Genomic DNA, 56,341 nt, shown 5'->3' with positions numbered 1-56,341 from the left:
CCAAATTGCTCAAGCAGCCCTTTAGTCGTCGTGAATACGCCGCCCTTTACGCCAACGTCTTCCCCAAGCACGAAAACGTCGTCGTCGCGCTCCATCTCTTCTTTCATTGCCAACCGAATCGCATCGATATAATCCATTTTTGCCATCTTAGCGTTCCTCCTCCGCATACACGTGCAACAGTACGGATTCCGGCGCCGCGAATGGCGCGTTATCGCCATATTCCGTTGCTTCATCGACCATTTTGCGGATACGCGCTAGAAGCTCAGCCTCGAGCTCTTCATTCCAGAGGCCGCATTCTTCCAGATAAGTTTTATATTTCGGGATGCCGTCCTTCGACCGGTTCTCATCTACTTCTTCCTTCGTGCGGTAAGCAAGATCATTATCGGAAGTAGAGTGCGGGGACAAACGGTACATCATCGCTTCAATCAGTGTTGGGCCTTCGCCGGCGATCGCGCGTTCGCGAGCTTCCTTCACCACCCGGAATACTTCAAGAGCATCATTGCCGTCAACCTGATAACCAGGGAAGCCATAACCAAGGGCCCGGTCAGCTACTCTTCCGCCAAGCTGCTTGTGCACCGGCACCGAGATCGCATACTGGTTGTTTTCGCACATCAAGATGACCGGGAGTTTATGTACTCCGGCAAAGTTACAACCTTCATGGAAATCGCCCTGGTTGCTCGAGCCTTCTCCGAAGGTTACAAAGCTGACGATCGGTTTATTTTTCATTTTTGCGGCCAAAGCAATACCAACCGCATGCGGCACCTGCGTGGTAACCGGGCTGGAGCCCGTCACGATCCGGAGGCGCTTGCTTCCGAAGTGGCCAGGCATTTGACGGCCTCCGCTGTTCGGGTCTTCTGCTTTCGCAAAAACAGACAGCATTAATTCTTTTACCGTCATGCCGACGGCAAGGACAAATCCATAATCGCGATAATAAGGCAGGAAATAATCATTCTCCCGGTCGAGCGCAAAGGCAGCTGCAACTTGCGCAACCTCCTGGCCGATGCCGGAGACGTGAAAATTAATCTTACCCGCTCTTTGCAGCAGCAAGTTGCGCTCGTCGAATTTACGGGCGAGCATCATCATTGCGTACATTTCAACAGCCTGTTCGTTAGACAAGCCTAATTCGTTATGACGAAAGGTTTGTTCGGTTGATTGACTCATGAGGTTATGCCTCCTTTAACCTGATTTTAAAACCAGGTACTAAGACTTGATATTACCTATTATAACCGCATTCGGTCGAAAAAGAAAATCCTTCGCTAGAGAGCGAGAGATTTGCCGTCAATGGCAAGCATAGCTTCCCCAAGAGCTTCGGATAAGGTTGGATGCGGATGAATAAGCTGACCTACTTCCCAAGGCGTTGCATTTAGCAAACCGGCAAGCGAAGCCTCCGAAATCAGATCCGTCGCATGCGGACCAATCATATGGACGCCAATAATGTCATTGGTCTTTCGGTCGGCAATCACCTTAACAAATCCGTCTGCCTCTCCAAGTACTAGAGCTTTGCCAATGGCGGCGAAAGGAATTTTACCGGTCTTAATATCATGCCCTTTCGACCTGGCTCCATCTTCGGTCAGACCGTAAGACGCCACTTCCGGGCGGGAATAGATGCAGCGCGGGATAAGATTGGGATCAACCGCGGCTTTCTTGTGACCAGCAATATGCTCGGCTGCTGCTACGCCTTCATGGGATGCCGCATGCGCAAGCTGTACGCCACCAATGACATCGCCAATCGCATAAATATGCGGCTCGGTTGTTTGCCCAAACTCGTTGACGTAAATAACGCCGTTTTTGGTTTGAATATCCGTATTCTCAAGACCGATGTTTTCGATGTTCGCCTGACGACCAACAGACAGAAGAACCTTGCTGGCTGTAAGCAGAATATTCCCTTCGGAAGTTTCTGCTGTAATGGATACCTCATCTCCGTTAATCGAGAGCTCTTCGGTTTTGAGCTGTACATTCGTGAGTACCCGAACGCCGCGGCGGCGAAGCAGTCTCGTCAGCTCAGCCGACACTTCCGCATCTTCACCCGGAAGAAGCCTTGCGCCAACCTCTACCAAGGTTACCTGAACGCCAAAATCCTGCAGCATTGAGGCCCATTCCACTCCGATAACACCGCCGCCAACGATTAATATCGATTCCGGCAACTTCTCGAGCTGAAGAGCATCGTCGCTGGACAAGATATGCACGCCGTCCGGTTTTAGCCCCGGCAGATGACGAGGGCGAGAGCCTGTTGCGATAATCAGGTTCGTCGAAACGACCGATTCCATCTCTCCGTCAGCCAGTTCAACGGCTAATGAACCGCTGCGCGGCGAAAAAATAGACGGACCGATAACGCGGCCTTTACCGTTGATAATTTGAATATCATACTTCTTCATCAAGCCTTTAAGGCCGCGATGCAATTGTTCAACCGTCTTTTCTTTGCGGTCCTGAACCTTATTGAAATCCAGTGACAGAGCGCCCTCCGTAACCGAAACTCCGTATTTATCTGCTTCAAGCAATGTCGCGTAAACCTCCGCACTGCGAAGCAGCGATTTGCTTGGTATACATCCTCTATGTAAGCAAGTGCCGCCCAACTTATCGAGCTCCACGATAGCTACGCTTTTGCCCAGCTGAGCAGCTCGTATCGCCGCTGTATATCCGCCCGGGCCACCGCCAAGCACAGCTACATCCACTTGGATTGTCATTATGTATTCCCTCCTAAAAAATTGTTGCCTAATAAGTCGATTATGTGTAGGTGATTTGTGACAATTCTTTATTACCACTCGTCCTATTGTACCTTTTTTCAAATCGATTTACATCGTTAAATTTCCGAAATAGACACTGCCAGCAGAAAAAGGTATCATAGGAAGGAATGTTTAATAACGGTTACAAGGAGAACATCATACATATGAGATTAGTTGCTGCCCGTCTAGTTGCCGTACTGCTGCTCGTCATACCCGGTATTGCCGCTTGTATCGGTTTTCTTAAGATGAAAAATGCCATATTTAATTACTTCTCGGATTTTGGAAACGATGCCATCAAGCCTGATTTCGCTTGGCTGAGCTTTTTATTTGGACTTGTACTCTTTGCGATTGGCGTTGGTTTTATTGGCGGCTGGATTTTCTTCCGCGACCGCAAACGCAATTACGTAGCCCCAAGATTCCGTCCAAAACGACCTAGACCGCCTAAACCGCAAGCATAAACGAAACATAAAACACCCCGCTGCTACTCCTAGAGTACTGCGGGGTGTTTTTTTTCCCTGAAAAGAAAAACCGCCTTCATATTGGGCAGAACCAATAATAAATAGCGGTTTTATTCTTTAGCTTACTTTGTGTTCGATCCGGAGCTTATCAGCTACCATCGCAATAAATTCGGAGTTGGTCGGCTTGGATTTACTGATATTGATTGTATAGCCGAACAGGTGTGAGATGCTGTCAATATTGCCGCGTGTCCATGCTACCTCAATAGCGTGGCGAATGGCACGCTCAACGCGGGATGGCGTTGTTTTGAACTTTTCTGCAATAGCAGGATACAATGTTTTTGTAATAGCACCCAAAATTTCAATGTTGTTGTACACCATCGTAATCGCTTCGCGCAAGTACTGATAACCTTTGATGTGGGCAGGAACTCCAATTTCATGAATAATGCTTGTAATGTTGGCGTCGAGATTTTTGCCTTTGGCAAGTGGCACGACATTTGATTTGACCGTTGTTGTTGCGGCAGAACTGCTAAACGATGCCGAGGAAGCAAACGTGGAATTGCCAACCAATTGACGAATCCGATTTGCAAGTATCTCCATATCGAACGGTTTCAAAATATAATAAGAGGCGCCAAGCTGAACGGCTTTTTGGGTGATGTTTTCTTGACCAAATGCAGTCAACATGATGATTTTAGGCATTGGCGCAATATTTAATTCTTTAATTCGTTCCAGTACGCCTAGGCCGTCCAGGTGAGGCATTATAATATCAAGGATTAGAACATCAGGTACTTTTCTGCCTTCTTCGAAATAAGTCAATACCTCTTCACCGTTATAAGCCACTCCGCTTACGTTCATATCATTTTGTTCCGATATGTATTCGGATAATAAATTGGTGAATTCACGATTGTCATCTGCCAGCAATACTTCGATCTTGTGCAAGGTCTGGTCCTCCCTTAAATGATATTCACTCGCGATTACCTTTCCCTAGTTGTCTTGGAATAAAGTTTTCGACATGCCGGTTTAAATTCCTTCTGTCGAAAATTTTTTTCCTTTGATTTTTTAATCTTTTTCGTTATAATAAATAATTTATTACAATTTATGATGCTGTTCGTAAATTTTCGACAAATCTAACCAATCGTAGACGTCTCCATGAAGAAACCGCTGAAGGGGTTAACAAGCCCAATCAGCGGTTATTTTATTGGTTATGCAGCTGTACCTAGCGTCGATTTCTCTCTCGTCAAGACCCCAGCATCCTGCAGCATCCATTCGATAAAGCAGCCGTAGCCCGAAGCAGGATCGTTAACAAAAACATGTGTAACGGCTCCAACCAGCTTCCCGTTCTGGATAATCGGCGAACCCGACATCCCTTGAACGATACCTCCCGTTTTATCAAGAAGGCGTTTATCGGTAATCTTGATTACCATCCCTTTGGTTGCTGGCGCAGGCTGTTTCGTAACATGAGCGATCTCGATATCAAACCGCTCCACCTTCTGCCCGTTAACAACAGTCAAAATTTGAGCCGGACCTTCTTTAACTTCTTCGGCGAACGTTACAGGAATCGCTTTATCGCTAAAGCTATGATTCGGGTTTTCGCCCATTTTGCCAAAAATACCGAATGGCGTGTTGCGTTCGATATTCCCTAAGATCTTGCCTTCCTTGACAAAATGGGCACGTTTCTCACCCGGCTCTCCCGTTTGGCTCTTGTTAATGGACGTCACGCTGGACTGCAAAATCTGCCCCTCGCCAACTTCAATCGGCGTTTGAGTATCCATATCGGTGATGACATGACCAAGAGCACCGTAAACACCTTGATCAGGAGCATAAAACGTTAATGTACCAACACCGGCTGCTGAATCGCGAATATAAAGACCAAGCTTCCAATTGCGCTCTTCCGCATCTCGGATCGGATACAGCTTCGTTTCTCCAATGGTACCATTGCGTTTGTAAGTAATTGCGAGCGGACGCTGCTCCCTGCCTGCTTGCTCCACCAGATTAGCTACCTTGCTGACTTCGTTAATATTGTGCCCATCGATCCTAATAATTAGATCACCTAAGCGGAGACCCGCTTTTTCACCAGGCGACTCCTTTGTTCCGTTACTTGCCCGAACTTGATGATGGCCAACCACAAGAATACCGGCCGATTTCACTTTCACGCCAATTGTCTGACCGCCTGGAATGACCCTTAAATCAGGCACGACATTAACTTTGACGGTCTTGAACGGAATTTTACCAAATAATTTCACTTTCATGCTCGTCTGACCGCTCTGATGAGGCTGTAACGAAATCGGGTCATTCAAATTGACTGATAATGACTGACGGGTTGAGCCATTAATTTGAAGCATTCGTGGATCCACGGTAACTTCTGCATGTACGGGAACTCCATATTGTAATCGTTTCAGTTGGCCGGAGAATAAACGAAGTTCATTCGGGAATGCGGCAAAATGTTGAAACGGCGCGGAGAGTCCGATCATGCAGACGCAGATAACGAGAACTAGGCCAAACCATTTCTTCCTTGGGCTGGAGTTCAATGATTTCACGCTCCCTGTTATTCCATCGCATGACGAGAAAGGTCGTTTCGCCATTGGCGTACCTTTAAGTTACCCCGCACTGTTTGTTTTATGACCACAAAACATTCCCTGAATACCTTCCTTTAGGCTCCCTTCTGCCGATCCGCCAAAACAAGCATTTCTTGAGCATGATGGCGGGTTTTTTCCGTTACTTCAACGCCGCCCAACATGCGGGCAAGTTCTTCAATACGCGAGTGCTCCACCAGCTTCGTGACATTTGTGGAAGTACGTTGTTCAATAATATGCTTCTTAATTTCGTAATGGTGATCAGCCATACAAGCAACTTGAGGCAGATGCGTAATCGAGAAGATCTGGCATTTGGACGACAACTGCGACATTTTCTCGGCAATGGCCTGTGCTGCTCTGCCGCTGACGCCAGTATCCACTTCATCAAAGACCAGAACAGGCACCTGATCAATCTCGGCAAAGATTGCTTTAAGCGCAAGCATAATTCGGGACATTTCACCGCCGGAAGCAATTTTATTAAGCGGTTTGAGCGGCTCGCCCGGATTCGTCGACAGCATAAAGATCGCTTCATCTATACCGTTAGCGTTTAGAGCCGCCATCTCAGACGTTTCACTCGCTGTCGGATGATCCAACTGTACCCGGAAAATCGTATTGCCCATTTGAAGCTGCTTAAGCTCAAGCTCGATTGCGGCCGCGAGACGTTCGGATGCATGGGAACGAAGCTCGGACAGCTCCTGCGCTAATTCATGTGCCTGCAAATACAGCCGCAGTTCATCCTTGCGCAGCTTATCCAAATACTCATCGCGGTTTTCAATTTTGTCACGCTCTTCCGTAATGCGATCCAAATATTGAAGAATATCCGGAATCGTCTCTCCGTATTTGCGCTTCAGTCCATTGATCAAATCCAGCCTGTCTTCAATAACGGACAGCTGCCCAGGATCAGAATCAATGCTGTCACGGTAATCGCGAAGCTGAAATACCGCATCCTCGGCTTGATAATAAGCAGACTGAAGTTGTTCAAGCATAGGTGTCAGCACTGCAGGATCATAAGACTGGATATCGGTCAGCTTGCTGATCGCCTTGCTGATAGCATCGAGCCCTTTACCGTTATACAGCAAGGCGTATGCTTCGGATACAGAGTCCATCCGTTTGCCTGCATACTGCAGCTTGCGGCGTTCCTCCAATAAATGCTCATCCTCGCCGTCCTTCAGGTTGGCATTTGTGATCTCTTCGATCTGGTAGCGGTACAAATCCAGCATCTGAACATTATGGCGGGTTGTCTCTTCAAGCTCGCGAACGGATGAACGGGCTTGCTGAAGCTGCTGGTACACAGCTTTGTAGGCGGTCTTCCGCTCAATCAGCAGATCGCCCGCGAACAAGTCCAGCCATTCCAGATGCTGTTCGGTGCGCAAGAGCGATTGATGCTCATGCTGGCCATGGATATTAACGAGGCATTCACCGATCTCCCTCAGCATCGTCATCGTGACAAGCTGGCCGTTAACACGGCTGCTGCTCTTGCCATGAGCAGTCAGCTCTCGTCTAATAACAAGCATCTCTTCTCTTGGAGCCTGTACCCCAAGCCGCTCCATTACCGCCCATACCGGATGTTGAGACGGCAAATCGAACATTGCCTCCATCTCGGCTTTATCACAGCCATACCTGACCATATCTGCGGAGCCCCGTCCACCAACAATTAAGCTAAGTGCGTCAATTAGAATTGATTTCCCTGCACCTGTCTCACCTGTTAATACATGAAATCCATGATGAAACGAAACGTTTACTTCCTCAATAACGGCTAAATTCCGAATGGATAGCTCGCGCAGCATGGCCAATGACCTCCAACAATGTTTAATTCAGAAGGTCGAGCAGCTTCTCGACAAGCTCGCCGCTCTTCTCCTTCGTTCTGCAAATGATAAGAATCGTATCATCGCCGCATATCGTACCCATAACCTCTGGCCATTCCATGTTGTCAATCAGCGCGCCAATCGCATTGGCTGTGCCCGGCAAGCATTTCATAACCACCAGATTCTCGGTAAAGTCGATATGGGTGAAATGATCGATAAGCGCCCGCTTCAGCTTATTGATCGGATTCTGGCGCTGCTGATCCTGTGGCAGCGAATATTTATAACGTCCATCGCCAGCGGGTACTTTAATAAGCATAAGCTCTTTCATATCTCTGGATACGGTAGCTTGAGTAACCTGAAGTCCAGCATCCCTAAGGGCGTCCACCAGTTCCTCTTGCGTTTCGATCGTATTTTTCGTAATTAATTCTTTGATTTTGTACTGTCTGATGCCCTTCATAACTTTCCTCCCCAAACATGCTAGTCGCTTATGTCAAAAATAATTCGCCGAATGATCTGCTCCTTCACGTCTACGAACAATACTCCCGCACATTCAGGCAACAGGAGGGAATAAACAAGCAGACGGTCTCGAACGCCGCTGCCTGTCCAATCCATCGGCATACGTTCTCGGGCAGCTTTTACAATATACATTTTGCCATCTTGTTCGGCAATATAATCAATGTACAATCGGCTGTTAAGTGATTGTCCGTCCAATTCGATTCCGATCGGAACCCTGTGCTTACCGGAAACAACTTCGTATCCCGAACGTTCCAGGAATTGAATATTCTCGTCGTCTTTAGCAAGTTCACCGCCTTTGCCAAGCGTCAATCGATTGACGCTCGCAGGCTGGTGAAGCCAGCGGTAGAAGCCCCGGTACGCCCAGAATAACAAAAACGCGCCAGCGACCAGCATTATAAACCAGTCACCGTACATTCCCATACGCAGCCCTCCATTCCTTAAGAACCTATCTTAATTGGTTCGTGATGAAGGGAGCATTTTCCTCTCAAAACAAACGGACGAACGCATGTTTGGTTGCTTTCAGTTTAGCAAATCGAACACATGTTTGTAAAGAGGGAAAACAAAAGGGAACGCTGGCCGCTTTTATAAACGGTCGAAGCATTCCCTTGTTTATGCATTGCACCTATACGGGCGATAACGCCTGTTGTGCAGTACACGGCTGCTACGGTTAATGTTTCTGTTTTACGGTAAATGTCTCGCCAGCCTGACGGACAACGTCCTTGATGGCTTCCTCGTCATGGGTTGACCCGTTCGGCTCATTCTCCCATGTCCAGTAGGCGAGAAACTCGATGTTGCCCTCTCCGCCCGTAATCGGCGAGAACGTGAGGTTTTGCAGCTTGTAGCCAAGCTCTGATGCAGTCTTCAGAACCGTCTCGAGCACTTCCTTATGAACGCTCGGCTCACGGACAACGCCCGATTTGCCTACCTTCTCACGCCCCGCCTCGAATTGGGGCTTAATAAGGGCAACGATTCCCGAGCCTACGCTAAGCAGACCGCTGAGTGCCGGCAGAATCAGCTTGAGCGATATAAAGGATACGTCTATGGAGGCAAAGGTAGGCGGAGGACCGTTCAGATCGGCTGGCTGCGCATAACGGAAGTTGGTACGCTCCATAACGCGAACCCGCTCATCCTGCCTGAGCGACCAATCCAGTTGGTTATAGCCAACGTCAATGGCATATACGAACGAAGCGCCATGCTGCAAGGCACAATCGGTAAATCCGCCGGTAGAGGCGCCGATGTCCAGCATAACCCTACCGCTCAGGTCGATATCGAAGGAACGGATCGCCTTTTCCAGCTTAAGCCCGCCGCGGCTGACATAAGGATGGATGGCGCCTTTCACTTTGATCTCGGCTTCCCGCGGGACCTTCATGCCGCCTTTGTCTACCGGCTCGTTATTCACCAGCACCAGACCGGCCATGACAGCCGCCTTCGCTTTTTCCCTGCTCTCGTAGAACCCGCGTTCCACAAGCAATACATCTATTCTTTCCTTAGGTGTTGTCGTCATGGTTCTCCTTCGTTACTGTCCGGTTGCGCGTTTTTGGAGGCTTGGCAGCAGGTTTTTAATCTCCATCGCCGCCCGTTCTCCCGTCAGGCCAACTTCCACGCGCTGCTCCTTAATGGAACCATGCTCCACGAAAATATCAGGAACGCCCATAATCCGGATCGGCATGCCGTAAATTCCACGGAGTGAGTAGAACTCCATTACGGAACTGCCGAACCCGCCTAGCTCAGAGCTTTCTTCAATGACAAGAATATGCTTGCCTTCCGAAGCAAACGACAGCAGCATCTCTTCATCAAGAGGCTTAATGAATCTCGCATTGACGATTTGAACATTGAGACCGTCTCTTTTCAGAAGATCCGCGGCTTCTTCAGCCACTTGAATCATAGGTCCCATCGCCAGGATAACGGCGGAATCGCCTTCGCGAAGCGTTTCCCATTTCCCGATCGCAAGCGGCCGCATCTCTTCGTCCATCTTTACGCCGAGGCCGTTAATCCGCGGGTAACGGACAGCAATTGGTCCTTCATTATAATCAATAGCCGTCTTCATCATGCGACGAAGTTCATTCTCGTCCTTCGGCATCATAATGACAAGGTTTGGCACATGGCGCAGGAACGCAATGTCATATACGCCTTGATGCGTCTCGCCGTCCGGACCTACAAAGCCTGCGCGGTCAATCGCAAACACCACGTTGGCGTTCTGACGGCAAATATCATGCACGACCTGATCATAGGCTCTCTGCAGGAAGGTCGAGTAAACCGCGAATACAGGCTTCATGCCTTCCATTGCGAGGGCCGCTGACATCGTGGCGGCATGCTGTTCGGCAATACCAACGTCGATCATGCGGTTCGGGAACCGTTCAGCGAACTTCAGCAAGCCGGATCCGCCCGGCATCGCGGGAGTTACGGCAACAATCCGCTTATCCTTCTCAGCCAGCTCGATAAGGGCATTGCCGAATACATCCGTATACATTGGCGGACCAACCGCTTTTACGACTTGACCGGACTCGATCTTATACGGGGTAATGCCATGCCACTTGAAGGAATCCGCTTCCGCTGGCGAATAGCCTTTACCCTTCACCGTAATAACGTGTACGAGAACCGGTCCAGGAATGGAATCAGCCTGCTTGAAAAGCTCAATCATCTGATCCATGTCATGGCCGTCTACCGGTCCAAGATACGTAAAGCCGAACTGTTCAAACAAAATACCGCTGACAAGCAAATATTTCAAGCTGTCCTTGAAACGCTCGGCTGTCTTCGCCAGTTTGCCGCCGATGGCCGGAATTTTGTTCAGCAAATGCTGAAGCTCATCCTTCGCTTTTTGGTAATGGCGGTCGGTACGGATTTTGCTCAAATAATGATGCATGGCACCAACGTTTGGCGCAATCGACATTTCGTTGTCATTCAGAACGACAATCAGCTTTCTCTTCTCATCGCCGATATGGTTCAACGCTTCAAGTGCCATACCGCCCGTAAGGGCACCGTCGCCGATGACAGCAACTACTCGGTTATTCTCGCCCTTGAGATCACGGGCCACAGCCATGCCCATCGCAGCCGACAGAGATGTACTGCTGTGGCCGGCTTCCCAAACGTCATGTTCGCTTTCCGCGCGTTTAACAAAGCCGCACAGCCCTTTATATTTACGCAATGTATCAAACCGGTCTTTACGTCCGGTCAAAACTTTGTGAACATACGATTGATGACCTACGTCAAAAAGAAACTTATCCTTCGGACTGTCAAACAGATAATGGAGGACGAGAGTTAGCTCCACAACCCCCAGGTTAGGTGCGAGATGACCACCTGTAACGGAAAGCTTCTCAATAAGAAACTGGCGAATTTCCTCGGCTAACTGCTCCAGCTCTCCCATTGATAAATCTTTCAGGTCTTGAGGTCCGTTAATTTGATCAAGCAGCACGTTACTTCCTCGCTTTCTGGAATACGACATTTAGAGCCAGGTCTTATTCCACAATAAACGTCAAAATATTTCAATCATTATAGCACAATCGCTGATAATTTCCCAATGTACCCAGTTGCACAATCCTAATCAATAGTCTCGTTGGACGAGGTAATCGGCAATAAGCAGCAATTTATCCGGCGCATCCAGCTGTGCTTCAAGAATGGCAGCCTTCGCTTCACGAGTTAATCGTTTGACTTGCGCTTTGCTCTCATCAATCCCAATTAGATAAGGGTACGTCACCTTTTGCTGTTCAACATCGCTGTTTGTTTTTTTGCCAAGCTTTTTCTCGTCGCCGATCAGATCAAGTATGTCGTCTTGAATCTGGAAGGCAAGACCGATATTGCGCCCGTAATGGCGCAGCGCTTCAAGCTGCTCCGCAGATGCGCCGCCGATGCGGCCGCCAGCCGTTACCGAGAAAACGATCAAATCGCTCGTCTTGTGAAGATGAATATATTCAAGCTCCTCAATCGAGGTGATTCCCTGCTCTCCCTGCATATCGGCCGCCTGACCGCCAACCATGCCTCTTGCTCCCGCAAGCATGGCAAGGTCTTCCACGATATCAAGAGCTACTTCGGCGCTGATTCCGCCAAGGCGCGCTACTTTCGGAATAAGGTGAAACGCGTGCGTCAGCAGGGCATCCCCCGCCAGAATCGCCATCGCTTCTCCGAATACCTTATGATTCGTCAGTTTCCCGCGGCGGTAATCATCATTGTCCATGGCCGGCAGGTCGTCATGGACCAACGAATAGGTGTGAATATATTCAATTGCGCATGCAACCGGAAGCGCGTGGCGGGCAGCCGCTGCCTGGCCGTGAACGGCTTCTGCGGCAGCCAGAACGAGTGCCGGACGTAACCGTTTTCCTCCAGCCTGCAGGGAATACAGCATGGATTCCCTGAGCTGCGGCGGGATATTCCATTCGGCGGGCAGCGCTTCGGGAAGCGACTTTTCAACAAGCGCAGCACATTCATGCAAGTAGGTCTTGATATCTGTAATCAACGTTATTCCCCTTTTTCCTCGTTCATTGGAGCGAATGCCTTCTTCTGAAAACCTTGCTCTGTTTCAATCAGCACTTCAATCTTGCGCTCAACCTGCTCCAGCTTGCCGCCGCACAGCTGCGACAGCTTCATGCCTTCCTGGAACAGATCAATTGCCGTTTCGAGCGGTACGTCGCCGCTTTCAAGCCGTTCGACGATTTTCTCCAGCTGTTCCATTGCTTCCTCAAAACTAAGTTCACTATTCGCCGCTGCTTTCAACGCCATCTTCTCCTTTCATTGACCAGACATGACAATCTAGCTGTCCGTCGGCTACCTTCACCCTTACAAGATCACCCGGCTGAACATCTGCAATGGATTTAATCAGTCGCTTCTCCTGTTCGTCGTAGACCAGGCTGTAGCCTCTGGCCATTACTTTGAGAGGACTAAGCGCATCCAGCTGCCTAATTGCGCTTTGGAGCTGCAAACGCCGCTCTTTAAGAGAGGATACCATCGCCTGCTCAAGCCGCTTTACATCACCTTGCAGACGCTTAGCCGCAAAAGCAGCCTGCTCTCCCGGATGATGTCCGGCTAATTGGCTTTGAAGTCTTTCAAGCTTTGCTTTCCCGCGTTCGGTTAAACGGAGAGTCCGATGCTGCAGACGTTCCTGCAGGCGGTCCAGACGCTGTGCCTGATCCAGCAAATATTTGCGCGGATGCACGAAAAACGGCGACCGTCTGACGCGCTGGAGCTGCTCTTTCCGGCCTTGCACCATCATCCGGAGCGATTGCTCTAACCGTTGCCGTTGTCTTGCCAGCTGCTGCTGCAGCTCCGCTATATGCGGCACTGCAAGCTCTGCGGCCGCAGTTGGCGTTGCCGCCCGAAGATCGGCGACAAAATCCGCAATCGTAAAATCCGTCTCGTGGCCAACCGCGCTAATGACCGGAATTTGCGATGCGGCAATGCTTCTTGCGACAGGTTCTTCGTTAAATGCCCAAAGTTCTTCCAAAGAACCTCCGCCCCTGCCTACAATTAATACGTCGACTTCGCCAAAACGGTTCATCGATTCAATCGCTTTTACAATAGAAGGTGCCGCCTGCGTCCCTTGGACCAGCACAGGAAACACATAAATAGGAATGGAAGGATGCCTGCGCTGCAACGTAGTGATAATATCCCGGACCGCCGCGCCGGTAGGAGAAGTAATTACGCCTATAGCTCTGGGAAAACGCGGAATGGGCCGTTTGCGCGATTCGGCAAACAACCCTTCTGTCTCCAGCTTTGATTTCAGCTGTTCGTAAGCAAGATACAAGCTGCCAATTCCGTCCGGCTGCATAGCCGTCACATAGAACTGGTAGTTGCCGTCACGCTCATAGACCGATACATTCCCGCGGGCCATGACTTTAGTGCCTTCACGCGGAATAAACGGCAGCCGTTGATTATGTGAAGCAAACATAATGCATTTTAGCCGGCTGTCCTTATCCTTGAGCGTAAAATACATATGGCCGCTGGAGTGGTGAGTAAAATTGGAAATCTCGCCCCTCAGCCATACATCGCTGAGCAAGACATCCGACTCGAGCTTCATCCGGATGTACCGGTTAATATCCTTTATCGAATAAATGCGAGGTTGATCTGCCATATGACATCAATCACTCCCCGATTTTGTGCGCTCGTTTCGCAGCGGTAATCGTATTGTTCATAAGCATAGTAATCGTCATAGGGCCAACGCCCCCCGGAACCGGAGTAATAAAGCCTGCCGTTTCCAGACAGTCATCATAGTCCACGTCGCCGCAAAGCTTGCCGTCAGGCAGGCGATTAATGCCTACATCGATGACAACCGCACCCGGCTTAACATATTTGCTGTCAATCGCTTTCGCTTTACCGATGGCTACAACGAGGATGTCTGCCTGCTTAGCGATTTCCTCCATGTTGGCTGTGCGGGAATGACAGATCGTTACAGTTGCGTTTTCGCGGAGAAGAAGCATGGCAACCGGTTTGCCCACAATGTTGCTGCGGCCGATAACGACAGCGTGTTTGCCCGAAATATCCACGCCGCTGCGTTTGATCAGCTCGATACAGCCGGCAGGCGTACATGGAAGCAGGCTGTCATCGCCAATAACCAGATTGCCGACGCTTTCAGGATGGAAACCGTCCACGTCCTTGTCGACGCGAATGGCGTCAATAACCGCTTTTTCATTGATATGTTTAGGCAACGGAAGCTGTACGAGAATACCGTTGATTTTGTCATCGTTATTCAATTGATCAATAAGCGCAAGCAATTGCTCTTCCGAAGCAGACTCTTCCAAGCGGTGAACCTCGGAATAGAAACCAAGCTGCTGACATGCTTTCTCTTTCGAGCCGACATAGACCTTCGAAGCTGGATCCTCACCTACGAGAACAACCGCAAGGCCAGGTACAACGCCTTTTTCTCTCAGATCAGCCGTTTCCTTCTGAATTTCTTCCCGGATCATATCAGAAATCTTTTTCCCTGCAATAATTTGTGCGCTCATCATCATCTCTCCCCTATGTACACGGCCGCTAGGCCGCTCATCTAATTAGTCGATTCCGAATTTGCTGTCTCGCCTTCGCGTTCTTTAAGCAACTTGCCCAGAACGCCGTTTACGAATTTGCCGGATTCCTCCGTGCCGAAATGCTTGGCCAGTTCAATCGCTTCGTTAATTGCGGCTTTGGGCGGAACATCGTTGCGGTATGCAATTTCAAAGTAGGCAAGCCGCAAAATTTGACGGTCAACACGGGACAAACGGTCAACCTGCCAGCCTGTCAAATAGTGCTGAAGCCTCTCGTCGATCGCCGCTTTGTTTTCCGCTACACCGTTAACCAGCTCACGGACATAGTTATCCGTCTGATCATTCTCTACGAACTCCGCTTCGATCTCGTTCTCGGAACGCGCTTCCTCCATAAGCATGTCCACTGCTTCCATGGGGGTTACTTCGTTCATTTCCAATTGATACAAGCTTGATACTGCAATCTCGCGTGCTAATCTACGTTTCATGAATTCCTCCTCGGCAGCTTCTCTGCCGATCTACTATTATTTTTATAAAAAAACCTATGATCTCCTCCCTGCCCGGAACTGGCGGCAATCCATCTTCCGGCGTACGGAGGAGACCACAGGATTATCTAAACGGCCGATACCTTTCCATGAGCCATGACCAAAGCCTCTGCCAAGGCAGGATAGAACCGTTTTGCAAGTCCTTTTGTTTGCCAATCCAATAACCAACCGAGACGAGCAGTATGAAAAACAGCATGTCCCAAAAACCGGCAAACAAGTACACAAACCCAAAAAACAGACCAGCGGCAGCGCCGACCGTCCGTTTCCCATAGACTGCCCAGTACTCCCTCCACATCGGCATTCTCCCCTTTACTCGACGCGACTTTTATTCGGTGCGGATTGAATGACGTTAGCAATATAGACGGCTACGTTCGTCACCGGAATGCCGGCGATTTCCTCGACATGATCCTTTACAGCCTTCTGGATTTCCTCCGTAAGACTAGGAATCGAGTTCTCCCCGTCTACTACCGCACGCAAAATAATGTTGAGACCCGAATCGGAAGCTTGAATCCGCGCTTTCAGATCCTTTACGCCGCGTTGCTTCCCGGCAGCCTTAAGGGCCAGATTCTCAATCGTCTCAATCGAGATGCGAATATCGCCAAAATCGGTACGCTGGTCGATCGACGGCGCCGAAGAGGAAGAACGTTTCAGCGATACAATAAAGAAGCGCAAGCTGAGTACGAGCAGAACCAGACCAACTACAATGGTTGTTATCAGGAATGAGTTCGTACCATAAAGCTCACTGACCATATCATTCAAATCGTCTTCCCGTATCCACTCAAACCCGATACAGGCAATAAAGACGGATATAACGCCGATGACTATACTGTAAATAAACAAGAACAGCTTGTCTATAATTCTGATCAACGTAACGCCTCCTCGCATTTGAGCGAATGAAAACCCCCTGGCGCGAAGCGGCATAACCATCACGAGGGGGTTATATTAATTCAATTCATTTGCGTGTATATGTTATTTCACGCGGAAATTCGAATCTTCTTCTTCCGGCTTGCTCTCTGCCTTGAAATGGACATCGTGAATATGTACGTTCACTTCAATAACGTTCAATCCCGTCATCATTTCAATAGAGCGCTTTACATTGAGTTGAATCTCCGAGGCGATCTCCGGAATCCGGTTGCCGTACTCCACGATAATCGACACATCGACCGCGGCTTCCCGCTGGCCAACTTCAACTTTTACACCCTTGGACAAATTTTTGCGGCCAAGCAGTTCGGCAATACCGCCTGCAAAACCTCCGCTCATTCCCGCTACGCCTTTCACTTCGACAGCAGCCAGTCCCGCAATAACTTCAATGACTTCAGGGGCAATTTGAATCGTGCCAATGTCCGTTCTCTCATAATCTGCAGCAATCGTACTCATGATGGTTGTACACCTCCTTAAAGTTGCGCGCTCCGGGTATTTACTTGGAGGTAAATACCGGAGTGTTACCTTCGCACCTTATTTCTATACTATAACATTCGACGTGAAATATGACAAACCAGGTGCAGATTGTACTATTCCGCTAATTCTGGCTGGTTAACGTCATATTCCTCAAGGAATTTAATATCAAAATTACCCTTCACAAAGACCGGGTGATTCAGAAGCTTCTGGTGGAACGGAATCGTCGTCTTGATTCCGTCGATCGCAAACTCGGAAAGAGCGCGCTTCATCCGCGCAATCGCTTCATCCCTCGTCCTGCCCCAAACAATCAGCTTCGCAATCATCGAATCATAATGCGGGGAGATCGTGTAGCCCGGATACACCGCGCTGTCCACCCGTACGCCCGTGCCGCCTGGCGGCAGGTAGAACGGAATCAGACCAGGTGACGGCATAAAGTTGCGCTCCGAATCTTCCGCGTTAATACGGCATTCAATTGCCCAGCCGTTAATTTGAAGATCCTCTTGCTTGAACGACAGCGGGTTGCCTTCGGCTACGGAGATCATCTCTTTGATCAGGTCGACATTTGTGATCATCTCGGTTACCGGATGTTCAACCTGAATACGAGTGTTCATCTCCATGAAGTAGAAGTTGCCGTCCGGACCTAGCAGGAATTCGAGCGTTCCGGCACCTGCATATTGCACGGCGAGGGCTGCACGTACGGCAGCGCGTCCCATCCGGTCGCGCATAGCCGGTGTCAGAACCGGACACGGAGCTTCTTCAACCAGCTTCTGACGGCGGCGCTGCACGGAGCAGTCGCGTTCGAACAGGTGAACGGCATTGCCGTGCTTGTCGGCCATAATTTGAATTTCGACGTGCTTCATGCCCGTCAGGTATTTCTCGAGGTATACCCCGGCGTTGCCGAAATTCTTCAGTGCTTCCTGTTGGGCTGTTGTGATTTGCTGAACAAGCGATTCCTCGTCCTCAGCAATACGGATCCCTTTGCCTCCGCCGCCGGCTGTAGCCTTAATGATAACCGGATAACCGATGCTGCTTGCAACGCGGACAGCCTCATCCATATTTTCAACCAGACCGTCTGAGCCAGGAATAACCGGTACGTCCGCTTCCTTCATGGTCTGCTTGGCTACTGCCTTGTCGCCCATCTTGCTGATGGCTTCAGGTGAAGGACCGATAAACGCAATGTTGCAGGATTCGCAGATTTCGGCGAAATCCGCATTCTCCGACAGGAATCCGTAACCGGGATGCACGGCATCGCAGCCCGTGATCGTAGCCACGCTCATCAGATTTGTCAGGTTCAGATAGCTGTCCTTGGATGCGGTTGGACCAATGCAGTACGCTTCGTCAGCGAGGCGTACGTGCAGGGAGTCGCGGTCAGCCTCGGAATAGACGGCAACTGTAGAAATACCGAGTTCGCGGCAGGCACGAATGATGCGTACCGCGATTTCTCCGCGGTTTGCGATTAATACTTTTTGGAATTTCACGTTTGTACTCCTCTCAGGCAACAATTTCTCCAAATTCGGAGCTTGTATTATTCCGGCTTAACAAGGAAGAGCGGCTGACCGTATTCAACCAGTTGACCGTTCGACACCAGAATCTCAACGATTTCACCGCGAACTTCCGCTTCGAGCTCGTTCATCAGCTTCATTGCTTCAAGGATGCATACAACGCTCTTCTCGTTTACGCGGTCGCCTTCTTTAACGAAGACCGCAGCGTCCGGAGACGGGGAGCTGTAGAATGTGCCGACCATCGGCGAAACAATCTGATGCAGGTTGTCCGTGTTTGGTCTTGCTGCAGGCGTGCTGGTTTGTACAGCTGCAGCAGGAGCTTCTTGAACCGGCTGTGGTGCAAATACAGGCGCCTGCGTATATGTATGCGTAATTGGGGCTGCAGCTTGTACATTCACCACTTCGGTTTTGCCAGGCTTGCGAATGAATAAGCGTGCTCCTTCGTTTTCGATCTCCAGCTCATGAACGGAAGTCTGATCAACCAGTTTGATCAATTCCTTAATCTCGCTCAATTTGAACATGAATAGTTTTCACTCCTTAAAAGTTTCCGAAGCCTTCTGCTTCGTATGCGTTTTCTCAGATGGAAATAGCATTATTCAGTTTCGATGGATAATCTTAGTTATCCTTTACATAACGTCTAACATTATATCATAAACGCGGCAGAACACGAATCAATTTTTTAGCTTAGCCTAGCGTAAACGGCTGCGGCATTCTTCGGAGCAGCAGAAATCATACCTTTCTCGGCTGCAGCAGCTTAAATAAAAAGAAGCCGGCCAGGGCTTGAAACCCTGCCGGCCTCTTCTATTTTTATTTGATAAACTGTACGGAAACTTGGTCTGCGTCTACGCCCAATGTTTTCATTACGAGGTCGATAATGTTTGCGGCTTGACTCTTATCAAGCTTATCGCTTTCTACCAAAACCTTGTAGCCGTTGCCTTCTTCGTTGACGATTGCCTGTTGGAAAGTCTTCATCAGTTCATTCTCAATGCTTGTCAATTTGGAGTTTTTGTCTTCCAGTTGATCAAGCTGCTCCATTGCCGTTTTGCTGTCGTCCGGGTTTTGCAGGTTCGTGATATCGGACATCAGTTTATCCTGCTGATTGCTGTTCAACTCGCTGCGCTTCTCTTCAGCCTGGGCAAACACGCTGCTGTCGACTCCGCCTTGCGATTCAAGCTGGTCAAGCACCTGCTTGTCGGCATCCGAGATGCTGCCGTCATCCGATGCGGAAGCATTGCCTGTAGTATCCACTTGATCCACAACAATCTGGCTGTTATTGCCTGACGACGCTTCCGTTGCTCCCGCCTTTTGTTCCTGCTGCGTGCCGTCAGAGAGCATGTCTGGCGACTTGGTATCTTGCGTAAAGAGGTAATAGGCGGACAATACGACCATCAAACTGAGCATCGATACGAGCCAAATTGTTTGTCTTTTCGTGTTCATAGAACACCCTCCTAATAATGGTTTATTATCATTGCTTGCTTGGCGCTACGGAAATGCGGTTGGCCGGTACGTTTACGCCCTTCTCCACCGCGTCTATGATAAGGCGTCTCACGGTCTGATTTTCAGCGCCTTTGGCGACGATCAGCACACCGCGAATGCTCGGATTAATCGTCTTCGTCACGATCGGCTTTTGATCGCCCGCTACTTCGGCTATAACAACCTGGCCATCTTTGTTGATCGCCGTAATATGCCGTTTGCCTCCGTTGCGGTCCGTCTCATCTGTGATGGACTGCGAATCCTGATCCGTTCTGGCGACCTCAATCTCTTCCGTGGAATCGATCGTCACCAGCACGTCTACCGAGCCGACACCAACGATTTTCTCCAAAATCTCTTTCAGCCGGTTTTCCAACGGTCCTTCGATTGCCGCGAACGGCGAGGAATCCGCTGATACGGAATTTGACAATGCCGCTGTATCCTGGGGAGGCGGGTTCGGCCCTTGGGTCAAGGTATCGACCTTGTCAAATTTGAGAAAGGAGTTCAGCAGCATGAGGGCCGCCCCAATACAACCGATAACGAGAAGCAGCCTAAATGTCTTAACCCGCTTCGGACCACCCGGACCGCCGCCCACCATCGATTCCAGACCACTCAGCCATTTGGCCACTGCGCTTCCTCTCCTTTTTCCTTCACTCGCTATTCTCTGCCCGCTGTCTCACCTGGATGTTCGCTGAACTGATTCCCCAGCCTTCGGCTATCAGGCTCCTGATCTCCTTGCTTTCGGAAGGGTTGACCTGTACCCAGCCATTATTAGCCTCTGTCTTCCCTGCTTCCGCCTGCTGCTTATCCGTTCCGCCTGTTTCCGTCTTAACGTCCACGTCTACCGAAATGGCGGAAACCTCTTTGACGTCTTTCTCATCAGGCTCAGCCGTTCCGGCAGGCTCTTCCTTCTCCTCCGGCAAAGTCACAAGCACCGAAGCTATCGTCGGCGTTAATTTTTGCCCCTGCTTTTCCCAGTTCAAGGATACGTCCACCGCCTCGACCGCCAGCTTCATTTGCTTGACTACCGTATCCTTCATCGCAGCTTCCAGCGTTTGCTCCATCAATACCGCCGCATCATTATTTTGCTGCTGGTTAAGCTCATCCGCTTTTTTCTGGATATCGTCGAGGCTTGGCATCTTCACCTCATGCTGCGGCTCCAGTTGGTCCCATTGAGTGATTCCGTCCTTGAGCTTGGCATTAAAATCGCCTTGCAGCAGCCGAAGGATCGGCGACATGATCGTAAGGAGAATGAGAAGACCTATGACCAGCCTTGCATAACGAAGCATCGCTTTGTTCGGAAGGAGCAGTTCGACGAATGCCGCCAGCATGATAACCGCGATAATATCCTTCAGCCAATCGCTGAGCCAAGCAATCACGAATCCTCGCTCCCTTCGGTATGCTGCAATGTCATCATCGGACCATAAGAGCGGCGTTGCCCGCCGTGAGCACGATGGTAACGGCCAGGAAGAACATGAGACTGACGGCTGCTAGAGCGGCGAATACGTAGATCATCGTTTTGCCTATCGTTTGCAGGCAAGCGACGATGGGAGAATCGCCAAGCGGCTGCATCGCTGCGGCAGAGACATTGTAGATAAGCGCAAGCGTCAGTATTTTGATAGCCGGGAATGCGCAGAGAAACAGAAGAATGATAACGCCGGCAAGGCCGATCGCGTTTTTGGCAAGCAAGGAAGCCGAGATCACCGTATCCGCCGCATCCGTGAACATCCGACCGACCACCGGAACGAAGTTGCCGGTGACGAACTTGGCTGTCCTCATCGTAATTCCGTCCGTTACCGCTCCTTTTGCCCCCTGCACCGAGAGGACGCCCAGAAACACCGTGACAAGCACTCCCATGATCCCAACACCGATATTCCGAAGCAGATTCGCCAGCTGGGTCACTTTGAACTTGTCTGACATTGCGCTAACGATGTGAAGGACGGCCGAGAAGAACAGCAGCGGGAATACGATGGTGTAGATGACGGTTCCAACCGTATGAATCATGAAAATGATCAGCGGATGCAAAATCGAGACGGTCAGGACATTGCCCATCGCGGCGAGCAAGGTCAGAAGCAGCGGCATCATGGCAAGCATGAACTGGATCATGGTGCCGATCGCATCCTTGGCATACCCGATCGCGACATGGAAGCTGTTAACCGCAATGATGATAAGCACCATGTAGGTTATCGAGTAAGCTACTTTGCTGACGGCATTGCGTTCGAAAGCGTTCTGCAGCGTTTCCAGCACCATGCTGAATACCGTGAGCATAACGATTGTGACAAGCAGCTTGCCGTTATAAAGAACTTCATGAAAGAAGTATCCAAGCAGTCCTTTGAATACGGTCGACAGCTTAAGCCCTTCACCGCCGGGCTTCAGCATTTCGAAGAAGCTCGGCATTTTCTCATCGGGAAAGTACCCGCCGTATTCTACCTTCAACTGGTTCCAGTAGTTCTCCACTGTCCCCGTGTCCAAGCCTTTCAACTGGCTCTCCGTCAACTGATCCGTCATCGTCGTGTCGCTTTGCTGCTGCGCTGCTCCGCCTTCCGGAGCGTTCCCGGAGGCCGTAACCGGCGATACCAGGAGCATGCTGACCAGCCAGGCGATGCATACAAACGTTATCAAACGGACGGTATACTTATAGAGCTTGTTCATCCGCTCAACTCCCCGCCGGCAGCAGCCCGATTACAGTCTCGACAATGACGCTTATTATCGGAACCGCCATGACGAGAATAAGCACCTTGCCGGCGAATTCAATTCTTGATGCGATGCTTTCCTGACCGGCATCCCGTACAATCTGTGCGCCAAATTCAACAATGTAGGCGATACCGATAATTTTCAGAATCGTCTTCAAGTAGATGGATGGTATGCCCGAGCGGTTCGCCAGATCCTCAAGAACTTTGATGACCGAATCGATTTTACCGATAAGAAAGATGAAGATAAAAAGCCCGGTAAAAGCCGCAAGCAGAAAGGCGAACAACGGCTTCTGCTCCCGGACAACAATGATGAGAATGGTGGCGATCAGCCCGAGGCCGACGATCTGAATAATCTCCAACTCTATTCACCTACTTGCGGCTTCTCTAGACGTCTCACTGGAACAGGAAGATCGTCTTGATTTCTTGAAACAAATCGTTCAGCAGCCGAATGACCATAAATAGTACAACGACAAAGCCGATCAAGGTTACCCATTGCGCCATATCCTCTTTCCCCATCTGCTTCAGTACCGTATGAATCATGCCAATGATAATTCCGATACCCGCAATTTGGAAAATAGCGCTCACATCCATGTTCATTTGTGCGGCACCCCACTAAACCATCAATATCACGACGAGCACGGCGATCAATACACCTAGGCTTTTCCACATTTTTTCATAGCGCGATTGATCATCTCTTGCTGCATCTTCCTCTGCTTTCAGTTGCAGCAGCGCCAGGTGGATATGCTTGAGCTGATCCTCCTTATCGCTGATGCCAAGGGTTGAACCAAGACGCAGCATGACTGACTGCTCTGTCTGCCGAAGCGCCGTTGTGCCCCATCCGCTTGTCATCGCCTGCTCCCAGCTCTCCCGGAAAGTTAACCCCTCCGGCCCCTGCACCCGGTCCGCGGCATCTCGGAGCAATTCAGCAAGCGGCTCCGGTACGGCTTCCGCGGTTCTTTCAAGCGCTTCGGGGAGCGGAGTATGGCCATAGCCGATCTCCGTCTCGAGCCTTTGCAGCGCATGCGCGAGCTGGCGAAGCTGCCGTGGCCTTGCAGCCAGTCTGGCAGCCTGTTGAAAGCCAATCATCGTGCCTGCGAAAAGGATAAGTACAGCGCCTAGCAGCTTGATCAAGGGACATCTCCCCTTTGCATCCCGGCATAAGACCGCCCCTGCTCGCCTTTGGAAGCTGCAGCAGTAGGTTCCCTGGCGGCGGCAGGCAGCTTGTCTTTCAGCTCTGCAGCCACAACCCGGTGCATAAACCCTTCTGCCGTACGCTTCAATTCAACAACATAAGTAAAGGTGCCATCCTCGAGCAGCTGCTGCAATACCGGTCTGCCTTTTGCATCCTGAAGATCGTAAGCATGGGCGGTAGCAATGACGCTAATACCGGCATGACTGGCTTCGCGGATTGCTTCTCCGTCTTCGGGCCGGCCGATTTCGTCGGCAATCACCACTTCGGGAGACATGGAACGCAGCAGCATCATCATACCTTCCGCTTTTGGACAGGCATCCATAATATCGGTCCGCGGTCCAACGTCAAAGGTCGGTATGCCACGGACGCAAGCAGCGATCTCCGACCGTTCGTCTACGATGCCAACCTTTCGGCCGGCCCAGCCTGCCGCATTCTCGAACAACCCCCAATGTCCATAGCTGATCGAGCGGGCGATGTCGCGGACAATTGTTGTTTTGCCTTGCTGAGGAGGTGCGAGAATGAGAGTGGAATGAACGGTCTTGCGGTTCTTGTCCAGCAGCTTGGGCAGCAGGTTTCGGGCCGAGCCGACTACTTCCCTGGCGATCCGGATATTAAATCCGCCGATATCGCGGATCCCGCGGACGCTGCCGCCGTCCAGAATCGTCCTGCCGGCTAGTCCGATCCGGTGACCGCCTGCTACAGTTATAAATCCCCTCTTTAACTCCTCTTCCATTGCGTATAGCGAGTGATTGGTTATTTTCTCCAGAAGCTTCCGGCAAGTATCGGCAGTAGGCTTAAATGCTCCGTCACTGCCTGCACGCAGAGTACCGTCGGATGCGGCGAAACGGGACTGCCCCCGGATACCAAGCTCGAGCGGCCGGCCCTCCCGGATCCGAATTTCCTCCAAATGCTCCATTGCCGATTCAGGCAGCTTCTCCAGCACCGCCTTAAGCTCCGGCGGAAGCAGATGTATGACACGGTCCAGCATGAGTCATCACTCCCGGATGTTTGTCCTTCGTACGTACTCTTATTTGTATGCTTGACCCTCATAAATATGTCCAACTTCTTGCAGATTGCTAGATTGCTATTTTTTTATAATGCCTATTAGCAAACAGACAACTCCCGCCGCTACCCACGCCAGCTTTCCGAAAGAAAGCTTGTCTGTCATGCCTATGAGTCCGATAGTTGTTGTGGCTATTAATATAAATGGTCCTACTAATGCGAGCGAAGAATTGACGACTAGCGCTTTATCGATCTGGTTTAACCGGAGCATAAGCAGCGCCGCGCAAATTTCGATTGTCCCCGAGGTTATCCGCAGAGACGCCATGGTGAGCACGATTTTATTCAACATAACCGTTCACCTCCTTGTCCGTTCCTAACGAATCAGGCCTTATTCCAACAGCTATGAACAACATTCCATCCCTACATCCTATGCAGGCTCGTCTCCTGTTCATGCTTCCCGTTCGGGCACACGCCCAGCAGTTGCTGCATATATTGCTCCATGCCCCGCCCTCATGCGGGTATCATCAAATGTTAGGAGTCAACTCCCATGACAAAAACAAGCTTCTGGCACCGCACCCTGCATGATCCAAGCGGATATCGCGATTACAGCCCTGCAAAACATAAAGGCAAAACGATGGTAATCGACAAAGGAATCGGACTAAACGCTTTCGCCGATCTCATTGAAGTGGCGGGTCCCTATATGGATGTGATCAAGCTTGGATTCGGTACGGCCGTTCTATATGAACCGGAGTTCCTGCAGCGCAAAATCGAGCTTGCCCGAAACAACGGGCTTATCATCATGCCAGGCGGAACGTTATTGGAAACAGCAGTCCAGCAGCATCTGGCCGGATCGTTTTTTGATTCAATCTGCGAGCTTGGCTTTAATGGGATCGAGGTTTCGGACGGCACAATTGAAATGAGCAGAAAGCAGCGGACAGAGCTTATAAAAGAGGGTAAGCAAAGGGGGCTCCTGGTTCTTACCGAATACGGCAAAAAAACGGCAGGTTCACTAATTGATCCGGAGCAATTAGCGGTTACCGCCGATTATGATCTTGCGGCAGGCGCCGCCTGGATTACGGTAGAAGCCAGGGAATCCGGCATCGACGTTGGCCTATTCGATGAAAAGGGCAATTGCCGCGAGCAGACGATTGAGCAAATTCTGGCCGAAATGACTAGCCAGGACTGTTTGATGTGGGAAGCGCCGCTGAAGCAGCAGCAGGCTTATTTGCTCCAGCAGTTTGGTCCAAACGTTCATCTTGGCAACATTCCGCCTAGCGATGCCTTGGCGCTTGAAGCGATGCGCCGCGGACTCCGTTCCGACACTTTCGAGTTCGGAATGCGGGAGGAGCCCGCTCATTACATGATTTAAGCAACAGCAGAAAGGAAGAGCGATTGCTATGCAGGTGCAAGTCATTTCAAGTGTGAATGAAGCCAGCTCCGCGCAATTCGTCCACAAAACGGCTATTATTATCGACGTGCTGCGGGCTACTAGCTCTATTATTACAGCGCTGGCTGCCGGTTCATCGGGCGTTGTTCCCGTGGAGACCGTGATGGAGGCACGGGCTGCACAGCAGGAAGGCGATCTTTTATGCGGGGAACGTTTCTGTAAAAAAATCGCCGGCTTCGATCTCGGAAATTCGCCTGACGAGTTACTGCTCAATACGATTAAGGATCGCCGTGTTATCTTAACGACAACTAACGGCACCCGGGCCATTCATAAATCAACCCGGGCGGATTATGTACTGGTTGCTGCTTTGTTGAATGCCTCCGCATGCGCGAAAGCAGCGGTTGATCTTCGGCGGGATGTTGTTATTTTGTGTGCGGGAAGCCATGATGAATTTGCCATTGAGGATGGTTTATGCGCCGGATTGCTTCTTTCCAGAATGCAAGTGCTGGGTTCTGCTCCGCTCGAGATCGATGACTTCGGACTCGCGATGCTATCACTCTATCAAGAACGCGCTAATGATATAAAAGAAACGCTCCGGAAAGGTGCAACCGGCAAACGGCTTCTCAAGCTGGGTATGGGGAGGGATATCGATCTCTGCTCGCAGGTCGACACCTTTGCGGGGGTTCCCCGGCTGCAGGCAAGCGGAGATACGTTGATCTGTTCGTGCTGCTGACATATTCGCCAGTGTCTGTCCATATAATGGAGCAAGCAGTTTATCCGCTTCATGACTGGAGTACGAATGATGACTGGAGAATTGATATTAGTAGGTTTGATTGTTATTGGTCTGATCGGGCGTTCTCCAATAATAGCAACTGCGGCTTGCGTTCTTCTGGCCGTCAAGCTTCTTCATCTCAGCCGGTTCCTGCCTTCGATCGAGCGTCGGGGGCTGGAACTCGGTTTGCTGTTCCTTACGCTTAGCGTCCTTGTCCCGTTTGCCTCGGGCAAAGTCCAGATGAAGGAACTGATTGCCGCCTTCAATACTTGGCCGGGCTGGCTTGCTCTGATTGGCGGGGCCGTCGCCGCTTATATGAATGCCAAGGGGCTTGATTTGCTTAAGCTTGATCCGCAGATGGTCGTTGGGTTAGTCATCGGCTCCATCTTCGGCATTATTTTCTTGCGGGGTATTCCGGTTGGTCCTCTAATGGCAGCCGGGATTACCGCGATTTTGTACAAGTTGTTTAAGCTAATGAGCGGCGGATAAATCTCATTCCATTCTCGGGTTAAAAGCCAAACTGCGCATTTGAATGTTCTTCCGATCGCCATTGCTCGGGGATTTCTTCGAATAAAGTAAACAAGGTTGAAATCCCCGAGCAAAAGCGACCGCTTAAAAGCTTTCTGAAAGAAAGCTACTTCGGAAGCATAAGCTTCGTTTCTACAGAATCATTCAATTGCTCCGTTTGGAATTAACCTCTCAAAAAGATTCTCAATTTAATATGTGGGGACAAAAAAGCCGTGCGGATTTGAATCGCGCACGGCTTTTTTGTATGAATAATAGTTACTTATTAACGGCGGTCTTGAGGTCCGCCGACGAATACTTGCTCAGCTGTATCAAGGCCATAAGCCGTATGAAGCGAACGAACAACCTCTTGCAGAGGTTCAGCTGCGATAATGCAGGATACTTTGATCTCGGAAGTACTGACCATCTTGATGCTGACGCCAAGCGACGAAATCGCCTTAAACATCGTTGCGGCAACGCCAGGGTTGCTGACCATGCCTGCGCCAACGATCGAGACTTTCACCAGACCGGCTTCGGAAGTAACTTCGCTGAACGGAACTTCCGCGCGAATGCCGTTGATTACATCAACCGCACGTGCTTCGTCATCGCCGGAAATCGTAAAGGAGAAGTCCGCTTTGCCGCTTTTCACTCCGCTTTGCACGATAACGTCTACATCGATTCCGCTATTTGCCAGCGAACCGAATACATTAGCGAGTACGCCTGGCTCATCCTCAACGCCGAGGATGCTGATTCTTGCTACATTTTTGTCAAAAGCGATGCCGCGTACGACTACACCTTGCTCCATGATCGCTTCCTCCTTCACACTAGTACCTTCGTTTTGCGTAAAGCTGGAACGTACGACAAGCTTCACATTGTTATGCTTTGCGTATTCCACCGCACGAGGGTGAAGAACGGCTGCGCCCAAATGCGCAAGCTCCAGCATTTCGTCATACGAAATTTCATTCAATTTGCGAGCGACTTTCACGACACGCGGATCCGTCGAATAAACGCCGTCCACGTCCGTGTAAATTTCGCACACATCCGCTTTAACCGCTGCGGCAAGCGCTACGGCTGTCGTATCCGAACCGCCGCGTCCGAGCGTTGTAATGTCTCCGTCTTCCGACATGCCTTGGAAGCCGGCGACAATAACAACATTGCCCGCATCCAATTCTTTGAACAAACGATCAGGACGAATATCCGTAATCTTCGCCTTGCTGTGTACTGCTTCCGTCCGAATGCCAGCCTGCCAGCCAGTAAGCGATACGGCTTGATGGCCAAGCTGATGAATCGTCATCGACAATAATGCAACCGATATTTGTTCACCCGTCGTAAGCAGCATATCCATCTCCCGCGCCGGCGGGTTCGGGTTAAGCAGCTTCGACTGATCGATTAAATCATCCGTTGTATCTCCCATTGCGGAAACGACAACAACTACGCGGTTACCCGCCAGCTGACTGTCTACAATCCGCTTCGCAACACGCTGCATCCGCTCCGGTGTTCCTACCGAGCTTCCGCCAAACTTCATCACAATCAACGACAAAGCTGATTCACTCCCAACCTTGACATATAACATACAAGTCAATAGTATACCACAACCGCGGCTCGTCTGGGTATATGCGCCTACGGAATTTGTCGAAAAAGAAAAAGCCGTCCGAATCGGAGGATTCGGGCGGCTTGTCTTCTAATTACTATGCGCGGGAGATATATTTACCCTCGCGAGTATCAATCAGGAGCACATCGCCTTCGTTGATGAACAGAGGAACTTGAACGTTCAGACCTGTTTCGACTTTAGCATTCTTAGTTGCGCCTTGCGCAGTATTGCCTTTAACGGCTGCATCCGTCTCAACAACTTTCAAGTCAACGCTGTTAGGCATCTGGATACCGATGATTTCGCCTTGGTAGCTCGAAATATTAACAGTCATGTTCTCTTTCAGGAAGTTCAGTTCCCACTCGAGTTGTTTTTTGTCCAGACCGAATTGGTCGTAAGTTTCGTTATCCATGAAAGTGTACTCTTCGCCGGAGTTGTACAGATATTGTACTGCACGGTTCTCGATGATTGCGCGGCCGATTGTTTCGCCTGCACGGAATGTTTTCTCTACAACGTTGCCGTTGCGGAGGTTTCTCAGCTTGGAGCGAACAAATGCCGCGCCTTTACCTGGTTTTACGTGCTGGAACTCGGTAACCGAGAAAATATCGCCGTCCACTTCGACGGTCAAACCTGTTTTGAAATCGTTAACTGAAACTGTCACTTCAAATTCCCTCCTGAAATAGCTGCTTTTATAGTCCTTAGCCCAGAGTAATCAATTGTTTCGGGGATGAGGTTAATATTTTAATACCGGATTCCGTGATGACGATATCGTCTTCGATCCGCACTCCGCCAAAGCCTGGCAGGTAGATGCCGGGTTCAACCGTCACAGTCATTCCGGGGGTTAAAATCGTATCGCTGTTTCTTGCAAGACGCGGATACTCGTGAATCTCCATGCCGAGTCCGTGGCCTGTGCTATGGCCAAACTTGTCGCCATAACCGTACTTCGTGATGATATCGCGGGTAAGCGCGTCGGCCTCATGGCCGGTCATGCCCGGTCGAATGTTCTCGAGAGCATGAAGCTGGGCTTCCAGCACGATGTCATAGATTTCGCGGTGCTTGTCTGTAGGCGTTCCGACAACAACCGTGCGGGTGAGGTCGGAGCAGTATCCTTTGTAATAAGCGCCGAAATCAAGCTTTACAAACTCATTATTGCCAATAACCCGCTCGCTAGCCACGCCATGCGGCAATGCGGAACGTTCACCGGACGCCACAATCGTATCGAAGGAGGAAGAAGTTGCCCCATGGCTCCTCATATACATCTCCATCTCAAGCGCAATGTCGCTTTCCTTCATGCCGGGTCTGAGGATGTTCTGCACGTGGCGGAACGTGGCATCGGCCAGATCGGCCGCTTCCTGCATAATTTGCAGCTCCGCGTCGTCTTTAATCATCCGCAGATTCTCAACAAGACCGGATACCGGTGTCAGCTTGATATCGCCTAATGCTTCGCTCCAGGCTGCAAATTGGCTGTAAACGACCTGATCCTGTTCAAATGCCGCGCTGCGGATTCCTTTGCCTGCCAGCAAGTCGCGGATATCCCCGATGACTTTCGATCCATGTTCAATCACTTGGAAAGAAGACGCCTGCTGCGGAGCCTGTGTCATATAACGGAAGTCCGTGAACAGGAACTGCTCCTGCTGGGTTATTACAACCGTTCCGGATGATCCCGTAAATCCGCTGAGATAACGACGGTTATGCTCGCTTCCGATAATGATCGCTTCAAGGTTGTTTTCGGCCATCACTTGTCTCAGCCGGTTAACTCTTTCGAGTGTCATGTTAAGCTCCCCTTTCACGCTGCACCATTTTGAAGCTTTGCAACAAGCGCTGCAAGTCCAAGCTCATAGCTTTGACCGCCAAAGCCTGCGATTTGGCCAATCGCCACCGGCGCAATGACCGATACATGACGGAAAGATTCACGTTTATGTATATTGGACAGATGCACCTCAACAACCGGCAAAGCTACCGTGCTCAACGCGTCTCTGAGCGCATAGCTGTAATGCGTTAATGCACCCGGATTAATGATTATACCATCCGCCTGTCCAAATGCGCTATGTATCCGGTCAATAAGGGCGCCCTCGTGATTGGATTGGAAAAAATCCAGCTCAACGTCGAGCTGCAAAGCTTGTTCGCGCAATTTCGCTTCGATCTGGGCCAGCGTCTCTGTGCCGTAAACACCTGGCTCTCGTACGCCAAGCATATTTAAGTTAGGCCCGTTTAAAACAACAATTCTAAGCAATTTCGCACCTCCCAATCAGCGAAAGTCTTGCATCTAGCCAAAGATCATTAGCCATTTTACCACATATGACCGCTTCTTGAGAAGCCGCAACCTGCTTAATGGGCGCCTATCGGTTCCCGCGATGCTTCATCGGTAAATTCGAAGGCGATGGAATAGCCTATAAAGAGCCCCCATAAAAGGAAAATACACAACTCGGAGAACAACGTGTTCCACCCTGCAACCGTAATCTGACGGGACATGCCAAGCACTGGACCAAGCAGCAGAAAAACAACTGCCCACCATGCGAGTCCATAAAATACGCCTGGCCACGGCCCTCTCAGCCTGCCTAGCATAACTTTATACAGCATAGCAGCCAGAACGGAAAATACGATATAGCTTGCAATGCCAACGACGATTCCCCAGCCTGTCTTTAAATAAGAAGACTTAAAGAACGGGTCAGCTAACAATCCCGGCAGCTCGGTCGTAAATTTCAATTCGTAAAAGAGCCAGCGGAGGATTCCCCAGATCAATCCCGCAAATAGCCCGATCATGCTGCTGAACAGCCAAGGGTTCGTATGATGCTGACCGCCGTACTCGCTTTTGCGATGATCATGGCCCTTCTTGCCATTGCTATCGCCTTTTTCATTTGTTACTGCCATGCGTATGCCTCCATTCATTATCCGCTTCAAGTCTTCTCCTAGTATGCAACTTTAGCTCCACGGATAACCAAGATGATGGCGTTGGCAAATCCATTAGCGATCAAGTACAATAGACGTATACCTTTCGTCACCTGATCGGGACGATACTATTAAGGAAGGTGACAAGCTCTTGTCTCAAAACACTACAAGCATTTACGGCGGACAAGCTGTGATCGAAGGCGTCATGTTCGCAGGCAAGCATGTAAATGTAACCGCTGTACGAAGAAAAAACGATGAGATCGTATTTTACGAGGTGCCCCGCACGACGCAGCGGTGGATCCAAATCCTTAAGAGAATCCCTCTCGTCCGTGGTTTTGTAGGGATTATTGATTCCAGCGCCAAGGGCTCTCAGCATTTGAATTTCTCCATGGAGGCTTATGCGGAGGACGAGACATCGGATATGTCCGAGACGGAAAAAGCAGCAGCCCAGAAAAAAGAAAAATCCGGCTGGAGCCTGGGCATGATCGTAGGCGTTGCCGCCGCAGGCGTTATCTCCTTTATATTCGGCAAGCTGCTTCTGACTGCAGCGCCGGCTGCGATTGAAAGTTTGCTGTTCGAGAATGTATTCGAGAACAAAGTTGGTCATAACCTGTTAGAAGGACTTATTAAACTCATTATGCTTCTTGCTTATTTGTATTTGATGTCGATGACACCGATCATCAAACGGCTGTTCCAATACCATGGCGCCGAGCACAAGGTCATAAGCGCATACGAAGCCGGCGAGGAATTAACCGTCGCCAATGTTCAGAAGTACAGCAGGCTTCATTACCGTTGCGGCAGCAGCTTTATCATTTTTACCGTTATCGTAGGGGTTATCATCTACTCCCTTCCGATCTTCGAGTGGCATACCATTTGGGAACGCGTATATATCCGGATTCTGCTTCTGCCGGTTACCTTGGGTATCTCTTATGAAGTGCTGCGCTGGACCAACGCCCTGCGTGATGTACCGGTATTGCGCTACTTGGGCTATCCTGGGCTGTGGCTTCAGCTTCTTACGACAAAAGAGCCCAAGGATGATCAAGTCGCCGTATCCATCGCTTCCTTCAACCGGATGCGCGAGCTCGACAAGCAAATGAGCATTAAAGCTTAAAATCCATTCCAACATAAAGGACAGGTGATATTATGCCGCGGAGATGGAACGCATCGTCAATTATCGTGCTGACGCTACTGGCAATCGGGATTTTGTACGGAATCGGACAGCATCTTACTTCGTTTCTAATTCCCATCATTGTGCTAGGCGGCATTTTCCTGCTGTATAAATATCCGCCTAACACATGGGGCACCCGAGTCCGGGTCAGACAGCAGCCTTATGTGAAACAGACCAGAACGACCCCACGGCAAAAACCGAAATCCCGCCGCACGCCGTTCCGCGTTATTGATGGCGGTAAAGACGACGATGACCTGCCGAAATATCACTGACGGAAGCCTTCAAAAAACTGCGTTGCTGACTTGAAGCCGGATTGGAACAGCTTTTCCGCCATCCCTTCAGGCAGATGAAATTGAGTAGTCCGGACACCTAGAGTAGGAATTTTCACCGTCCGGTCGCGTGCATATTTCTTAATGTAGCGCTCGTCATGAGCTTGCATCATCGTTTCGAATATCGCTTCAAGCATTGTCAACGGACCGCGTATCTCATGCGGTTCGTTGTCGTTTTTACCGACCATTTGAAAGCCTACCGTCGGAACGGGATTAGTTCTGCCGGCCTGCTCCTTATCAAACAACCACAACGGAAAATTGCTTAACAGCCCCCCGTCGACAATATAAGCCTGGTGAAGCTGAGCTTTCTCTTTCCCCTTATTCGTTAAAGAATGAAGCTTCGAGTAACGGATTACGACCGGATCGAAGAAATAAGGAATGCTGGCGCTCATCCGGACCGCCCGCGCAACGCTGAGTTTTTTCGGATCCATGCCGTAAATCCTTATATCCTCCGGCAGGACGAGCAATCTCCCGTTCGTAATATCCGAAGCTACGATTCGAAGCTTGCATTCCGGCAAATCCCCAAACGTCTTTATTCCTTTCGCCTCCAGCAGGCACGAAATCCAATATTCGAGCGCTTCGCCGCTATAAAGCCCCTTTTTGATAAGCACCCTTAATGCCGGACTGATTACCTTCAGGTTAAAAATAAACGACCTCTTGAGAAACGACGAGAAAGGCGTATTCTCCACAATTCGTTTGATATCAAGACCGCTGTAATTTGCCGCTATCAGCGCTGAGATAATGGCCCCGCTGGATGTTCCCGCCACCTGGTTAAATTGAATCCCCTGCATCTCCGCAGCCCTGACCGCTCCTGCAAGCGATATCCCCTTCACTCCTCCGCCTTCGAACACTGCATTGATCTTCACTCCCGCATCCTCCGGACAACGGAAGCAGCGTCAAATCCGGCTTCCATCAGAAGTATATATGCGAAGGATAATTGTCTACATGTTAGCGTTGTGAGAAAATATAGAGGAGAACCATTTACCCTGCAAGGCTGACAGGAGTCGTCACATGGCAAAAATACATGCAGTCATAACTAATCCTTACTTTAAGCAGCCCTCTTGGCTACCAGAAGTTAACTATAAAGATACGGTTTTCCTATCAAGGCACTCCACAACAGAAGATGCTGTACTCTTCCTGACGTTATTATGCGGGTATATCGATGTAGATATTGAACAAAAACCGGAGAAGGTTTTTAAGAAGCTTATCTAAAGGGATGAAGTCCCAATAAGCGGCGGAGTCGCTTTTGCAGACAAAGAACGCTTAATAACTCCAAGCTGTTGCTGCGGGCTGGAAGATTGGCAGGAGGTATACAAATCGGTACTTGGCAGATCAAGTCCATGGCTTGGTCATGATCCCTACCCATCCATTGAATACGAAGATGACCGCATAAAAGTCTGGTCCGATGATTTTTCGGGGAAATGGAATACGGAAATGACTGAGGAAAAGAGAGAAGCCATGTTCTGCATTTCTTATGAACACGATGAACTCGTCTCTATGTTAAGGTCCATTCAAACGGATCTATTGGATTTTTACAAATATTCCTTTGATCAGACCTTTCATATGGTTGGGGATCAACTTAAACGGAAGTTATTCTCTCAATACTGCAAATGGTTCAATCTAGTAGATACTATATAGACATCGGAGATTAAACAATGAGCTTTCACGAGATAAAAGAACAAATTATAAGTTGTCAGGACTGCAAACAGAAATTCGGGTTTACGCCCCATCCCGTCTTCCACGGAAAAGCGCAGTCGAAGATCATGCAGATCGGTCAAGCTCCCTCCAAAAAAGTGCATGAGAGCGGTCTGCCGTTTAACGACCCCTCGGGAGCAAAGCTGAAGTATCAGTGGTATCAAATTACGGATGCTATGTTCTACAATGAAGATAACTTTTACATGACAGGGCTCGCCCATTGCTTTCCCGGCAAGCATCCTAAAGGCGGGGACAACCCTCCACCGCTTGCGTGCGCGAATAAATGGCTCGCCAAAGAGATTGAAATGGTGGACAACGAGATCTATATCATCATAGGTGCCAGAGCAGCTAAATATTTATTTCCAAAGCGAAGTTTCGAAGACTTGGTTCTCAAAAACAATCAGATAAACGGAAAACCAGCCCTTGTGCTCCCCCATCCTTCTCCCCTAAATGTGAGGTGGTTCAAAACTCATCCATCCTTCGAGGAGAAAAGAATTCCCGAGGTTAGAGAGATGGTATGGGATGTTCTTGGCTTTAAAGGAACGGATATATAAATTGTATATTGCGCAGTCTATTAGTCCTATACACTCTATTCAGCTTGGCTCCATTGTACTTTTTGCAGCATATTCATGTGCAAAGTATCCATTGGTACGTGCATTCGTATAATGCTGCATAACGTACAACATAACCTCCAGAATCAACTATTAACTGGAAAAACCATTGCATTTTAAACAGTGTAGCCAATGCTAACTGGCTACACTGTTTTGGTACGCCTGCCGATTTTAAGGCGTTATATTTCCATACTGTCTTGCAGCAGCCGGCCGGACTTCGGCTGCCACCCTCCGCCCCTCCCCCAAAAGCCCGCCGATTTCGCGGCGGGCTTTTTTATGTTGTCTAAGGCGGCCGCCGGCGCGCCGGGGCTAAGGGGTATCTCCTGGAGGAGCGAAGCGTCCGCCTTTGTCTTTCCTTTGCCACCACTTAACAACCTCAATCGAGGCAAAGGAAGGACAACAGCGGCTGTAAGGAGATACCCCGTGCCCCTAGCCCGATTCCGGCCGCCGCCAAAAGACTAAAAAAGCCCGCCGCAAGCGGCGAGCTTTTCATTCCGTTTCTAGTTCAGTCCGGATTCCTCTCAGCTCGTCCAAGCGAGATGGCTCACGGTTAAAGAATTCAACCAATGTCTCGATACATGTAATTGAATCCCAGCTCAAATGATGCTCGATGCCTTCCACATCGCGGTAAATGTTCTCTTCCTGCACGCCGATAATCGTCAGGAACGACTCGAGTAAATGATGGCGGTCAACAAGCCGTTTGCCCATCTTTTTCCCTTTGCTTGTCAGAACAAGCCCGCGGTATTTCTCATAGATCAAGTAGTTGTCTTTGTCCAGCTTCTGAATCATCTTGGTGACAGATGAAGGATGCACCTCAAGCCCTTCGGCTATATCCGATACGCGCGCATAGCCTTTCTCGTCAATAAGCTTATAAATACGTTCCAAGTAGTCTTCCATGCTCGGAGTCGGCAATGAAGAACCCCCTAACCCTGCATTCTACACCTTGTCTCATGGCGTTACTCTTAGTATCATACAACGATTTTTAATGCTACTGCAAGCCGATTCGCTTACGCATCTCCATTAAAACTTCATAAAAGCGGGCGTTACCTGGTTCAGCCAGATCGTAATTTTGGTCATCTGATCCGTAAACAGAAGAATCCCCATCAGCACCATAACGCCCCCGCCGATTCGCATAACAACCGACGAGTATTTCAACAGCCAGCGTGCCGATCCAAGGAAAAAGGCCAATAGGAAAAACGGAATAGCGAATCCCAATGCATACGCGGTTGTCAGCTCGAACCATGTCCCCGGCTTCGAAGCGGCCAAAGCCAGAATGGCGGTTAACGCCGGTCCGATACAAGGCGTCCAGCCAGCGGAGAAGCCGACACCAAAAATAAAGGAGCCGAGATAGCCGGTTTTTTTGGTCGGGTCAAAGTTGAAACGGCGTTCCTTCATGAGCACCTGCGGCTGAAAAATACCCGCGAGGAATAAGCCCATAAGCACGATCAGAATAGCCGACAGCTTGCGGATCAAATCCTCATATTGGCTGAAAAATTCTGCGAACACGTTGGAGCCGTAGCCTAACGTGTAATAAACCGTGCAAAATCCCAGTATGAAAAACAAGGTATGCGACATCGTCCTCATTCTCATCTGGGAAGTATGATTATTATTCTTCAAATCACTAACGGAAATGCCGGTTATGTAAGATAAATACGAAGGATATAAAGGCAGGCAGCAAGGCGAGATAAATGAAGCAAAGCCGGCGCCAAACGCCAGCCATACGTTAATGTTATCCAAAGTTAAACACCTCAGTCGAAGTTAACTTCCCATCTTCATACCGCGCTTCAGCAGCAGAAGAACAAGCATAATCGCAATCAATAACAAAACGATTGTACCGCCCGGCGCAAGATTCCACACGCCTGCCAGCATCAGTCCGGCTACAACGGCCAGCTCCCCGATCACAACTACCGTAATGACGCTTTGACGGAAGCTGCGGGCAATAATCAAGCTGCAGGCCGCCGGAATAGTAAGCAGTGCAGAAACAAGCAACGCTCCCACGATTTTAATAGATGCGCTAATGACAAGTGCAGTAAGCACGCTAATCATAACATTATAGAACCGAACGGGCAAGCCGCTAACCGCTGCTGCATCCTCGTCAAACGTAAGCAGGAACAGCTCCTTCAGTTGTGTACGGATAGCTACCAATACCACAACCGTAACGACGGCAATTGTAATGAGATCCACATTGTCGAGAGTAAAAATACTGCCGAACAAATAGCCGTTCACATTAATATTAAAGCCCCTGCCCATCGTGAACAGAATCGACGCCAATGCAACGCCGCCGGACATGATAATCGCAATGGACAATTCCGCGTAGGTTTTGTACGTTTTCCGCAGCTTCTCAATAAAGAACGAAGCAATAATCGCGAACACCAGGCCAACCGCTACCGGATATACGCCAATCAGGAATCCTAAGGCAACCCCCGCAATCGATACGTGGGACAATGTGTCACCAATCATCGATAAGCGGCGCAGCACAAGAAAAATACCCATAAGCGGTGCCGTGATCCCGATCAATACGCCTCCAATTAACGCTCGCTGAAAAAACTCACTAGCTAAGATCTCCAACCGTAACGACCTCTCTCCTGCTCTCCATTTGTTGACGAAGCTCCTTCAAGCTATGCGTCAAATCGTTCTCTACGCAATTCTGCAGATCATGCGAATGCTTCTTGTAAAACTTCAGCTTGCCGCTCTCCGCCGCAGGCTGCTGTCCCAAATAGGACCGGATCATCTCCATGTCATGCGATACCATTAGAAACGTTATATTATGATGCTGGTGCATATGCTTGATCATATGAAAGAAGCCTTCCTGCGTCTCCGAATCGATACCAACCGTTGGTTCATCCAAAATCAGCAGCGACGGATTGTTGATTAGCGCTCTTGCAAGAAAAACCCGCTGCTGTTGTCCGCCGGACAGCTCGCCGATCCGCTTCATTGCCAGATCTTCAATATTCATGGCGTGAAGGGCATCTTCACATTTCTTCTGATCGGCTTTCGTAATTTTGCGGAAAAGTTTATTCCGGCTGTATAAACCCGACAACACAACCTCGCGGACGGTAGCCGGGAACAGCGGATTAAACGAATTTTTCTGCGGGACGTAACCAATCCGGTCCCAATCCTTGAACTGGGATACCGGCTGTCCAAACAGACGGATCGTTCCGCTCTCCGGCTTGAGCAGCCCCACAATCATGCGCAGCAAAGTTGTTTTGCCAGCGCCGTTTGATCCGATAAGTCCAATGAAGTCCCGTTCTTTCACCGAGAAATTAAGTCCTTTATGAACCGTTTGGCTCTGATAGGAAAAGGATACATCCTCAAGCGTTATTATATCTTGATGACAACTTATATTTTGCATCGTTCCCCACCTCTCTTTCGCTGTATCATTCCTATTATTTCTGTAATCCGGTCAATAAATTTTGCAGGTTTTGTTCCATTAGGCTAAGATAATCCTCTCCCGCCTTTTCCTGCTTCGGCGTAAGGCCCTCGATCGGATTAAGCACAAGCAGCTTGGTATGCGTTTCGCTTGCAATCGTTTTTGCCAGATCCGGCGATACCATCTCTTCGAAATAAATATATTTGATGCCTTCCGATTTCACAAACTTCGCAACCTTGAGCAAATCCTGGGCGCGAGGCTCGGCATCGGGAGACAGACCTGTAATCGCGATTTGCGTCAGTCCGTAATCTCTGGCCAAATAACCAAAAGCCTGATGGGAGACTACAATCGATTTATGCGGCGCTGCCGCTAATTTAGACTCAAACTCTTCGTTCAGCGCTTCCAGCTTGCCTATAAGCGCATCATAATTCGCTTCGAACGCTTCCTTTTGGGAAGGATCTGCCTGAATCAGGCTGTCTTTCACGTTTGCCGCCATAACCATAGCCGACTTCGGACTCACCCAAGTATGCGGATCGACATCAAGATCGTGATCATGATCGCCATGATCGTGATCTTCCTCTTCTTCCGGATTTCCATGAATGAGTGCAATTCCCTTACTCATTTCGGCCGTGATCAGACCGCTGTTCTTCGGCAGGCCTTTCAGGAAATCATCCGTCCAGCCCTCTAGACCGGCACCGTTATACAGGAACAGCTGCGCTTTGGAAGCGATGGTCAAATCCTGGCTTTTAGGCGTCCAATCATGAGGCTCTACGCCAGCGGGAATAAGGTTGACGACATTCACGTTGTCGCCCCCAATCTCGGAAGCCAAATAATAGAGCGGATAAAAGCTCGTAACCACGTTGGTCTTGCCTTCAACAAGCGTTTTATCCGAATTAGCGCCGCATGCGGAAAGCAAAACGGTCATAACAAACAGCAGCACACTAATATGTTTTAAAGAACGCATTCGTATAATCTCCATTTCAAAACTCTTTTTAGTAATCGTTACTATTACGTTCTAGATTATACGAGCGGGCTTACACCGTGTCAACCATAAACTATTAACTACTATTTACATGCATGTACCTCTGCATACGTTAAGAAACAAGAGAACCGCCTCGGATTCAACATCCTGGCGGTTCTGAGCAACTCTATTTTACTTTACGATTGCGCCGTTTGGCATGTCATCCGGCACTGTTGCAAGCGTTAATTGATCGCCATGCGAAGCCGCCAGGATCATCCCTTGCGACAGTTCGCCGCGAAGCTTCACCGGCTTCAGGTTCGTTACGCAAATCACTTTGCGGCCAACCATCTGCTCCGGCGTGTAGAACTTCGCGATGCCGGATACAACCTGGCGCTGCTCATAGCCAAGATCCAGCTGGAGCTTCAGCAGCTTGTCGGCTTTTTGCACCGGCTCGGCTGCGATAACTTGAGCGACTCGAAGCTCGACCTTACCGAAATCCTCGATGCCGATTTCTTCCTTCGCTTCTACCGCGGGTGCAGCGGCTTGCGCAGAATTGTCTGCTGCCGGCGCAGCTGCTTCCGTCTTAGCCGCAGCTCCTCCGCCCATCGCAGCCGCAATATAAGCCACTTCTTCGGCTGCATCCAGACGAGGGAAGACAGGTGCTCCCTTGCTTACGCGCGTGCCGCCTGGCAGCTGGCCAAAACGTTTTGTGCTTTCCCAAGCAGTCAATTCGCCTTCTTCCAGACCAAGCTGGCGCCATAGCTCGCGGGGAGCATGCGTCAGGTAAGGCTGAAGCAGGATCGAAATAATGCGGAGCGACTCCGCCAGATGATACATAACGGAAGCCAGTTCGCCCTTCTTCGCTTCATCCTTCGCAAGCGCCCAAGGAGAAGTCTCGTCAATATATTTGTTCGTGCGGCTGACAAACTGCCAGATCGCCGACAGTGCAACAGAGAACTCCATCGTTTCCATAGACGATTCAACCTGGCGTACGGTTTCTACCGCCAGTACTTGCAGAGACTCGTCAAACGCCGTTACATTGCCGCCGTAAGCCGGAATTTCGCCGTCGAAATATTTATCGATCATCGCTACCGTGCGGTTAAGCAGGTTGCCAAGGTCGTTTGCCAGATCGAAGTTGATCCGGTCAACAAAGTTTTCCGGAGTGAAGGTGCCGTCGGAACCAAAAGGTACTTCGCGGAGCAGGTAATAACGAACCGCATCCAGACCGTAACGGTCGATCAGGGTTACCGGGTCAACAACGTTCCCTTTCGACTTCGACATTTTGCCGTCCTTCATCAACAGCCAGCCGTGCGCGAACACTTTCTTCGGCAGCGGCAGGCCAAGCGCCATCAGCATGATTGGCCAGTAGATCGTATGGAATCGTACGATTTCCTTGCCGACCAGATGAACGTCAGCCGGCCAGAAACGGTCATACAGATCGCTGCTGCCTTCTTTGCCATAACCAAGAGCTGTAATGTAGTTCGACAAAGCATCAATCCATACATAGATGACATGCTTAGGATCTCCGGGGACTTTGATACCCCAGTCGAAGGTTGTACGGGATACCGCGAGATCTTCAAGACCCGGCTTAATGAAGTTGTTGATCATTTCGTTCTTGCGCGATTCCGGTTGAATGAAATCCGGGTTCTCTTCGTAATGCTTCAGAAGGCGATCCGCGTATTTGCTCATCCGGAAGAAATAGCTCTCTTCCTTCACCAGCTCTACCGGGCGTCCGCAGTCCGGACAGTTGCCGTTCACCAGCTGGCGCTCTAGGAAGAACGATTCGCATGGCGTACAGTACCAGCCTTCATATTCGCCTTTATAAATATCGTCCTGCTTCAGCAATTGGGCGAAAATTTTCTCAACCGCTTCCTTATGGCGCGGCTCCGTTGTACGGATGAAATCATCGTTCGAAATTTCAAGTTTCGACCAGAGCTCTTTAATGCCAACGACAATATCGTCAACAAACTGCTGAGGCGACTTGTTTTTGTCCTTCGCATTGCGTTCAATCTTCTGCCCATGCTCGTCCGTACCGGTCAAGTACCAGACATCGTACCCGCGAAGTCTTTTGTAGCGTGCCATGGCATCGCCGGCTACCGTCGTATACGCATGTCCGATGTGAAGCTTGTCGCTCGGATAATAGATCGGTGTCGTAATATAAAAGGTTTTTTTATCGTTACCCATTTGTCATTCCTCCGTTATGATCAAAATTAAGCGAGAGAACGCAAAAAACTCCCGTCCAACATGGGACGAGAGTTCAAGTTCACTCACGCGGTACCACCCAAATTCCCGCTGCGCTTTAATGAACAACCACAGCACAGCAGCTTCGTGTGCCGCCATTCTAGGGGCGGCAGAGCCGTTAACGCCAGCTTAACGCCATTCCCTTACCTCGCATTGAGGCTCGGAAACAGATTCTCCGGGACCATCTTCGGATGCTTATCCATACCGGCTTCCAGCGTCTTGCCCGGCTCTCTGTTATGGTATCTTCATCTTACTTATCCGTTCATCGAATATGGGAAATATGCTTATATGACAAAATATAACCAATTAAACGCTCCATTGTCAAGGAGCAGCCGTTCCGCCCGTATCACTCTCTTGCTCCCCCGGGACGGGAGGAACAGGATCATATCCCCCCGGATGGAAAGGATGGCATCTTGCGATCCGCTTAGCGGCTAGCCATGAGCCCTTTACAGCGCCGTGCTTCTCGAGAGCCTCAAGTGCGTATGCCGAACAAGTCGGATAATATCGGCAGGTCGGCGGCGTAAGCGGCGATATTACTTTGCGGTAGAAAAGAACCGGCGCCTTCATCACTCTTACGGCTGTTCGGCTGTGAGCCATCAGTTTGCCCCGGCTGCCGACTCTTCTTGAATGCAGTCTTTGCAATAGCCGAACACTTCGAATTTATGCTTCACTACGCGGAAATCATCCGGTACGACCGTTTGCTCCATCGGACAGAACGTAATCGGATACGTATGGCCGCATTGCAGGCAGATCATATGGTGGTGATGATCGTTTTCCCTGCAATGAAGCTTGAATTTAACGCCGTCCTCAAAAATAACCTGCTCGATAACCCCAAGCTCCTCCATCACGCGCAAATTGCGGTATACGGTATCAAAGCTCAGGCCCGAGTAGGACTTGCCCATATATTCGTAAACTTCCTTAGGTGCCAGGTATCCCGGAGTCTCCGCAAATAATTTGGCCAGCGATTTGCGCTGATCCGTTATGCGAAGTCCTTGTCCGGTCATTCTTTGTATAATTTCATCTATGGTATGCAATGAAAGAACCTCCGACAATAAAGTATCTTTCTATTCATAATGCCGAAAAAAAAGACTCTCGTCAATGAGAGCCTCTCTTAAGCCGCACCTTGGATCATCCGTTCAGCCGCATGTTTATCAGAAAACTTGCACACATAGCCAGAAATAACACAATACTTATGATCGACACCCATTTGCGTCTTGTCTTCGCCGCTGCAAGGCGTTCCCCGCCTGCGGGATCAAGTGCCGCTTCCGTAACGGATCGGTGCATGAACAACAATGCAATGACCGAGGTTACAAAGAACATATTAATAACAAACCAGATCGCCGTCCACATCATAACGGGCACCCTCCCTACTTATCTGCAGAAACCCGCTATACATACCATTTGTTCAAAATAATCATCAAGACGATAAAGCTGACCACCGCTCCTGCAAAACAAACCCATCCGTAACGGAAGCGCTGCTGGAACATACGAAGAATGCCAAGACTTAATAATCCGAAAATGAGCAATAAAAAGACGACCCCGATAATAAATAACGAAGTTGAGATGTCACTGACATCGACTAAAGTCACTGCATACACTCCCCTATGTAATAATGCAAGTACACAATTAGCATTATAAGGGATTGTCCCTCCGTTCGCCAACCACATTCCGTAAGAAAAGGTGACAAGTTGAAACGGCTTTCATTGCCTAGTGGCGGAAATTTTTTTATTCAAAAGAAAACGACGGCCGCAAGGCCCTGGATCAGCGGCCTTTCAACCATCGTATATCCGTTTCATAATAAGTACCGGCCCGGGGTCTTTTGCGCAGCTTTACTTGCAAAACATAGTTTTTCACAATCGCCTGGCAGATGGTCGGCTTAACAAGCTTAGGTAGCTTGATGATTTCCTTCTGCTGATTAGGAAGTCCTTCAATCCGTAATCGGTCATCCCGTACGTACAAGCGAAGATTTTCCCGGCTTACTTCACGCGGAAGGTGGAACTTCACAAGTAATTCGTGATGAGTCTCAAAGAAGGAAATCCCCTCGCTCGCTTCCGCTTGATCCAAGATGGAATTTGCTGCCGAAGGAAGTGATTGGGTCATCATCTTCCGGACAAATTTCTCCACCCAATCCGGCTCCTTCATTACATCGAAGCCTTTTGGCAGACGCTGGCCGTCCAGCCATCGCTCGAGCTCATCCCATTTGTTCTCCACGTTCCCGTTCACCTCCAGCCGTTCCCTGATAGCATATGCGAAGCTGGGCGGAGCGGCTACTTCATTCCTTTCGCCGGGCATTTATCCACACGGGCCGCGGAACCTCTGGGCGTATGCCGCATACGATAATATACGAGACGCTTTAAGGGAAAAGGGTGAGTGCGAATGCCTTCTATCGTTGGATTTGTAAAAGTCGTTAGCGTCGGCTCCAGTGCCGTCGTTCAATTCGGGGACGCGGTTCAAGTGTCGCCTTCCAGCCAAACGAAAACCTACGCTGGCTCCGGCTCGTTCCTGACAGGAAGCCTGGCAAATTCAAACAATGCGGTCAGCGCGACCAATACGCTTGATCCGGACGTTCAAGATAACTCCCAGAACAATCTGGAAACCGTGGTGTAATGCATGAACTGGACTATTTATCAGACGATCACCATACAGCAGCTTCGAGTAAATAGCGTATCGAACAGCTCTGTCCTGCAAGTCGGAAGCGCGGGATCCATCCGGTCTTTATCCCAAATGTACAATACGGGAGGATTTACCGAACCCGCGCCGCAGCTCGGGGAAGAAAGCCCGCTATCGCTGGTCCCGCTTCCGGATCCCGCTTAACGTTTATTTAGAGAGGAGGCTTTTTATCATGCAGCAGCAGCCGCCCGGCAATGGGCTGTCTCCATGGCAAGCCTGGTCGCTTGAGCTTCAGACCAAATTAAGAGCGCAGCAGAGCCAGATTTATTCATTGGAGCAGCAACTCGCTGTTCTAAGCGAGCAGCTGAAGCAGCTGGAGAACAAGCCAACCTATAATATCGAGAAGCTGGAATATCACTTTGACCAATTAAAAGTAGAGAAGCTTGAAGGCACTTTGAATATCGGCATGACTCCGCCCGGGATGCCCGGCGGTGACGGGGATATCGAACAGCTTGCGGTTCAGCAGCATAAGCCAAACGTATACCCGGCAGCAGCCCCCGGTATAACCCCGCCGTCTGAGCCGTATGCGGGCTTACGGGCGGAAGTGGATCGTTTTTTGAGCCAACATGGTAATCAAAGGCTTATTGCACTCGAGACCGAATACGGGGTCGACCTTGATCCTTATCATCGCCGCATGGTTCTGGAGGATATCCGTAAGCAGCTTCCATCCCGTATTCATTTCTATATGCAGCTGAAGCCGGGTGAGACTGAGGCAGGGGCTGCCGGACAAGGACAGAATCCGCAAACCGAGCAGGAGAAAAAAGAAATGATTTTATCCAAAACAATCAGAGATGCGGATGCCGCCATGCAAAAATATATCCAGTCGCTAAAAAGCGGCAATGGCAGCTGACAGGAGAGTTTAAGCAATGGTGAATTTCACTGTGCATAATTGCGGTTTGACCGTTGGCAATATTGATATATTAGGTGTATCGGCAGCATCCATGTTCCAGATCGGCGACTCCGACTATGTCACCTTATATTCGATGTTTGATACCCCTCCCGAATCCGTCATTGTTGGACCGTTAGCCCCGCTCCCCACGCCGGAAGGCGAAGAGGAAGCGATTGGCGAATCTCCGATGGCCGGCTAGGAGGAATTAACGAATGGAAGAATCCTATCCCATAAGAGTATCCCAGATCGGGCTGGTATCCGTTATTGACGTTTCGATCGGGGCGATTATCCAATTCGGTGACCGCGCCGAAGGTTCGCCTAAGCTGAATGCCCTTGCCGTTCAACGAGCGATTGATCATACGAAGGCAGGAAGCGTTTATTTCGAGTCCTACCCCATTTTCAACCGTCCGCTGCCACAGTTAATCGACCCGGTTGCGGACGCCGGAGAGGACGTACGTATCAAGAGGGTTAACCGCTGCCCTCGAATTAATGTAGGCTGCATAAGCGTGGTTGGCGTGGGCTCCACTTCAAGCCTGCTCGCGGGCAATGCGATGCGAACAACCGCAGAATCCAGGATCAAGCATATCAGGCAGTACGAGAAAACGCTGATTCATATCACATAGGCGAATTCATCAAAAGCATCTGCAGCTTCTATTAAGAAGCCAGCTCGGATCGAAACAAAGCCGCTTAGCTGTCTGCTAAGCGGCTTTGCTTCATGGATTTACGGCTTTGCGCCCTGGAGCTCTTTGTACTTCGCGGCGTATTTGCTTACGCTTTGAACAAAGGTTGCATGCGACCAGGTGAGCGGTGCCACGGACAGTGGCGATCCGTCGAAAGGGTTAAGCTGCTCCGGCAGCAGCCCGCTCGACAAGGCGTGATCGACAACCCATTCCAGCGTCCTCAGCGGACCTTCCAGGTCTGCCAGCGTGAGCGCGGATTCAATCTCGTAATTAGCAACCCACAGCGTGCATATGATCCACGGATTGCCCGGAACCTGGTCGATTTCTCCGGATTGCTGGAAGTAATAATCATTGGTGTATCTGGCGATACCGCCAATATGAGTCCGTACGCGGAGACCTTCTTTTATGGCATTCATCGTCTTTTGCACGCGTTCATCATGAACGGACAAGACGCCAAACTCCCATAATCCGAAAATACTGCTCTCCAGTGTCATATCCTTCACCCACCGGTTATCCCGTTGTACAAGACCGCGGGCGAAACGTCCGGATTCTTCATCCCAGAGATGGGTCAAAATCCCGGTCTTGACCGTATGGGCCATATTACGGTAATGGTCACTCCGCTCATAATCCCCGAACAGCTCGGTGAAGAAGGCGCCTGCCATTAGACCGGCATAGACGGAAGCAGCCGTATACGTCCAGATGCCGTACCGTTCTTCCCACAGATCATAACTTGGCTTCGGAAGCGACAGCTCCGGCTCGATATATTCGCTGAGGAAGGAAGCGGCCTTCCGGATTAAGTTGCTGTATAGCGATTGAGGCAGCTCGATAACCTGATTCCGCGAGTAGTCCTGCCACAACGCAAACAGGACAAGCGCGGTCTCGTCTTCCTGGATCGGAATTCTCTGGCTCCCTTTTACAATATAAGGATGCCAGCTGGAGCCTACCGTTCCGTCCGGATTGTACTTATGATACAGATAACCTTCCGGTGACAATGCATTCGCGCAGAAATAGAAAAACGGCGAAATGACGCTCTGATAGCCAGCCAGCGACATCGCCTCGGCGATTAGCGCGCCGTCACGCGGCCACATATAGCTGTAATGATCCCGGTTGTACTGCAGAATATCCGTATCATTCGCAGCCAAAATAGCGCCTCGCTCATCGACCTGCGTCCGGACAAGCAGCAGACTATGCTTGAACATCCGGGTGACCTCTTTGGGCAAATCCCCTAGATCGGACTCGGAACGCTGCAGCCAATGCTTCCAGTAAATGACGATCCGGCTGAGCAGCTTCTCGGGATGATTATCCTTCACGTATTTATGAAGGGTTTTGACTTCCTCGAGATTTTTGCCAACGGACATCCAGTAATACAGCGTCTTCTCGCCATTGCCCGGCACCGTTGTACGCAGCCCAATCGTACTGTCAACCGAGCCTTGGGCAATCGTATTGCCCATCAGCACGCCGTCTTCCGCGTCGCGCCAGGTTCCCTCTGCGGAGTGAAACCTTTTAATACCGGTAGAATACTGCATAATGCCGCCTTCATCCGTACAGCCGCTGAACATGAAGTAATTCGAGCGCTTATAGTGGAACATCGTATTATTTTCCGGATAATAGGCAGCCGTATCTCCAACTTCCGATCCTTCAATCATCAAATCCTGATGGAAGAAAAGCCGGGCTTCCCGGCTTTCGTTCCTCCTATTGCGCACAACAACCCGTTTAATATAGATGCATTCGCGCTGATGAATACCATCATTCATTTGCAGCTCTACGCCTAATCCCTCATGCCTCGCAATGATGTTCGTCACGAGGGAATCCTCGATATAGTTCAGCTCGAATGTCCATTCCTTCTCATCCAGCCAAGAAAATGCGCCTCCGATCCAGATCCCGAACCGGCAATAGTGACCGCCCACATGGTTTAGCTGTCCGACATACGGAAAATAAATATCCCGAATAAAACAATGTTGATCCAAATTGAGCAGCAGCTTACCATTGCCGATTACAAGGTGACGGGCCATCTTTCAGTCCCCTTTCGAGAAGCAAGAAGTTGATCATACAAGGCTATATAAGCTTTTGCCGAGCGGCTCCAGCTGTAATCTTCCTTACCGGCATTATCTACGATGCGGCGCCATACAGCGTCATCGCGGTAGAAGTGCAGCGCCCGTCTCACCGTATACATGAAATCGTCCGCATTATAATGCGTGAAGCTGAAGCCGTTGCCTTCCCCGGTCTCTTCATTATAGGAGAAGACCGTATCCTTTAGACCGCCGGTTTCCCGGACTACGGGAATTGAGCGGTAACGAAGAGCGAGCAGCTGGCTTAAGCCGCAAGGCTCAAACCGGGAGGGCATGAGGAAAATATCCGAGCCTGCATAGATCCTTCTTGCCAGGCGGTCGTTATAACCAAGCCATACGGCGACTTTATTCGGATAACGGGCGACCAGATGATTCATGGCATTCTCGTATTGCCAATCTCCCGCTCCCAGAACAACAAGCTGTACATCCTCCTGCATAAGCTCGTCAAGCTTCCAGGTAATGAGGTCCAACCCCTTCGACTCCACCAGACGGCTGATAATACCGATCAGCGGGGTTTCTTCCGACTCGGGAAGACCAAGCTCCGCCTGCAAGCTCAGCTTATTCTTCCGTTTGCGGGAAATAGAGGAACGGTAAGGCGTATGTAGGGCATCATCGTTCATCGGATCGAATAATTCGGTATCAATCCCGTTAATAATGCCTGCCAGATCGCCGGAGCGGCTGCTTAGCAGTCCGTCAAGCTGTTCGCCGTGCTCCCAGCTCTGGATTTCCCGGGCATAGGTTTCACTGACCGTTGTCAGCTTGTCCGCATAGACAAGCCCCCCTTTCAGGCAGCTTGCGGCACCGTGGAACTCTAACTTGTCAGCGGTGAACATCTCGTCTCCCGCTCCCAGAAGCTCCTTCAGCAGGTCAATGCCAAACAACCCTTGATACATCAGGTTGTGGATCGTGAATACCGACTTCACGCCTTCCCAGGCTGGATCATTCGAGTAGCGAGTGCGGAGCAGAAACGGAATAAGTCCGGCCTGCCAATCGTGGCAATGAACGATTTCCGGAGTGTAATCCAAGTACCGCACAGCCTCCATAACCGCAACGGAATAGAAGACAAAACGCTCGGCATCATCGTTATAGCCGTATAGACCTCTGCGTCCGAAATAGAATTCATTATCGATCAGATAGAAGACCACACCGTCGATTTCCGCCCGGAACAAGCCGCAATATTGGCTTCTCCAACCAAAATTTACATAAAATTCTGCAATTCGCTCAAAATTCTGAATATAATAATCTGGGATCTCTTCATACTTGGGCATAATAATACGAACATCGGCTCCACGCTGCTTAAGCGCCTTCGGCAAAGCTCCTACAACGTCAGCCAGTCCGCCCGATTTGGCGAGCGGAGTTGCTTCGGAAGCGGCCATTAATATATTCACGCCTGATCACCTCATACCCTATCCATAATTTAATTGCTATTTATATAATCTTACGCTTGCCTGCCAGAAACGGATTTTCGGAAGAACCGCGGATATCACGTTCATACTGTACGCGTACATCCTTATCCAGAATGCAGTGCTGGACCAGGCTGTTCTCGCCGATGTCGCCGTTTTGCATAATGATGCTGTTGCGGACAACGGCACCTTTACGGACATGGACACCGCGGAACAGAATGCTGTTCTCGACCGTTCCTTCTATACGGCAGCCGTTAGCAATAAGGGAATCAGTCACTTTTGAGGTTCCCAAATAGCGGGCTGGCGGCTCATCCTTGCCTTTCGTGAAGACCATTCCCGGCTGGAAGAACAACTCGCGCCATACTTCTGGTTGAAGCAGGCTCATGTTGCTCTGGTAGAAACTCGAAAGGGTATTCACGACAGCCAGATAACCTTCGTGCAAATAACCAAAGACGCGAAGCTTATCGATTCTCGAGAAAATCGCGTGGCGGACCAGGTGGTCCTGCCCTTGGGCTAGGGATGTCTCGACAAGCTCCATCAGGAGATCCTTGCGCATCACGTACATTTCCATGGACGAGATATCGCTGTTCATTCTTCCGTAATGATCCTGCATGGCCGTGACACGGCCATCCGGATCCATCTTCATCTTGCGGGCCTTACCGCCCATCAGATCGGCATCCCGCTTGCATACGACGGTAATATCCGCTTCGCGTTCCTTATGCGCTTCGATAATCGGCTCGAAATCGATATTGCACACCATATGACTGCGGGCAATTACGACATATTCCAGCGTAGAGCGGTTGAAGTAATCGCGGTGCTGGTAGAAATGATATAAGTCACCGCGGCTGACTTCCTGAATATCGTCCGTTGCCGGAGGAAGCAGGAACAAGCCGCTCTGACGGTTATTTAAGTCCCAATGGTCGCCGGAACCGACGTGATCCATGAGGGAACGGTATTTCGTATGTGCGAATACGGCTACTTTATTGATCCCCGAGTTCACCATGCTTGACAGGATGAAATCGATAAGCCGGTATCTTGCGCCAAACGGCACAGTAGCAAGGCAGCGGTTTTGTGTCAGCCGCTCCATATCATCGTTTTCATGAATTAGATTTATAACGCCCATAACCGTATGTTTCATGACGGCTCCACCTCCAGCAGCATAGGTTCATTAGATACAAACTCGCCTACAGCAACAACGGTAATCGCATCATCATCGGGACTGCCGATGCATACGCCGTCTTCAATTACAGCACCTTCACCAATTATCGCCCGGTAGATGCGGGCGCCTTCGCCAATTTTCACATTCGGCATAATGACGGATTCTTTAACGATACTGTTTTTGCCTGTCGTAACGCCAAAGAACAACACTGAACGCTCGACATCGCCTTCCACTATGCAGCCTTCCGTCACCATAGAGGAGGATACGCTCGCCCCGCAAGCCACGTATTGGGCCGGACGGTTAGGGCTGACGGAGAAAATTCGCCATTCTTTATCGGCCAGGTCAAGCGAAGGCTTATCATCGAGCAGATCCATATTGGCTTCCCATAAGCTTTCGATCGTGCCGACATCCTTCCAGTAACCGCGGAAAGCATACGTGCTTAGATGCAATCCGTCTCTCATCATGGACGGGATCACATCCTTGCCGAAGTCATGACTGGAATTGCGGCTGGCTTCGTCGTAAATCAAATACTTCTTCAGTACCGACCAGGTGAAAATATACACACCCATCGATGCGATATTGCTGGTTGGATTTTTAGGTTTTTCTTCAAAAGCCGTAATCCGGTCTTCGTCATCCACGTGCATGACGCCAAAACGGCTTGCTTCCTTCCACGGCACTTCAATGCCGGCAATCGTAATGTCCGCCCCGCTTTTCTTGTGATGCTGCAGCATCAGATCGTAATCCATTTTATAAATATGGTCACCCGAGATGACCAGAACGTAGGTTGGGTCATAACGTTCAATAAACGCCATATTTTGATAAATCGCATTTGCCGTGCCTTTATACCACACCCCGCCTTTTTGTTTGACGAATGGAGGCAGAATGGCCATGCCGCCATCCCTGCGGTCCAGCCCCCATGGGCTTCCGATGCCCAAATACCGGTTCAATTCAAGCGGCTGGTATTGCGTAAGTACGCCAACCGTGTCGATGCCGGAATGCGTGCAATTACTTAAAGTAAAGTCAATAATGCGGTACTTTCCCCCAAAATAGACAGCCGGCTTCGCCAAATCCTTTGTGAGAACCCCTAGACGTTTGCCTTCTCCTCCAGCAAGCAGCATTGCAATCATTTCCTTTTTTCGACCCATGACACCAACCCCTTCTTAATGTGGTCTCCGCCGCCCGCATAGCTGAATAATTGGAAGGATAGAGGGGGGAGATTGATGGAAATGCTCTGGTTATAGCCGTGCCAGCTCACTTTCTCGCTGTCATGCTTCTGTAAACACTGTGAATCGGAACCTCCGAACTGTACCTCATTGCTGTTTAGGATCATGCGATAACAGCCCGGCTGCGGCACGCCTAATCGATAATGGGTATAACCGTTTCTGGAGAAGTTGGCAACCGTAACAGTGAAGCCCTGCTTGCCATAACGAATGAAAGATATGATCGATTGTTCAGCATTATTCACATCAATCCATTGAAATGCGTAAGCGTCCTGATCTCTTTCCCATAGAGACGGTTCATGGGTATAAACATGGTTCAAAGCTTTGACGTAATGGTGCATTTTGCCGTGGAGATCGTATTCGAGCAGCATCCAGTCCAGTGGTTCGCGGTCCTTCCACTCGTCGAACTGTCCCCATTCACTGCCCATAAACAGCAGCTTCTTGCCCGGATGAGCGATCCAATAGCCGTATAACAACCGCAATTGGGCAAATTTCTCCTCGTAGGAGCCTGGCATTTTGTTCAGCAAGGAACGCTTGCCGTGAACAACCTCGTCATGCGAGAACGGTAAAACGTAATTTTCAGAGAAAGCGTACAAAAGTGAGAAAGTAAGTAAGTGGTGGTGGTGTGTGCGGTCGGCAGGATCCATCGACATGTATTGGAGCACGTCGTTCATCCAGCCCATATTCCATTTAAAGTTAAATCCCAGCCCGCCTAAGTATGTAGGTGAGGTGACTGCAGGCCAAGCGGAAGAATCTTCTGCGATCATTAGTGCGTCTGGGTAGTAGTGAAATACGGTTTCGTTAAGCCGTTTCATGAAGCGGAGAGCGTCTAGATTGTCGGTGCCGCCGTACTCGTTCCAGGTGAAGAGCTCGGGCGGTTTATCCATGTGGAGATTGATCATGCTGGCGACGGCATCAATCCGAAGACCGTCGAAGTGGAACATTTCCATCCAGTAGATGGCGTTGGAGATCAGGAAGCTGATCACTTCGTTTCGCTTGAAATCGAAGGCCAGTGTTCCCCATAAAGGCTTTTCGGCAAGCCGCTCGTCATTTCCTTCAAAGATCGGAGTACCGTCAAAGCCGCGCAATCCATGTTCATCCTTGCAGAAATGTCCGGGAACCCAGTCCAGAATGACGCCAATGCCGTACGCGTGGCAGCGGTCGATAAATTTCATCAGTTGCTTAGGCTTGCCGTAACGGCTGGACGGCGCATAATAACCGGTAATTTGATAACCCCAAGACTGGTCGAAAGGATGTTCGTTGATTGGCATCAGCTCGATATGGGTATATCCCATCTTAGCTACGTAAGGAACAAGCTGTTCGGCTAGTTCTTCATAGGTGAGGAAGTTCTCCTCCCCTTTCAGCTGCCAGGAGCCGGCATGCACTTCGTAAAGCATTAATGGATTGGAGTAAGCAGGCGACTTGTGCCTTGAGTCCATCCATTTCTTATCCCGCCACGGGAATCCGTATAGATCAGACACTACGGAGGCGGTTTGAGGACGCCTTTCGGCGAGGAAAGCGTAAGGATCTGCCTTGAGCAGCCGCTGACCTGTTGAGGTCAAAATCTCGTACTTGTAGACAGCACCTTCGGAAAGCCCCGGTATAAAGAGAACCCAGACTCCTGTCGAAGATACGCGCTCCATTAACGAACCGGAACCATCCCAGTTGTTATGCTGGCCAACAAGCCGAACCTCCCTGGCGTGCGGAGCCCACACTGCAAACCTGACGCCATCTTTACCGTCCCAGTCCATGACATGCGCGCCCATGAACCGGTAACTGTGGTGAGAGCAGCCTTTGTTGAACAGATACAAATCGCTCAGCAGAAGGCCATATGGTGCCGTTTGAATCATTTCCGACGATCGCCTCCATTTGGTTAGAATGGTACCGTAGCGTTAAAGGATTCATTCTCTGGTAAATAGGGAGTTACCTCCATTATACATATTTTCATGAAAATAAACACCCCATTTTCAGAAAATGGATGTTATGTTATCTTACATCAATCTGCTCATTTTTCTTTAATACGCGGTTGATGTAATAATGCTTAACACACAATCCTTTCGATACGGCTTGACTTGAACAATTGATCCAGCTGCAATTGACCAGTTTCTTAGTCCTGCGAGGCATAACGGTGTTAGGATCGCCATGTCTCATCAGGCGTTGATGGTGCATGGAGCACAGGTCTCTTGCCTTGACCGGTTTGGAGCAATCATCGATCCCGCATGTTTTCATGTTGTCTGTTTCCCCCTAAGTTTCAAACCTGCGTTTTCTTATATTACCCGAGAACATAGAATCACACAAAACTCGCTGTTAGCTGAACACTCTATCATTTTGTCATAGAAATGACAGCTTCCGCATGTTTGATCCGTTTCATGCCAGCAAGTTTAATTTATTAAACCAAACCGCATTTATTCTTGACGATTTTGTTAAATATAGCAAAGCTATTGTATAGCACAAGCTTAAAGCTTATACTCGATTTTGTGCATTGGCGCGCTTGGAATTAAGGAGGACCAATTTTGATAGCCTTTTACCAAATCTTCCAAATACTCGATCAGCCCATGGTGCTTATTCGGGTATCAAGAGCAGCAACAACGATCCATGAAACGAATGAAGCCTTCTGCAGGCTTTCCGGATATAGACAGGAGCAGCTGAAGGGAATGTCGATCGAGCTGCTTATAGCCAATTATTTGCCTTGCGACTGCAGCTTGCATTTTACGCAGGAGACATTCCTGACATCCGCTAAACAAGATGAGATTGCCGTCCATCTGGAATTTCGGGCTCTGACCATATCCGATCAGGACGAAGCCAGATATGCGCTGATCATCTTCGGGGATAAGAGCGCATATGCGCAAGAAGAGCCGTTAACGGCGATCAAGCAAGTCTATGACTCTTCCAAACGGCTTAAGATGTGGATGGCCAAGCGGGATATAAGCGCTAACCAGATGGCTGCCGCGACGAATATTTCCTTGCAGACTATCTCCAAGCTTAGAAATGGACATATACAAAAGCCCAACCGGTTAACGGCTGAGCTTATTGCAGGAGAACTGCAGGTTGCAGTCAGCGATATCTGGCCGGAAGTCCGTAACGGCCGGTAATCGCTGACTTATTTTTTGGACAAGGCTTGCGTCAAGAATGGAGTCGGTTCCGAGAGATAGTACAGATGCAGCTCATGCATCGCGCGGGTGCAAGCGGTATAGAACAACTTGCGCTCGCTCTCTCTGCCATAAACGCTGCTTGAAGCGTTATACAGTATAACGGCATCAAACTCCACGCCTTTAGCCAAATAAGAAGGAATAACGACGGTGCCGTTCTCGAAGGTTACCGTCTCTTTCTCAATTAGCCGCATTCCAGGACAATGCTGCTCCAATGCCTCATAAGCTGTCCGGCTTTCCTCCGCAGTCTTGCAAATGACCGCAATGGAATTTGCGCCTTCCTCTTGCAGGCGTCGGATTCTCTCCGCGATCATCCCGTTCAGCTCCGATTCGTCCGCAACAGCCGTTACCGTAGGTTCATCACCGTTACGATTAAACGGCACAATTCGACTTCCGCCCTCAATCATCCCACTCGTAAATTCGACAATTTGTTTTGTCGAACGATAGCTGCGAGACAGTACTATTGTCTCAGTCTCTTCATTACTGTACAGCTCTCCCAGCGGATCAAATCCATTCCCCAAAGCTGCATGTGCAAATATCGACTGATTCAGGTCGCCAAGCGCCGTCATCTTTGCCATCGGGAAAACTCTCTTCATATAATAGAACTGGAATGGCGAATAATCCTGCGCTTCATCGATAAACAGATGCCTTACCGATGTATTGGTCTGGAAGCCTTCAATTAAATCCTTCATATATAAGTAAGGTGTTGCGTCTTCATAAGTAAGTATTCCACGGTTAAGCTGATCCAAGGTAAGCCTGCGGATCG

Annotated in this window: 67 protein-coding genes (2 of these 67 cut by a window edge); 14 read left to right on the top strand and 53 right to left on the bottom strand. The window is 49.8% G+C overall.

All coding sequences use genetic code 11. From position 1 onward, the window contains the following. The 3 genes from PJDR2_RS11820 to lpdA all read right to left on the bottom strand — a co-directional run. A protein-coding gene (locus PJDR2_RS11820) for an alpha-ketoacid dehydrogenase subunit beta (RefSeq protein ID WP_015843922.1) crosses the window boundary here: on the bottom strand, positions 1 to 146 show its 5' end (the start). 838 nt of this gene lie to the left of the window's left edge; the window shows 146 of its 984 coding nt (coding positions 1-146); it begins with the start codon at positions 144 to 146; its stop codon lies off the left edge, out of view. A 1-nt stretch (position 147) separates the two neighbouring features. Continuing rightward, positions 148 to 1,161: a thiamine pyrophosphate-dependent dehydrogenase E1 component subunit alpha gene (locus PJDR2_RS11815; protein ID WP_015843921.1), complete on the bottom strand. Its 1,014-nt coding sequence runs from the start codon at positions 1,159 to 1,161 to the stop codon at positions 148 to 150. A gap of 95 nt (positions 1,162 to 1,256) precedes the next feature. Then, on the bottom strand, positions 1,257 to 2,684 hold the full coding sequence (gene lpdA / locus PJDR2_RS11810; protein ID WP_015843920.1) for a dihydrolipoyl dehydrogenase: 1,428 nt from the start codon (positions 2,682 to 2,684) through the stop codon (positions 1,257 to 1,259). A 203-nt stretch (positions 2,685 to 2,887) separates the two neighbouring features. Here lpdA and PJDR2_RS11805 point away from each other — a divergent pair, with 203 nt between their 5' ends. After that, a complete protein-coding gene (locus PJDR2_RS11805; protein ID WP_015843919.1) occupies positions 2,888 to 3,181 on the top strand; it encodes a DUF2627 domain-containing protein in 294 nt (97 codons plus the stop codon). A 117-nt stretch (positions 3,182 to 3,298) separates the two neighbouring features. On the opposite strand, the gene spo0A is transcribed toward PJDR2_RS11805, so the two are convergent. The 26 genes from spo0A to PJDR2_RS11675 all read right to left on the bottom strand — a co-directional run bounded on the left by spo0A (position 3,299) and on the right by PJDR2_RS11675 (position 25,170). Further along, positions 3,299 to 4,117, bottom strand: coding sequence for a sporulation transcription factor Spo0A (gene spo0A, locus PJDR2_RS11800; RefSeq protein ID WP_015843918.1), 819 nt, complete (start codon positions 4,115 to 4,117; stop codon positions 3,299 to 3,301). Between the two features lie 263 nt (positions 4,118 to 4,380). Then, positions 4,381 to 5,706 carry a SpoIVB peptidase gene (gene spoIVB, locus PJDR2_RS11795; protein ID WP_015843917.1) on the bottom strand — a complete coding sequence of 442 codons (1,326 nt, stop codon included), beginning with the start codon at positions 5,704 to 5,706 and terminating at the stop codon, positions 4,381 to 4,383. A gap of 122 nt (positions 5,707 to 5,828) precedes the next feature. Then, positions 5,829 to 7,538, bottom strand: a complete 1,710-nt coding sequence (gene recN, locus PJDR2_RS11790) for a DNA repair protein RecN (protein WP_015843916.1) — start codon at positions 7,536 to 7,538, stop codon at positions 5,829 to 5,831. A gap of 22 nt (positions 7,539 to 7,560) precedes the next feature. Continuing rightward, entirely contained in the window at positions 7,561 to 8,013 is a 453-nt protein-coding gene (gene ahrC, locus PJDR2_RS11785; RefSeq protein WP_015843915.1) for a transcriptional regulator AhrC/ArgR, read from the bottom strand. A 20-nt stretch (positions 8,014 to 8,033) separates the two neighbouring features. Beyond that, positions 8,034 to 8,492, bottom strand: coding sequence for a hypothetical protein (locus tag PJDR2_RS11780; RefSeq protein WP_015843914.1), 459 nt, complete (start codon positions 8,490 to 8,492; stop codon positions 8,034 to 8,036). 247 nt (positions 8,493 to 8,739) lie between these two features. After that, positions 8,740 to 9,576: a TlyA family RNA methyltransferase gene (locus PJDR2_RS11775; RefSeq protein WP_015843913.1), complete on the bottom strand. Its 837-nt coding sequence runs from the start codon at positions 9,574 to 9,576 to the stop codon at positions 8,740 to 8,742. Positions 9,577 to 9,588: 12 nt separating this feature from the next. Next, the gene (gene dxs / locus PJDR2_RS11770; protein ID WP_015843912.1) at positions 9,589 to 11,484 is read right to left on the bottom strand and encodes a 1-deoxy-D-xylulose-5-phosphate synthase; all 1,896 of its coding nucleotides are present in this window, start codon (positions 11,482 to 11,484) and stop codon (positions 9,589 to 9,591) included. Positions 11,485 to 11,613: 129 nt separating this feature from the next. After that, positions 11,614 to 12,522, bottom strand: coding sequence for a polyprenyl synthetase family protein (locus tag PJDR2_RS11765; RefSeq protein ID WP_015843911.1), 909 nt, complete (start codon positions 12,520 to 12,522; stop codon positions 11,614 to 11,616). A 2-nt stretch (positions 12,523 to 12,524) separates the two neighbouring features. After that, complete coding sequence (gene xseB, locus PJDR2_RS11760) at positions 12,525 to 12,785, bottom strand: exodeoxyribonuclease VII small subunit (RefSeq protein WP_041613421.1); 261 nt, start codon at positions 12,783 to 12,785, stop codon at positions 12,525 to 12,527. Then, positions 12,760 to 14,133, bottom strand: a complete 1,374-nt coding sequence (gene xseA, locus PJDR2_RS11755) for an exodeoxyribonuclease VII large subunit (RefSeq protein ID WP_015843909.1) — start codon at positions 14,131 to 14,133, stop codon at positions 12,760 to 12,762. Before xseA ends, xseB begins: the two co-directional genes overlap by 26 nt. A gap of 10 nt (positions 14,134 to 14,143) precedes the next feature. After that, entirely contained in the window at positions 14,144 to 15,004 is an 861-nt protein-coding gene (gene folD / locus PJDR2_RS11750) for a bifunctional methylenetetrahydrofolate dehydrogenase/methenyltetrahydrofolate cyclohydrolase FolD (RefSeq protein WP_041613420.1), read from the bottom strand. A gap of 41 nt (positions 15,005 to 15,045) precedes the next feature. After that, a complete protein-coding gene (gene nusB, locus PJDR2_RS11745) occupies positions 15,046 to 15,507 on the bottom strand; it encodes a transcription antitermination factor NusB (RefSeq protein WP_015843907.1) in 462 nt (153 codons plus the stop codon). Between the two features lie 121 nt (positions 15,508 to 15,628). Further along, positions 15,629 to 15,859, bottom strand: a complete 231-nt coding sequence (locus PJDR2_RS11740; protein WP_015843906.1) for a DUF2273 domain-containing protein — start codon at positions 15,857 to 15,859, stop codon at positions 15,629 to 15,631. Positions 15,860 to 15,873: 14 nt separating this feature from the next. Further along, positions 15,874 to 16,431, bottom strand: a complete 558-nt coding sequence (gene amaP / locus PJDR2_RS11735) for an alkaline shock response membrane anchor protein AmaP (RefSeq protein WP_015843905.1) — start codon at positions 16,429 to 16,431, stop codon at positions 15,874 to 15,876. Between the two features lie 102 nt (positions 16,432 to 16,533). Beyond that, positions 16,534 to 16,941 carry an Asp23/Gls24 family envelope stress response protein gene (locus PJDR2_RS11730; protein WP_015843904.1) on the bottom strand — a complete coding sequence of 136 codons (408 nt, stop codon included), beginning with the start codon at positions 16,939 to 16,941 and terminating at the stop codon, positions 16,534 to 16,536. A 134-nt stretch (positions 16,942 to 17,075) separates the two neighbouring features. Beyond that, positions 17,076 to 18,440, bottom strand: coding sequence for an acetyl-CoA carboxylase biotin carboxylase subunit (accC, locus tag PJDR2_RS11725; RefSeq protein ID WP_015843903.1), 1,365 nt, complete (start codon positions 18,438 to 18,440; stop codon positions 17,076 to 17,078). Positions 18,441 to 18,487: 47 nt separating this feature from the next. Further along, entirely contained in the window at positions 18,488 to 18,985 is a 498-nt protein-coding gene (gene accB, locus PJDR2_RS11720) for an acetyl-CoA carboxylase biotin carboxyl carrier protein (protein WP_015843902.1), read from the bottom strand. A gap of 286 nt (positions 18,986 to 19,271) precedes the next feature. Continuing rightward, the gene (locus tag PJDR2_RS11715) at positions 19,272 to 19,901 is read right to left on the bottom strand and encodes a SpoIIIAH-like family protein (protein ID WP_015843901.1); all 630 of its coding nucleotides are present in this window, start codon (positions 19,899 to 19,901) and stop codon (positions 19,272 to 19,274) included. Positions 19,902 to 19,929: 28 nt separating this feature from the next. Beyond that, a complete protein-coding gene (gene spoIIIAG / locus PJDR2_RS11710) occupies positions 19,930 to 20,562 on the bottom strand; it encodes a stage III sporulation protein AG (RefSeq protein ID WP_015843900.1) in 633 nt (210 codons plus the stop codon). A gap of 22 nt (positions 20,563 to 20,584) precedes the next feature. After that, positions 20,585 to 21,313 carry a stage III sporulation protein AF gene (gene spoIIIAF / locus PJDR2_RS31900; RefSeq protein ID WP_015843899.1) on the bottom strand — a complete coding sequence of 243 codons (729 nt, stop codon included), beginning with the start codon at positions 21,311 to 21,313 and terminating at the stop codon, positions 20,585 to 20,587. A gap of 34 nt (positions 21,314 to 21,347) precedes the next feature. Further along, entirely contained in the window at positions 21,348 to 22,586 is a 1,239-nt protein-coding gene (spoIIIAE, locus tag PJDR2_RS11700; RefSeq protein ID WP_015843898.1) for a stage III sporulation protein AE, read from the bottom strand. 4 nt (positions 22,587 to 22,590) lie between these two features. Then, positions 22,591 to 22,986: a stage III sporulation protein AD gene (spoIIIAD, locus tag PJDR2_RS11695; protein ID WP_015843897.1), complete on the bottom strand. Its 396-nt coding sequence runs from the start codon at positions 22,984 to 22,986 to the stop codon at positions 22,591 to 22,593. A 34-nt stretch (positions 22,987 to 23,020) separates the two neighbouring features. Next, positions 23,021 to 23,224 (bottom strand): stage III sporulation protein AC, encoded by a 204-nt coding sequence (gene spoIIIAC, locus PJDR2_RS11690; RefSeq protein ID WP_015843896.1) that lies wholly within the window; start codon positions 23,222 to 23,224, stop codon positions 23,021 to 23,023. Between the two features lie 15 nt (positions 23,225 to 23,239). Then, entirely contained in the window at positions 23,240 to 23,758 is a 519-nt protein-coding gene (spoIIIAB, locus tag PJDR2_RS11685) for a stage III sporulation protein SpoIIIAB (protein ID WP_015843895.1), read from the bottom strand. Continuing rightward, on the bottom strand, positions 23,755 to 24,807 hold the full coding sequence (gene spoIIIAA / locus PJDR2_RS11680; protein ID WP_015843894.1) for a stage III sporulation protein AA: 1,053 nt from the start codon (positions 24,805 to 24,807) through the stop codon (positions 23,755 to 23,757). Before spoIIIAA ends, spoIIIAB begins: the two co-directional genes overlap by 4 nt. 96 nt (positions 24,808 to 24,903) lie before the next feature. Next, positions 24,904 to 25,170 (bottom strand): YqhV family protein, encoded by a 267-nt coding sequence (locus tag PJDR2_RS11675; protein ID WP_015843893.1) that lies wholly within the window; start codon positions 25,168 to 25,170, stop codon positions 24,904 to 24,906. A 198-nt stretch (positions 25,171 to 25,368) separates the two neighbouring features. Here PJDR2_RS11675 and PJDR2_RS11670 point away from each other — a divergent pair, with 198 nt between their 5' ends. The 3 genes from PJDR2_RS11670 (at position 25,369) to PJDR2_RS11660 (ending at position 27,469) form a co-directional block, all read left to right on the top strand. Next, on the top strand, positions 25,369 to 26,190 hold the full coding sequence (locus tag PJDR2_RS11670; protein WP_015843892.1) for a phosphosulfolactate synthase: 822 nt from the start codon (positions 25,369 to 25,371) through the stop codon (positions 26,188 to 26,190). 28 nt (positions 26,191 to 26,218) lie between these two features. Then, positions 26,219 to 26,941, top strand: a complete 723-nt coding sequence (locus PJDR2_RS11665; protein WP_015843891.1) for a 2-phosphosulfolactate phosphatase — start codon at positions 26,219 to 26,221, stop codon at positions 26,939 to 26,941. Between the two features lie 69 nt (positions 26,942 to 27,010). Then, positions 27,011 to 27,469: a DUF441 domain-containing protein gene (locus PJDR2_RS11660; RefSeq protein ID WP_041613418.1), complete on the top strand. Its 459-nt coding sequence runs from the start codon at positions 27,011 to 27,013 to the stop codon at positions 27,467 to 27,469. Positions 27,470 to 27,770: 301 nt separating this feature from the next. Here PJDR2_RS11660 and PJDR2_RS11655 read toward each other — a convergent pair whose 3' ends face one another. The 5 genes from PJDR2_RS11655 to PJDR2_RS11635 all read right to left on the bottom strand — a co-directional run bounded on the left by PJDR2_RS11655 (position 27,771) and on the right by PJDR2_RS11635 (position 31,943). Further along, positions 27,771 to 29,024, bottom strand: a complete 1,254-nt coding sequence (locus tag PJDR2_RS11655) for an aspartate kinase (protein WP_015843889.1) — start codon at positions 29,022 to 29,024, stop codon at positions 27,771 to 27,773. A gap of 148 nt (positions 29,025 to 29,172) precedes the next feature. After that, on the bottom strand, positions 29,173 to 29,733 hold the full coding sequence (efp, locus tag PJDR2_RS11650; RefSeq protein ID WP_015843888.1) for an elongation factor P: 561 nt from the start codon (positions 29,731 to 29,733) through the stop codon (positions 29,173 to 29,175). 37 nt (positions 29,734 to 29,770) lie between these two features. Then, positions 29,771 to 30,844, bottom strand: coding sequence for a M24 family metallopeptidase (locus PJDR2_RS11645; protein ID WP_015843887.1), 1,074 nt, complete (start codon positions 30,842 to 30,844; stop codon positions 29,771 to 29,773). A 14-nt stretch (positions 30,845 to 30,858) separates the two neighbouring features. Further along, positions 30,859 to 31,305 (bottom strand): type II 3-dehydroquinate dehydratase, encoded by a 447-nt coding sequence (aroQ, locus tag PJDR2_RS11640; protein WP_015843886.1) that lies wholly within the window; start codon positions 31,303 to 31,305, stop codon positions 30,859 to 30,861. 95 nt (positions 31,306 to 31,400) lie between these two features. Next, on the bottom strand, positions 31,401 to 31,943 hold the full coding sequence (locus tag PJDR2_RS11635; protein ID WP_015843885.1) for a YqhR family membrane protein: 543 nt from the start codon (positions 31,941 to 31,943) through the stop codon (positions 31,401 to 31,403). Between the two features lie 223 nt (positions 31,944 to 32,166). Between PJDR2_RS11635 and PJDR2_RS11630 the strand changes: the two genes are divergently transcribed. Further along, positions 32,167 to 33,072, top strand: a complete 906-nt coding sequence (locus PJDR2_RS11630; protein WP_049790138.1) for a DUF1385 domain-containing protein — start codon at positions 32,167 to 32,169, stop codon at positions 33,070 to 33,072. A gap of 32 nt (positions 33,073 to 33,104) precedes the next feature. Then, positions 33,105 to 33,401, top strand: coding sequence for a hypothetical protein (locus PJDR2_RS11625; protein ID WP_015843883.1), 297 nt, complete (start codon positions 33,105 to 33,107; stop codon positions 33,399 to 33,401). Here the strand turns inward: PJDR2_RS11625 and PJDR2_RS11620 are convergent. Continuing rightward, entirely contained in the window at positions 33,395 to 34,324 is a 930-nt protein-coding gene (locus tag PJDR2_RS11620; RefSeq protein ID WP_015843882.1) for a patatin-like phospholipase family protein, read from the bottom strand. The two genes, PJDR2_RS11625 and PJDR2_RS11620, sit on opposite strands and share 7 nt — an antisense overlap. Before the next feature lie 145 nt (positions 34,325 to 34,469). Between PJDR2_RS11620 and PJDR2_RS11615 the strand changes: the two genes are divergently transcribed. Then, entirely contained in the window at positions 34,470 to 34,670 is a 201-nt protein-coding gene (locus PJDR2_RS11615; protein WP_015843881.1) for a hypothetical protein, read from the top strand. Between the two features lie 443 nt (positions 34,671 to 35,113). After that, the gene (locus tag PJDR2_RS11605; RefSeq protein WP_015843879.1) at positions 35,114 to 35,707 is read left to right on the top strand and encodes a uracil-DNA glycosylase family protein; all 594 of its coding nucleotides are present in this window, start codon (positions 35,114 to 35,116) and stop codon (positions 35,705 to 35,707) included. Positions 35,708 to 36,253: 546 nt separating this feature from the next. On the opposite strand, the gene mntR is transcribed toward PJDR2_RS11605, so the two are convergent. The 11 genes from mntR to PJDR2_RS11550 all read right to left on the bottom strand — a co-directional run bounded on the left by mntR (position 36,254) and on the right by PJDR2_RS11550 (position 44,547). After that, positions 36,254 to 36,676: a transcriptional regulator MntR gene (mntR, locus tag PJDR2_RS11595; protein ID WP_015843878.1), complete on the bottom strand. Its 423-nt coding sequence runs from the start codon at positions 36,674 to 36,676 to the stop codon at positions 36,254 to 36,256. 108 nt (positions 36,677 to 36,784) lie between these two features. Beyond that, entirely contained in the window at positions 36,785 to 37,501 is a 717-nt protein-coding gene (locus PJDR2_RS11590; protein ID WP_015843877.1) for a cytochrome c biogenesis CcdA family protein, read from the bottom strand. A gap of 21 nt (positions 37,502 to 37,522) precedes the next feature. After that, positions 37,523 to 38,332, bottom strand: a complete 810-nt coding sequence (locus tag PJDR2_RS11585; RefSeq protein WP_015843876.1) for a metal ABC transporter permease — start codon at positions 38,330 to 38,332, stop codon at positions 37,523 to 37,525. Then, entirely contained in the window at positions 38,316 to 39,116 is an 801-nt protein-coding gene (locus PJDR2_RS11580; RefSeq protein ID WP_015843875.1) for a metal ABC transporter ATP-binding protein, read from the bottom strand. Before PJDR2_RS11580 ends, PJDR2_RS11585 begins: the two co-directional genes overlap by 17 nt. Positions 39,117 to 39,150: 34 nt before the next feature. Continuing rightward, a complete protein-coding gene (locus PJDR2_RS11575) occupies positions 39,151 to 40,098 on the bottom strand; it encodes a metal ABC transporter solute-binding protein, Zn/Mn family (protein WP_015843874.1) in 948 nt (315 codons plus the stop codon). A 189-nt stretch (positions 40,099 to 40,287) separates the two neighbouring features. Then, the gene (gene metG, locus PJDR2_RS11570) at positions 40,288 to 42,279 is read right to left on the bottom strand and encodes a methionine--tRNA ligase (protein WP_015843873.1); all 1,992 of its coding nucleotides are present in this window, start codon (positions 42,277 to 42,279) and stop codon (positions 40,288 to 40,290) included. Positions 42,280 to 42,657: 378 nt separating this feature from the next. Next, positions 42,658 to 42,933 (bottom strand): membrane protein insertion efficiency factor YidD, encoded by a 276-nt coding sequence (gene yidD, locus PJDR2_RS32450; protein WP_015843872.1) that lies wholly within the window; start codon positions 42,931 to 42,933, stop codon positions 42,658 to 42,660. Continuing rightward, positions 42,933 to 43,370 (bottom strand): Fur family transcriptional regulator, encoded by a 438-nt coding sequence (locus PJDR2_RS11565; protein ID WP_015843871.1) that lies wholly within the window; start codon positions 43,368 to 43,370, stop codon positions 42,933 to 42,935. Before PJDR2_RS11565 ends, yidD begins: the two co-directional genes overlap by 1 nt. A gap of 94 nt (positions 43,371 to 43,464) precedes the next feature. Next, complete coding sequence (locus PJDR2_RS11560; protein ID WP_015843870.1) at positions 43,465 to 43,689, bottom strand: hypothetical protein; 225 nt, start codon at positions 43,687 to 43,689, stop codon at positions 43,465 to 43,467. Positions 43,690 to 43,724: 35 nt separating this feature from the next. Further along, complete coding sequence (locus tag PJDR2_RS11555) at positions 43,725 to 43,925, bottom strand: hypothetical protein (RefSeq protein WP_015843869.1); 201 nt, start codon at positions 43,923 to 43,925, stop codon at positions 43,725 to 43,727. A gap of 172 nt (positions 43,926 to 44,097) precedes the next feature. Beyond that, positions 44,098 to 44,547: an Hsp20/alpha crystallin family protein gene (locus tag PJDR2_RS11550; protein WP_015843868.1), complete on the bottom strand. Its 450-nt coding sequence runs from the start codon at positions 44,545 to 44,547 to the stop codon at positions 44,098 to 44,100. A gap of 165 nt (positions 44,548 to 44,712) precedes the next feature. On the opposite strand from PJDR2_RS11550, the gene PJDR2_RS11545 reads away from it, so the two are divergent. The 5 genes from PJDR2_RS11545 to PJDR2_RS11525 are packed head-to-tail and all read left to right on the top strand — an operon-like array spanning position 44,713 to position 46,518. Next, the gene (locus tag PJDR2_RS11545; protein WP_015843867.1) at positions 44,713 to 44,943 is read left to right on the top strand and encodes a spore germination protein; all 231 of its coding nucleotides are present in this window, start codon (positions 44,713 to 44,715) and stop codon (positions 44,941 to 44,943) included. 3 nt (positions 44,944 to 44,946) lie between these two features. Next, a complete protein-coding gene (locus tag PJDR2_RS11540; RefSeq protein WP_015843866.1) occupies positions 44,947 to 45,150 on the top strand; it encodes a spore germination protein GerPB in 204 nt (67 codons plus the stop codon). A 28-nt stretch (positions 45,151 to 45,178) separates the two neighbouring features. After that, a complete protein-coding gene (locus tag PJDR2_RS11535) occupies positions 45,179 to 45,856 on the top strand; it encodes a spore germination protein GerPC (protein WP_015843865.1) in 678 nt (225 codons plus the stop codon). Between the two features lie 16 nt (positions 45,857 to 45,872). Beyond that, the gene (locus tag PJDR2_RS11530; protein WP_015843864.1) at positions 45,873 to 46,094 is read left to right on the top strand and encodes a hypothetical protein; all 222 of its coding nucleotides are present in this window, start codon (positions 45,873 to 45,875) and stop codon (positions 46,092 to 46,094) included. Positions 46,095 to 46,107: 13 nt separating this feature from the next. Then, positions 46,108 to 46,518 (top strand): spore germination protein GerPE, encoded by a 411-nt coding sequence (locus tag PJDR2_RS11525; protein ID WP_015843863.1) that lies wholly within the window; start codon positions 46,108 to 46,110, stop codon positions 46,516 to 46,518. Positions 46,519 to 46,616: 98 nt separating this feature from the next. On the opposite strand, the gene PJDR2_RS11520 is transcribed toward PJDR2_RS11525, so the two are convergent. The 6 genes from PJDR2_RS11520 to PJDR2_RS11495 all read right to left on the bottom strand — a co-directional run bounded on the left by PJDR2_RS11520 (position 46,617) and on the right by PJDR2_RS11495 (position 54,655). Continuing rightward, positions 46,617 to 48,587, bottom strand: a complete 1,971-nt coding sequence (locus PJDR2_RS11520; RefSeq protein WP_015843862.1) for a glycoside hydrolase family 15 protein — start codon at positions 48,585 to 48,587, stop codon at positions 46,617 to 46,619. Next, positions 48,569 to 50,032: a glycogen synthase GlgA gene (gene glgA / locus PJDR2_RS11515; protein ID WP_015843861.1), complete on the bottom strand. Its 1,464-nt coding sequence runs from the start codon at positions 50,030 to 50,032 to the stop codon at positions 48,569 to 48,571. Before glgA ends, PJDR2_RS11520 begins: the two co-directional genes overlap by 19 nt. Before the next feature lie 40 nt (positions 50,033 to 50,072). Continuing rightward, positions 50,073 to 51,185 (bottom strand): glucose-1-phosphate adenylyltransferase subunit GlgD, encoded by a 1,113-nt coding sequence (gene glgD, locus PJDR2_RS11510; protein WP_015843860.1) that lies wholly within the window; start codon positions 51,183 to 51,185, stop codon positions 50,073 to 50,075. Further along, entirely contained in the window at positions 51,182 to 52,351 is a 1,170-nt protein-coding gene (locus PJDR2_RS11505) for a glucose-1-phosphate adenylyltransferase (RefSeq protein ID WP_015843859.1), read from the bottom strand. Before PJDR2_RS11505 ends, glgD begins: the two co-directional genes overlap by 4 nt. Continuing rightward, on the bottom strand, positions 52,330 to 54,276 hold the full coding sequence (gene glgB, locus PJDR2_RS11500) for a 1,4-alpha-glucan branching protein GlgB (protein ID WP_015843858.1): 1,947 nt from the start codon (positions 54,274 to 54,276) through the stop codon (positions 52,330 to 52,332). Before glgB ends, PJDR2_RS11505 begins: the two co-directional genes overlap by 22 nt. A gap of 136 nt (positions 54,277 to 54,412) precedes the next feature. Beyond that, on the bottom strand, positions 54,413 to 54,655 hold the full coding sequence (locus tag PJDR2_RS11495) for a hypothetical protein (protein ID WP_015843857.1): 243 nt from the start codon (positions 54,653 to 54,655) through the stop codon (positions 54,413 to 54,415). Positions 54,656 to 54,939: 284 nt separating this feature from the next. Here PJDR2_RS11495 and PJDR2_RS11490 point away from each other — a divergent pair, with 284 nt between their 5' ends. Beyond that, positions 54,940 to 55,518 (top strand): helix-turn-helix domain-containing protein, encoded by a 579-nt coding sequence (locus tag PJDR2_RS11490; protein WP_015843856.1) that lies wholly within the window; start codon positions 54,940 to 54,942, stop codon positions 55,516 to 55,518. A gap of 8 nt (positions 55,519 to 55,526) precedes the next feature. Here PJDR2_RS11490 and helD read toward each other — a convergent pair whose 3' ends face one another. Next, positions 55,527 to 56,341 carry the end of an RNA polymerase recycling motor HelD gene (helD, locus tag PJDR2_RS11485; RefSeq protein ID WP_015843855.1) on the bottom strand. The gene runs 1,504 nt beyond the window's last position, so 815 of the gene's 2,319 nt are visible here — the last part of the coding sequence; its start codon lies beyond the right edge, outside the window; its stop codon occupies positions 55,527 to 55,529.

Origin of the sequence: Paenibacillus sp. JDR-2 (assembly GCF_000023585.1) — a bacterium.
In the GTDB taxonomy this organism is placed as follows: Bacteria; Bacillota; Bacilli; order Paenibacillales; family Paenibacillaceae; genus Pristimantibacillus.
This window is presented reverse-complemented; position numbering and strand designations above follow the sequence as displayed.

Excerpts from the sequence above, each read along its gene's own strand:
- PJDR2_RS11580 (WP_015843875.1), bottom strand. The coding sequence starts at position 39,116 with ATGCAAAATATAAGTTGTCATCAAGATATAATAACGCTTGAGGATGTA.
- PJDR2_RS11635 (WP_015843885.1), bottom strand. The coding sequence starts at position 31,943 with ATGGCAGTAACAAATGAAAAAGGCGATAGCAATGGCAAGAAGGGCCAT.
- glgD (WP_015843860.1), bottom strand. The coding sequence starts at position 51,185 with ATGAAACATACGGTTATGGGCGTTATAAATCTAATTCATGAAAACGAT.
- PJDR2_RS11560 (WP_015843870.1), bottom strand. The coding sequence starts at position 43,689 with ATGATGTGGACGGCGATCTGGTTTGTTATTAATATGTTCTTTGTAACC.
- spoIIIAA (WP_015843894.1), bottom strand. The coding sequence starts at position 24,807 with ATGCTGGACCGTGTCATACATCTGCTTCCGCCGGAGCTTAAGGCGGTG.
- PJDR2_RS11535 (WP_015843865.1), top strand. The coding sequence starts at position 45,179 with ATGCAGCAGCAGCCGCCCGGCAATGGGCTGTCTCCATGGCAAGCCTGG.
- PJDR2_RS11605 (WP_015843879.1), top strand. The coding sequence starts at position 35,114 with ATGAGCTTTCACGAGATAAAAGAACAAATTATAAGTTGTCAGGACTGC.
- PJDR2_RS11545 (WP_015843867.1), top strand. The coding sequence starts at position 44,713 with ATGCCTTCTATCGTTGGATTTGTAAAAGTCGTTAGCGTCGGCTCCAGT.
- PJDR2_RS11715 (WP_015843901.1), bottom strand. The coding sequence starts at position 19,901 with ATGAACACGAAAAGACAAACAATTTGGCTCGTATCGATGCTCAGTTTG.
- PJDR2_RS11495 (WP_015843857.1), bottom strand. The coding sequence starts at position 54,655 with ATGAAAACATGCGGGATCGATGATTGCTCCAAACCGGTCAAGGCAAGA.
- PJDR2_RS11730 (WP_015843904.1), bottom strand. The coding sequence starts at position 16,941 with ATGAGTACGATTGCTGCAGATTATGAGAGAACGGACATTGGCACGATT.
- spoIIIAE (WP_015843898.1), bottom strand. The coding sequence starts at position 22,586 with ATGAACAAGCTCTATAAGTATACCGTCCGTTTGATAACGTTTGTATGC.
- nusB (WP_015843907.1), bottom strand. The coding sequence starts at position 15,507 with ATGAAACGTAGATTAGCACGCGAGATTGCAGTATCAAGCTTGTATCAA.
- folD (WP_041613420.1), bottom strand. The coding sequence starts at position 15,004 with ATGAGCGCACAAATTATTGCAGGGAAAAAGATTTCTGATATGATCCGG.
- spoIIIAC (WP_015843896.1), bottom strand. The coding sequence starts at position 23,224 with ATGAACATGGATGTGAGCGCTATTTTCCAAATTGCGGGTATCGGAATT.
- PJDR2_RS11630 (WP_049790138.1), top strand. The coding sequence starts at position 32,167 with ATGTTCGCAGGCAAGCATGTAAATGTAACCGCTGTACGAAGAAAAAAC.
- PJDR2_RS11775 (WP_015843913.1), bottom strand. The coding sequence starts at position 9,576 with ATGACGACAACACCTAAGGAAAGAATAGATGTATTGCTTGTGGAACGC.
- PJDR2_RS11520 (WP_015843862.1), bottom strand. The coding sequence starts at position 48,587 with ATGGCCCGTCACCTTGTAATCGGCAATGGTAAGCTGCTGCTCAATTTG.
- PJDR2_RS11615 (WP_015843881.1), top strand. The coding sequence starts at position 34,470 with ATGGCAAAAATACATGCAGTCATAACTAATCCTTACTTTAAGCAGCCC.
- metG (WP_015843873.1), bottom strand. The coding sequence starts at position 42,279 with ATGGGTAACGATAAAAAAACCTTTTATATTACGACACCGATCTATTAT.
- glgB (WP_015843858.1), bottom strand. The coding sequence starts at position 54,276 with ATGATTCAAACGGCACCATATGGCCTTCTGCTGAGCGATTTGTATCTG.
- PJDR2_RS11575 (WP_015843874.1), bottom strand. The coding sequence starts at position 40,098 with ATGCGTTCTTTAAAACATATTAGTGTGCTGCTGTTTGTTATGACCGTT.
- xseA (WP_015843909.1), bottom strand. The coding sequence starts at position 14,133 with ATGGCAGATCAACCTCGCATTTATTCGATAAAGGATATTAACCGGTAC.
- PJDR2_RS11670 (WP_015843892.1), top strand. The coding sequence starts at position 25,369 with ATGACAAAAACAAGCTTCTGGCACCGCACCCTGCATGATCCAAGCGGA.
- recN (WP_015843916.1), bottom strand. The coding sequence starts at position 7,538 with ATGCTGCGCGAGCTATCCATTCGGAATTTAGCCGTTATTGAGGAAGTA.
- accB (WP_015843902.1), bottom strand. The coding sequence starts at position 18,985 with ATGTTCAAATTGAGCGAGATTAAGGAATTGATCAAACTGGTTGATCAG.
- PJDR2_RS11660 (WP_041613418.1), top strand. The coding sequence starts at position 27,011 with ATGACTGGAGAATTGATATTAGTAGGTTTGATTGTTATTGGTCTGATC.
- ahrC (WP_015843915.1), bottom strand. The coding sequence starts at position 8,013 with ATGAAGGGCATCAGACAGTACAAAATCAAAGAATTAATTACGAAAAAT.
- PJDR2_RS11525 (WP_015843863.1), top strand. The coding sequence starts at position 46,108 with ATGGAAGAATCCTATCCCATAAGAGTATCCCAGATCGGGCTGGTATCC.
- PJDR2_RS11665 (WP_015843891.1), top strand. The coding sequence starts at position 26,219 with ATGCAGGTGCAAGTCATTTCAAGTGTGAATGAAGCCAGCTCCGCGCAA.
- yidD (WP_015843872.1), bottom strand. The coding sequence starts at position 42,933 with ATGGCTCACAGCCGAACAGCCGTAAGAGTGATGAAGGCGCCGGTTCTT.
- PJDR2_RS11675 (WP_015843893.1), bottom strand. The coding sequence starts at position 25,170 with ATGTTGAATAAAATCGTGCTCACCATGGCGTCTCTGCGGATAACCTCG.
- PJDR2_RS11625 (WP_015843883.1), top strand. The coding sequence starts at position 33,105 with ATGCCGCGGAGATGGAACGCATCGTCAATTATCGTGCTGACGCTACTG.
- PJDR2_RS11805 (WP_015843919.1), top strand. The coding sequence starts at position 2,888 with ATGAGATTAGTTGCTGCCCGTCTAGTTGCCGTACTGCTGCTCGTCATA.
- xseB (WP_041613421.1), bottom strand. The coding sequence starts at position 12,785 with ATGGCGTTGAAAGCAGCGGCGAATAGTGAACTTAGTTTTGAGGAAGCA.
- PJDR2_RS11780 (WP_015843914.1), bottom strand. The coding sequence starts at position 8,492 with ATGGGAATGTACGGTGACTGGTTTATAATGCTGGTCGCTGGCGCGTTT.
- PJDR2_RS11505 (WP_015843859.1), bottom strand. The coding sequence starts at position 52,351 with ATGGGTCGAAAAAAGGAAATGATTGCAATGCTGCTTGCTGGAGGAGAA.
- PJDR2_RS11815 (WP_015843921.1), bottom strand. The coding sequence starts at position 1,161 with ATGAGTCAATCAACCGAACAAACCTTTCGTCATAACGAATTAGGCTTG.
- PJDR2_RS11740 (WP_015843906.1), bottom strand. The coding sequence starts at position 15,859 with ATGTGGAGGGAGTACTGGGCAGTCTATGGGAAACGGACGGTCGGCGCT.
- lpdA (WP_015843920.1), bottom strand. The coding sequence starts at position 2,684 with ATGACAATCCAAGTGGATGTAGCTGTGCTTGGCGGTGGCCCGGGCGGA.
- PJDR2_RS11540 (WP_015843866.1), top strand. The coding sequence starts at position 44,947 with ATGAACTGGACTATTTATCAGACGATCACCATACAGCAGCTTCGAGTA.
- PJDR2_RS11645 (WP_015843887.1), bottom strand. The coding sequence starts at position 30,844 with ATGACACTCGAAAGAGTTAACCGGCTGAGACAAGTGATGGCCGAAAAC.
- PJDR2_RS11530 (WP_015843864.1), top strand. The coding sequence starts at position 45,873 with ATGGTGAATTTCACTGTGCATAATTGCGGTTTGACCGTTGGCAATATT.